This is a genomic window from Curtobacterium sp. YR515 (assembly GCF_900113095.1).
In the GTDB taxonomy this organism is placed as follows: domain Bacteria; phylum Actinomycetota; class Actinomycetes; order Actinomycetales; family Microbacteriaceae; genus Curtobacterium.
The window spans coordinates 285806-343476 of the sequence record NZ_FOOD01000004.1; the positions used below are offsets into that span (position 1 = coordinate 285806).

Genomic DNA, 57671 nt, shown 5'->3' on the forward strand with positions numbered 1-57671 from the left:
GCCACCGCGACCGAGACGACCCCGTCCGCCGTACCGGCCGGCGAGTAGGGACCGACGTGCAGTACTACGACGACACCGCCGACGTGGCGCAGGGCTTCGGGCCGAGCGCGGTCACCATCGGGAAGTTCGACGGGGTCCACGTCGGGCACCGTGCGGTCATCGCGCACCTCGAGCGTGCGGCGCGCGAGCACGGCCTCGTGTCCACGGTCGTGACGTTCGACCGCCACCCGCTCGACGTGATCGACCCCGACAAGGTGCCGCCCGCCCTGACGAGCATCGCCCAGCGGCGCGAGCTGCTCGACGACGTCGGGGTCGACGCCACCCTGCTGCTCCGGTTCGACCACGAGCTCCAGTCGAAGGCTCCAGAGGCCTTCGTGTCCGAGATCCTCGTCGACACCCTGCACGCCCAGCTCGTGTTCGTCGGCAGCGACTTCCGGTTCGGGGCGAAGGGCGCCGGCGACGTCGCCCTCCTGCGCGAGCTGGGGGAGCAGCACGGCTTCACCGTCGAGCTCATCGACGACGTCGACCTGGTCGACGACGTCCGGCCGGACGGTGAGCGACGGGTGTCCTCGACGTGGATCCGCGAGCTCCTCGGGGACGGCCGCGTCGCCGAGGCCGCGCGCCTGCTCGGCCGTGAACACGCGGTGCGGAGCGTCGTCGTGCACGGGAACGAGCGCGGTCGGGCGATGGGCTACCCGACGGCGAACCTCGACCCGGCGTCCGAGGGATTCGTCCCCGCCGACGGCGTCTACGCCGCACGGGTCCTGCACGACGGCACGGTGTACCCGGCTGCCGTCTCGGTCGGCAACAACCCGACGTTCGAGGGCGTGCCGGCGAAGCAGATCGAGGCGCACCTGCTCGACGTGGACATCGACCTCTACGGCGACACGATCTCGGTGCTGTTCGTCTCGTACGTGCGGGGCATGGTGAAGTTCGACTCGATGGACGAGCTCGCCGAGCAGATGCGGCAGGACGACCGTGACATCCGGACGCTGCTGGGGCTCCCCGCCGTCGTCTGACCAGTTGTCGCAGTGTGCGAGGTTCCGGCCTCGGTGCGAGGGCATCCGCGTCCCACGGTGTGCGGGACCTCGCACACTGCGGACGTCCCCCAAGCCCTGCGACCGCACGTCGAAGCCCCCGCGACCGAACGGTCGCGGGGGCTTCGTCGTACGGGGCGGATCAGCCGCCGAGGGCGTCGAGCCAGATCTTGCGGGCGTCGAGCGCTTCCTGCGCGTCCTTGATCTTGCGGGCGTCGCCCGAGGCCTGGGCATCGGCGAGCTCCGCTTCGAGCTTGCCGATCGCGTCCTCGAGCTGGCTCGCGAGACCGGTCTGACGGGCCTTGCGCTCCGGGTCGGACGCCTTCCAGTGCTCGTCCTCGAGGCTGCGCACGTGGTCCTCGACCGCGCGCAGACGGTCCTCGATGCGCCGGACGTCGCCGCGGGGGACCTTGCCGATCTCGTCCCACCGGCGCTGGATGCCCGTGAGGGTCTTGCGTGCGGCGGCCCGGTCGGTCACCTTCAGGAGCGGCTCGGCCTCGGTCAGGAGGGCCTGCTTCGCTTCGAGGTTCGCCGAGTACTCGACGTTCTCGGCAGCGGCCTCGGCGTGGCGCTGCTCGAACAGCACGTCACCCGCGGCCTTGAAGCGCGCCCAGAGTGCGTCGTCGTGCCGCTTGCCGGCGCGCCCCGCGCCCTTCCAGTCGTCGAGCAGTTCGCGGTACGCCGGGATCGCGTCGGACCCGCGGGGAGCGAGCGCCTCGGCCTGCTGGACGAGCTCCTGCTTGCGGTTGCGGGCGTCGCGGTGCTGGGCGTCGAGCTCGGAGTAGAACGCGCGACGGTGCTGGTCGACGGTCGAGCGGGCCGCGCGGAAACGCTTCCAGAGCTCGTTCGCCTCGTTCTTGGGGATGCGCGGGCCGTCGTGCTGGTGCTGCTGCCACCGCGCGAAGACGTCGTCGAGCTGCGCGGTGATCTGCTTCCACTGCGCCCGTGCCGGGTCGACCGCGGCGAGGGCCTCGGCTTCTTCCACCAGGGCGGTGCGGTGCGCCAGGGCGTCCGCGAGGGCCTGCTGTGCCTGCTCCGCCTGCTCCTTCGTCAGGGAGCCGAGCTGCTCGGTCAGGGCGGCGACGCGGGTCTCGAGCGACTTGAGGTCGCCGACGACCCGTGCCTCGGCCACGAGGGCCTGCAGGTGCTCCACCGTGCGGGCGACGTCGTTCGCCGAGGCGCCACGCTGGACGCGCTGCTCGGCGATCTTCACCTGCCCCTCGAGGTCGGCGTACTTCCGCGCGAAGTAGGCGAGGGCTTCGTCGGGTGTCGCGTCCGGGTACTCACCGACGGCTTTCTCGGTGTCCTCGTACCGGACGTACACCGTCCCGTTCTCGTCGACCCGCCCCCAGGTCGTTGCTTCGTCAGGTCCCACAGGTCTCGCCTCGATCGTGGTCGTGCATCACCGACGTCGCCGTCGGCACGGTCAGGTCGTCAGCCTATTGCACGGAGAGCATCTGCGACCCGCCGGGTCGGCGCGCCTGTGGACTACTTCTCCTGCTCGATCGTCGCGCCGGTGATCTTGGTCGCTACCTTCGGCTCGCCGGTGCCGTCGCTGCCGGCGGAGGCGATGCCCTTCGACGTGATCTTCGACTCGAGTTCGTCGAGGCCGCTGGTGACCTTCCCGACGACGGTGTAGCCGCCGGTGGAGCCGTCCAGCGTGGTGTCGCCGTAGACGATGAAGAACTGCGTGGTCTGCGAGTACGCCGACGAGCTGCGGGCGATCGCGATGGTCCCCTTGGTGTACTTGCCGTCGCTCGGGACGTTCTCGAGCGGGCCGTACTGGAAGCCGGCGTCACCGGTGCCGTCGCCGTTCGCGGAGCCGCACTGCAGGAACTCGAACCCGGTGCTGTCGGCGAGTCGGTGGCAGGTGGTGCCGTTGTAGAACTGCTCCTGGATGAGCTTGATCTCGACGCTCGCGGCCTGGGGTGCCTTCTCGCCGTCCAGCTCGATGCCGAGCTTCACGTCCTTGTTGAGGGTGAGCGACCCGGTCCAGGTGGAGTCCTTCGCGATGGACTTGCTCGGGACGTCGCCCGTGTTCGCGGCGGTGGCACTCGCGGACGGGGTCGGCGTCGCGGTCGCGGAGGCACTCGCGCTCGCGTCCGCCCCGCCACCATGCGACCCGGCGAAGGCGAGCTGCGAACCGGTCGCCAACGCCGCGACGAGGACGAGGACACCGGCGCCGACGACGTTGTCCCGCACCCGACGGCGCCGCTGCCGTTCGTGCAGGCCCTGCCGTGCCGTGTAGAGGCGGAGGCGCTCGCGCGCCTCCCGGTTGTCACGCGCCTGGTTCTTCGGTGCCACGGTGCTGGTCGTACCTCTCGTCGAGTGTGCGACGAGCGTACTGTGAACGGCCCTGTCGGAGGCCTGGAGGCACGCCCCTGTCGGTGGGTCGGCCTACGATTGGTCACATGGCAGCGGACCGTTCGGGCATGCGCGCGCCCACCACCGGCGGTCGCGCCGGGTTGGCGCAGGGGTCCGTCCCGCTCGCGGTGCGGATGCGGCCGACCAGCCTCGACGAGGTCGCCGGCCAGCAGCACCTGCTCGGCCGCGGCAGCCCCCTCGTGCAGCTCGCGACGGGCACGCGCGAGAACCCCGGCGGCGTCTCGGTGATCCTGTGGGGACCGCCCGGCACCGGCAAGACGACCCTGGCGCAGGCGATCGCGCGGCAGTCCGGTCGCGAGTTCGTCGAGCTGTCGGCCGTGACCGCCGGCGTGAAGGACGTGCGCGAGGTCATGGAGAAGGCGCTCACGCACCGCGACCTCTACGGCTCGACCACGGTCCTGTTCCTCGACGAGATCCACCGCTTCAGCAAAGCCCAGCAGGACGCCCTGCTGCCCGGCGTCGAGAACGGCTGGGTCATCCTCATCGCGGCGACGACCGAGAACCCGTCGTTCTCGGTCATCTCGCCGCTGCTGTCCCGCTCCCTGCTGCTCACGCTCAAGCCCCTCACCGACGAGGACCTCGGCATGCTCGTCGACCGCGCGGTCGAGGACCCGCGGGGCCTCGGCGGATCGGTCGTCCTCGGCGACGAGGCCCGCAGCGCCATCGTGCGGCTGTCCTCGGGCGACGCCCGTCGGGCACTCACCGCGCTCGAGGCCGCGGCGTCCTCGGCCGTCGCAGCGCAGGCCGACGACGACGCGGACGGGACCCTCGACGGCGTCGACACGGTCCCGGTCGTCGACGCCGACACCGTCGCCGCAGCGGTCGACCGGGCACTGCTCCGCTACGACCGCCAGGGCGACGAGCACTACGACGTCATCAGCGCGTTCATCAAGTCGGTCCGGGGGAGCGACGTCGACGCCGCACTCCACTACCTGGCGCGCATGATCGAGGCGGGCGAGGACCCGCGGTTCATCGCCCGTCGCATCATCATCTCGGCGTCCGAGGACATCGGCATGGCCGATCCGCAGGCCCTGCCCATCGCCGTCGCGGCCGCACAGGCCGTCCAGCTCATCGGCATGCCCGAGGGTCGGATCCCCCTGGCCGAGGCGGTCGTCTACCTGGCGACCGCGCCGAAGTCGAACGCCGCCTACAACGGGGTGAACGCCGCGATCGCCGACGTCAAGGCCGGGCGGCTCGGGGTCGTGCCGATGCACCTCCGCGACGCGCACTACCCCGGCGCGAAGCGGCTCGGCCACGGCAAGGGCTACGTCTACTCGCACGACGCCGAGCACGGTGTCGCCGAGCAGCAGTACCTGCCCGACGCGCTCGAGGGCACCGAGTACTACACCCCGACGGCGAACGGCTTCGAGCGCGAGGTCGGGCCGCGACTCGAGCGCCTCCGGAAGATCACCCGCGGCGAGTAGTGGCCGCCCCGAGTTCCTGCTAGCATTGCCGGGCCTACGTCCTGGTCCTCGAGCACGGCTGCGTCGAGGACAGAGTGCCACTCCGGTGGTACGGGGGCAGAGGTTCGGACTGTAGCCGTCCGATCCCACAGGCTCATCCCTCTGGATCCCGTCGTCGGGACCGATCCCTTCCGTGTGTCTCGTTGCCCACGGTCGGACGGATCCCCTCGAGTCATTCAGTTCAGACAGAGAAAAGGACCCTGTGTCTACCAAGTCACGTACCCGCAGCAAGACCCGCCTCTCGCGCGCGCTCGGCATCCCGCTGACGCCGAAGGCGGCCCGTTACCTCGAGAAGCGCCCCTACGGCCCCGGTGAGCACGGCCGCACCCGCCGTCGTGCGGACAGCGACTACGCCGTCCGCCTCCGTGAGAAGCAGCGTCTGCGCGCCCAGTACGGCATCCGCGAGAAGCAGCTCCGCATCGTCTTCGAAGAGGCCCGCAAGACGAAGGGCCTGACCGGTGAGAACCTGGTCGAGCTCCTCGAGCAGCGCCTCGACGCCCTCGTGCTCCGTGCCGGCTTCGCCCGCACCACCGCGCAGGCCCGTCAGCTGATCGTGCACCGTCACATCCTGGTCGACGGCAAGCTCGTCGACCGTCCGTCCTTCCGCGTGAAGGAGGGCCAGCTCATCCACGTGAAGCAGCGCTCCGAGTCCCTCGAGCCCTTCCAGGTCGCCGCCGCCGGTGGGCACCAGGAAGTCCTGCCGAAGGTCCCGGGCTACCTCGAGGTCGAGATCGACAAGCTCCAGGCCCGCCTGGTCCGTCGCCCGAAGCGCGCCGAGGTCCCCGTGACCTGTGAAGTGCAGCTCGTCGTCGAGTACTACGCAGCTCGCTGATCCACTGATCACACCCGAACGGCGGGTCGTCCTCTCACGAGGGCGGCCCGCCGTTCGGCGTCGGTGGCCGGTGTCGTCGGTAAGATCGTCTGGGCACGCACCGCTCGCGTGCACAAGAGGGAGAGGCACCGTGAAGCAGCTGTTCTTCGTCGCCGTCGGCGTCGTCATCGGGTTCGCCGTCGCGCACAAGGTCGCGAACACTCCCGGTGGCGCGCGGTTCTTCGCCGACGTGAACGCTCGCGCGGAGGCCTTCCGCGGTGCCGTGGCCGAGGGCTACCGCTCTCGCGAGGCCGAGCTCCGCACCGACGTCTGACCAACGACCCCTCCCACGCACACGACCTGAAACCAGGAAGCACCATGCAGACCGCAGAGATCCGCCGCCGTTGGCTCCAGTTCTTCGGTGACCGCGGCCACACCGTCGTCCCGTCCGCCTCGCTCGTCTCGGACGACCCCTCGCTCCTGTTCACGGTCGCCGGCATGGTGCCGTTCATCCCGTACCTGACCGGGCTCGTCCCGGCGCCGTACCCCCGCGCCACGAGTGTCCAGAAGTGCATCCGCACGAACGACATCGAAGAGGTCGGCAAGACCCCGCGGCACGGCACGTTCTTCCAGATGAACGGCAACTTCTCGTTCGGCGACTACTTCAAGGAGCAGGCGATCGAGTACGCCTGGCAGTTCCTGACGACGCCCGAGCCGGACGGTGGGCTCGGCTTCTCGCCCGACGACCTCTGGGTCACCGTGTACGAGGACGACGACGAGGCGATCGCCTTCTGGAAGCAGCACTCCTCGCTCCCCGACGAGCGGATCCAGCGGCTCGGCAAGGACACGAACTACTGGTCGACCGGGCAGCCCGGGCCGGCGGGCCCCTGCTCCGAGATCTTCTTCGACCGGGGTCCGGAGTACGGCATCGACGGCGGTCCGGCGACCGACGACGACCGCTACGTCGAAATCTGGAACCTCGTGTTCATGCAGTACCAGATCGCCGACGTCCGTTCGAAGTACGACTTCGAGATCACGGGCGAGCTGCCGAACAAGAACATCGACACGGGCATGGGGCTCGAGCGCGTCGCCTTCATCAAGCAGGGCGTCGACAACATGTACGAGATCGACCAGGTTCGCCCGGTCCTCGACGAGGCGGCGGCGATCTCCGGTCGTCGGTACGGCGCCGTGCACGAGGACGACGTCCGCATGCGCGTCATCGCGGACCACGTCCGGTCGGCGCTCATGCTCATCGCGGACGGCGTCTCCCCGTCGAACGAGGGCCGCGGCTACATCCTCCGCCGCCTGCTCCGCCGCACCGTGCGCGCGATGCGCCTGCTCGGCGTCGAGGGCGCGACCTTCCCCCGGCTCTTCCCCGCGTCGCGCGACGCCATGCGCGACGCCTACCCCGAGGTCGGCAGCGACTACGACCGCATCGCACGCATCGCCTACGCGGAAGAGGAGACCTTCCTCCGCACGCTCGCGCAGGGCACGACGATCCTCGACGTCGCGGTCGAGCGCGCGAAGCAGGACGGCGCGCCCTCGATCGGCGGGGACACGGCGTTCCTCCTGCACGACACCTTCGGCTTCCCGATCGACCTCACGATGGAGATGGCTGAGGAAGCCGGCGTCCAGGTCGACCGGTCCGCGTTCGAGACCCTGATGTCCGAGCAGCGGGCGCGGGCGAAGGCGGACGCCAAGAGCAAGAAGACCGCACTCGCCGACCTCAGCGTCTACAGCGCGTTCCGGGCGAAGGGCGAGACCGTCTTCCTCGGCTACGACGCGCTCGAGGCCGAGACGAACATCCTCGGCATCATCGTGGGCGGCGTGAGCGTCGACCGTGCGGTCGCGGGCGACATCGCCGAGGTCATCCTCGGCGAGACCTCCCTCTACGCCGAGTCCGGTGGTCAGGACGCCGACCAGGGCTCGATCGTCGGCAACGGCTTCGACCTCGAGGTGCTCGACGTCCAGCGTCCCGTCGCCGGTCTGTGGAGCCACACGGTCCAGGTGCGCTCGGGCGAGGTCGGTGTCGGTGCGCCGGCGACGACCGTGGTCGACGCCGAGTACCGCCGCGGTGCGACCCAGGCGCACTCCGCGACGCACCTCGTGAACGCCGCACTGCGCGACATCCTCGGCCCGGAGGCACTCCAGGCCGGCTCGTACAACAAGTCGGGCTACATGCGGCTCGACTTCTCGTGGTCGCAGCCGGTCTCGCTCGAGACCCGTTCCGAGATCGAGGAGGTCGTGAACAACGCGATCCGCTCCGACCTCGAGGTCTCGACGCGCGTGCTCCCGCTCGACGAGGCGAAGTCGCTCGGCGCGCAGGCGCTGTTCGGCGAGAAGTACGGCTCCGAGGTCCGCATGGTCGACATCGGCGGCCCGTGGTCCCGTGAGCTCTGCGGTGGCACGCACGTGGCGTCCAGCGCCCAGGTCGGGCTCGTCAACCTCGTGGGGGAGTCGAGCGTCGGTTCGACCAACCGCCGCGTCGAGGCGCTCGTCGGGCTCGAGGGCTTCCGCGACCTCGCCGTCGAGCGGACCATCGTCTCCCAGCTGTCGAGCGCACTCAAGGCCCCCCGAGAGGACCTGCCGACCCGCGTGCAGTCCCTGATGGAGGACCTGCGGACGGCGCAGAAGCGCGTCGCCGAGTTCGAGTCCGCCAACCTCCAGCAGCGCGTCCCGGCGATCGCACGCCAGGCGACGACCGTGGGCGCGACGACCGTCGTGGCCGAGTCCGTCCAGGGACTCCAGTCCGGTGACGACCTCCGCGCGCTCGCGACCGGTGTCCGCAGCCAGCTCGGCGACGGTGCCGCCGTCGTGGTGCTCGGCGCGGTCATCAACGACAAGCCGGTGGTCATCGTCGCGACGAACGACGCCGCCCGCGCCGCCGGTGTGCAGGCGGGACCGCTCGCGAAGGAGGCCGCCGGCGTCCTCGGTGGTGGTGGCGGCGGCAAGCCGGACCTCGCGCAGGGCGGTGGCACCGACGCGTCCGCGCTCCCGGCGGCCCTCCGCGCGGTCACCGACCGGCTCGCGGCCTGATCGTGGCGATCCGTTCCGGGCGCCGGCTCGGTGTCGACGTCGGCCGCGCCCGGATCGGGGTCGCCGTGTGCGACCGTGACGGGCTCCTCGCGACGCCCGTCGAGACCGTCGCCCGGCACGACGCCACGGACGTCCGGCGGATCCTCGAGATCGCGGAGGAGTACGACGTCCTCGAGATCGTCGTCGGGCTGCCGCTCTCGATGTCGGGCGGGGACACCCCGTCCACGGCGGACGCCCGGGAGTTCGCCGGGCGCCTGGCGGAACACCGTCCGGTGCGCCTGGTCGACGAACGACTCTCGACCGTGACGGCCCAGCGCGGCCTGCACCAGGCCGGCAAGAACACGAAGAAGTCCCGCGCCGTGATCGACCAAGCGGCCGCTGTTATCATTCTGCAACACGCGCTCGACCACGAGCGTGCGGCCAGTGCCCCACCCGGGGCCACGCTCCCCTGAAACTGCGGACCACCGCAGTGCTCGCCTGAACGCGGCTGCCACACCGTCGCCCAGCACCCCGAGCCCAGGCGGAGTTCCCGACCGAGAGACCCGAGGACCGTTGGCAGACGACCTGGACTGGAACGCGATCATCGCGCCCGGCAACGACGCCGAGCGGCGGAAGACGACTTCCGACCGTGCGGAGACCCCCGACGCACGCGGCGACGCGGGCGAGACCACCGGCGTGCGGAACGGCGCCCCGCACGCGACCGGTCGACCGATGTCCCGACGTGAAGCACGCGCCGCCGAAGCCGCGCGGGCGCGCGCCGACGCGGGCCCCGCGGACGCGAGCCCGGCCACCACCGACGCGGCCGGGTCGAGCACCGACCGTCCCGACCTCGGCCGAGCCGACGACGACCGTCGCGCCGCCGCGGCGGACGCCCCGGTGGCGTCGTCACCCGACGAGCTGCACCCGGACGTGCACGCGCTCCTCACCGGCGAACTCCACGTCGACGACGACGCGCGTGCCGCGGCACGCGGCGGTGACGCCGGCGCGGCCACGGCCGCCGGCGCGGGTGCCGGCGCAGGTGGTCCCGACCAGCCCGGCAACGGCCCCGGAGGCGCGGGAGACGGTGGACGCGGCGGTCGCGGTGGACGTGGGGGCGCCTCCAGGTCGCCACGCGGCCCGCGTGAGCCGCGTCCGAAGCGTCGTCGCGGCCCGCTCATCGCGGGCATCGTCATCGTCGCGGTGGTCCTCGCGGTCGGGGTGTCCGCGTACTCCTTCGCGGCGCCCAAGGTCCAGCAGCTCGTCGCCGCCATCAGCGGTTCACAGGAGCCCGACGACTACTCCGGCGACGGCACCAGCAAGGTGACGATCACCATCAAGCAGGGCGACATCGGCGAGAACGTCGCCGCGACCCTGCAGCGCAGCGGTGTCGTGAAGGACTCGAAGGTCTTCTACAAGCTCCTGCTCGCCTCGCCGGACGTCCAGTTCCAGCCGGGGTCGTACGCGCTCAAGAAGAAGATGAGCTCGAAGGCGGCCCTTGCGGCGCTGCAGGACAAGGACAACCGCGTCCAGGCCTCGATCGTGATCCCCGAGGGCACGGCGCTCAAGGACATCGAGGCCGGCATGGTCTCGAAGGCGGGACTCTCCGCCGCCGAGGTCTCCGCTGCGGCGAAGGACCTCTCCGCGTACGACCTGCCGGCGAACACGACCACGCTCGAGGGCTGGCTGTTCCCGGCGACCTACCCGATCAACCCGGGGTGGAGCGCGACGGAGTACTTCAAGTCGATGGTCGACACGATGAAGGAGCACCTCTCGGCGGCAGGCGTGGCCGAGGCCGACCAGGAGCGCGTGATCGTCTTCGCCTCGCTCGTGCAGAAGGAGGCCGGCCTCGCCGCCGACTACCCGAAGGTCGCGCGGGTGTTCCAGAACCGGCTCGACATCGACATGCCGCTGCAGTCCGACGCGACGGTCGCCTACGGCACGGGCAACACCCACCGGGTGACGACGACCGACGCCGAGCGCAAGGACGCGTCGAACAAGTACAACACCTACGTGCACGACGGCCTGCCGCCGGCACCGATCTCGAACCCCGGCGACATCGCGATCAAGGCCGTCACGAACATGGCGCAGGGGAAGTGGCTGTACTTCGTGACGGTGAACCTCGAGACCGGCGAGACGGTGTTCTCCGACACGTACGCGCAGCACCTCGTCGCCGTCGACCAGTTCCAGGCGTGGCTCCGGGCACACCCCGACTACCAGTAGTCGAGCGGCGTCGCACGGGGCCCGGGCTGTGGGAAGATGGACACCATGCTTCGTTGGTTGACTGCTGGTGAGTCCCACGGACCCGAACTGATCGCGATGCTCGAGGGCCTGCCCGCGGGTGTCCCGGTGTCGTTCGAGTCCATCCGTACCGATCTCGCGCGACGCAAGCTCGGCTACGGCCGCGGCTCCCGCATGAAGTTCGAGCAGGACGAACTGCACGTCTCCGGCGGCGTCCGGCACGGCTACTCGCTCGGCAGCCCGATCGCGATCCGCATCGGCAACACCGAGTGGCCGAAGTGGGTCGAGGTCATGAACCCCGAGCCCGTCGAGCAGACCGACCTCTCCCGTGGTCGGAGCGCCCCGCTCACCCGTCCGCGTCCGGGCCACGCCGACCTCGTCGGCATGCAGAAGTACGGCTTCGACGAGGCCCGCCCGATCCTCGAACGCGCGAGCGCTCGCGAGACCGCGGCCCGGGTCGCGCTCGGCGCCGTCGCGAAGTCCTTCCTGGCCGAGCTCGGCATCCGATCGGTCGCGCACACGCTGCAGGTCGGCACCGTCCGCGTCCCCGACGGCACCGCGCTGCCCCTGCCGGACGACGTCGACCGCCTCGACGACGACCAGTTGCGGTGCTTCGACGCCGAGACCTCCGCTCGCATGGTGACCGAGGTCGAAGCCGCGAAGAAGGACGGTGACACCCTCGGCGGCGTCGTCGAGGTGCTGTTCTACGGCGTCCCGCCCGGACTCGGATCGCACGTGCAGTGGGACCGCCGGCTCGACGCCCGTCTCGCCGCGGCGATCATGGGCATCCAGGCGATCAAGGGCGTCGAGGTCGGCGACGGCTTCGCGACCGCTGCCCGCCGCGGGTCCGAGGCGCACGACGAGCTCTTCCGCGAAGACGGCGAGATCTACCGCACGTCCGACCGCGCCGGCGGCACCGAGGGTGGCATGTCCACGGGCACCGTGCTGCGCGTCCGCGCCGGCATGAAGCCGATCGCGACCGTCCCGCACGCGCTGCACACCATCGACGTGGCCACGGGTGAGGACGCCTCGGCGCACCACCAGCGCTCCGACGTCTGTGCCGTGCCGGCCGCCGGTGTCGTGGCCGAGGCCATGGTCGCGCTCGTCCTCGCCGACGCCGTGCTCGAGAAGTTCGGTGGCGACAACGTCGTCGAGACGAAGCGGAACCTCGACGCGTACCTCGCGTCGATCCCGGAGACGCTGCGCACCCGCAGCACCGAGGCCGCCGAGCACTCCTCGGCCTGGTGACGCACACACCCGAGCCGGCGGCGGCGTCGCCGTCGGCCGGTCCCGCAGCCCCGGTCGTCATCATCGGGCCGATGGGCGCCGGCAAGTCCAGCGTCGGCAAGCGCGTGGCGAAGGCGCTCGGCGTCCCGTTCACCGACACCGACCGGGTGATCGTCCGCGAGCACGGTCCGATCCCCGGGATCTTCGCGGACCGTGGCGAGGCAGCCTTCCGTGCACTCGAGGCGGCAGCCGTCCGGGCAGCGCTGTCGACCGGGGGCGTCATCGCCGTCGGTGGCGGGGCCGTCACCCACGTCGCCACGCGCGAGGCCATGGCCGGGGCGCGCATCGTCCTGCTGACCGTCTCGCCCGAGGCCGTCGCCGACCGAATCGCCGGCAGCGACCGCCCGCTCCTGGCGAGCGGCGGCATCGACGCGTGGCAGACGATCATGGACGCGCGGGCGGCGACCTACGCCGAGCTCGCGCACGCGGTGTTCGACACCTCGCGCCGGCCGATGTCGCGCGTCGTCGACGACGTCGTCGCGTGGCTGCGCGACGAGACCCCTCCGGTCCGCACCGGTGCACCCACGAGCGAAGGAACAGTGTGACCGACCCCACCCAGTCCGTCCTCCCCGAGGGCACCACCGAGATCCGCGTCGGCGGCGCGGACGGCTACGTCGTGGCCGTCGGCAACGGCCTGCTCGGCTCGGTGCCGGCGCTCCTCGGCCCCCGTGTCGCCAAGGTCCTCATCGTGCACGCCCCGACGCTCGGCGCCCGGGCGAACGCGCTGCGCGACCTGCTCGTCGACGCCGGCCTCGAGGCCCTCATCGCCGAGGTCCCGGACGCCGAGGGCGCCAAGCGCGTCGAGGTCGCCGCGTTCTGCTGGCAGATCATGGGGCAGTCCGACTTCACCCGCACCGACGCCGTCATCGGCCTCGGGGGCGGTGCCGTGACCGACCTCGCCGGGTTCGTCGCAGCGACCTGGCTGCGCGGGGTGCCGTACGTCGCGATCCCCACGAGCGTGCTCGGCATGGTGGACGCGAGCGTCGGCGGCAAGACCGGCATCAACACCAACGAGGGCAAGAACCTCGTCGGCGCCTTCTACGCACCCCGCGCGGTCGTCGCCGACATCGACCTCGTCGCCACGCTGCCCCGCAACGAGATCCTCACGGGCTTCGCCGAGATCGTGAAGGCCGGCTTCATCGCCGTCCCGGAGATCCTCGACATCATCGAGGCTGACGTCGACCGCGTCACCGACCCGACCACGCCGGAGTTCCGTCGCGTCGTCGAGCTCGCGATCGAGCTCAAGGCGCAGGTCGTCTCGGACGACTTCACCGAGCAGGGCCGCCGCGAGATCCTGAACTACGGGCACACCCTCGGGCATGCCATCGAGCACGCCGAGCGGTACCAGTGGCGACACGGAGCGGCCGTCGCGGTCGGGATGGTCTTCGCCGCCGAGCTCGCGCGCCTCACCGGACACCTCGACGACGCCACGGTGGACCGGCACCGCGCGATCCTCGAGTCGCTCGAGCTGCCGACGACCTACGGCATCGGCCGCTGGGAGCGACTCCTCGCCACGATGCGTCGTGACAAGAAGGCCCGCGCCGGCATGCTCCGGTTCATCATCCTCGACGGTGTCGGCAAGCCGGTCACGCTCGAGGGACCCGAGGACCACCTGCTCTTCACCGCCTACCAGGAGGTCGGGGTCTAGCTCAGCGGAGGACGCGGCGGGTCCGTCGCCACCACCACTTCACCCGCATCGACACGGTGAGGACATCCGTCCGCTTCCATTCGTGGAACTCGGCGATGGTCGCTCCGTTCTCCCATGCCCAGTACGCGTCGTCGTCGCGGTCGGGATCGAGCGCATCCGGGAGGCGTCTGAAGATCGGCATCACTCCGGCTCCTTCGTGTCGACGGTCGGCCTGCTCCGAGGGACGCGGCGGCGCAACGCGCGGTCTGCGAGCCGCCGGTCCGCCTTGGACCACCACGATACGTCGGCGAGTCCCCGGAGCACAGTTGTCGAAATGTCGTATGTCTGATCACTCTGGTGTTGCGAAACGGACCAGGTGAATCGATCCCAGGCGTGGTCGCGATCGGCCGTCCGACGGTTCTGGAACGCGCCGAACCAGCTGACGACGGCGGCCACGATCGCCGCGGCCGCGGCGATGAGCGCCGTGACGAGTGCTGTCTCCATGACCGCAGCCTGACGCAGTGGAGGCGGCCGCAGGACGGGCGTCGGCCGACCTGGGGACGGCGAGCCGCGCCTCCAGGCTGTGGAGGAACCGACCACGCAGGGCGGGGGAGCAGACTGGAGCCGTGCCCACCCCGCCACGCCTGAGCGACCTGTCCACACCCGACGCGACCGACCCCGGGACCGTCCGGTCCCGTGCCCGCCGGTTCACCGAGCTGCTGTCGATCGCACGCCGGCACGGCCTCGTCCCGTTCCGGCGCCTGGACTTCTCGCACGACCCGGCGACCTCGGACCTCCGCCGCAGCCAGGCCGAGCACCTCCGCCGTGCGCTCGAGGAGGCCGGCGGCGGGTTCGTGAAGATGGGCCAGCTCCTCTCCACCCGCGACGACCTGCTCCCCGAGGAGTGGACCGAGGGGCTCGCGCACCTGCAGCGGAACGTGTCCCCGGCACCCGCGGACGAGGTCGCAGCGCTGCTCGAACGCGAACTCGGCGCGCCCGTGGACGAGGTCTTCGCGGCCTTCGACCCGGTCCCGGTGGCCGCGGCGTCGATCGCACAGGTCCACCGAGCCCGCCTCGCCGACGGCACGAGCGTCGCCGTCAAGGTGCAGCGGCCCGGCATCGACCAGGCCGTGCGGCGCGACGTCGACATCGCCCTCCGTGTCGTGCGCTTCATGGCGCGCTGGTCGGTCGAGGCCCGTCAGGTCGGCGTGCAGGACGTGGCCCAGCAGTACGCCGACGACCTCGTGCGGCAGGTCGACTTCAGCTCAGAGCTCCGGAACCTCGAGGCACTGCGGGCTGCGCAGCGCCGGAGCGCACGCCCCGACGAGGTGCGCTTCCCGGACCCGTACCCGGAGCTCTCCGGTCGGCGCGTGCTCGTGATGGAGTTCCTCGAGGGGGACACCCTCAGCGCGATCCGGGCCGAGCGGAGCGACCGCGACCTCGACCAGCCGATGCGGTCGATCCTCCGGGCGTTCCTCCGGCAGGTGGTGTTCGACGGGGTGTACCACGGTGACCTCCACCCCGGGAACGTCCTGCTGCTGCCCGACGGTCGGCCGGCGCTCATCGACTTCGGATCGGTGGGCAGGCTCGACCCCGGCCTGCGGGACATCGTGCAGGAGCTGCTCGCCGCGTACATCCAGGACGACACGTCGCGGATCGCCGACGCGGTGCTCCGGATGGCACCGGTCCGGGACGCCCAGGACGAACCCGACTTCCGCCGGGACATCGCGCGCTTCGTCGCGGACGAGCTCGGTCCGGGTGCCCGGATCGGCGTTGACACGGTGGACGACGCCGTCGCGGTGTTCGGGCGGTACCGGTTGAAGGCGCCGCCGGACTTCGTCGCCGCCGCGCGCGCCCTGGCGATCTTCGAGGGGACGCTGCGCACGCTCGCCCCCTCGTTCGACCTGCTCGAGGAGTCACGCGGACTCGCCTCCGAACAGATCCGCGACCAGCTGCGACCGGGCAAGCTCCGGGACGTGGCGGTGCGCGAGCTGTTCGGCGCGGTGACGGCCGCACGCCGGCTGCCGCGCCGGGTGGACCGCATCGGCGAGGCGATCGAGACCGGCAAGCTGTCGGTCAACATCCGGCTGTTCGCGGACCGGCGGGACCGACGGACGCTGAACGGGGTGGTCCGGCGGGTGCTGCTCGTGCTGCTCGGCGCCGGGGCCGGCATCCTGTCGATCGTGTACCTCGCGCTGCCGGCCCGGCCGACGGCGGTCATCTCGACCGGGGTGGCCGGAGCGTTGCTCGGGGGAGCGGCGGTGGTGCTGCTCGCCTGGGCGGCGGTCGACGCGATCCGCGCGCGACGACGGGAGTGACCGCAGGCGCAGCAGGCGCAGCAGGCGCAGCAGGCGCAGGCGCAGGCGCAGGCGCAGGCGCAGCGCGCACTGCGCGGGGACGCCACGACCCGTCCGCTACACTCGTCCGGGACCCAGCGCGGTCCGCAGACCTTCACAACACGATCGAACGGGACATCGAAGACTCATGGCCAGTACCACTGACATCAAGAACGGCGCCGTTCTCATCATCGACGGGCAGCTCTGGTCGGTCGTCGAGTTCCAGCACGTCAAGCCGGGCAAGGGCGGCGCGTTCGTCCGCACCAAGCTGAAGAACGTCGTGTCGGGCAAGGTCGTCGACCGCACCTTCAACGCGGGCGCGAAGATCGACACCGCGACGGTCGACCGCCGGGACTACCAGTTCCTCTACGAGGACGGCGACTCCTACGTGTTCATGGACACCGACACCTACGACCAGATCCCGGTCTCGGCGACGGTCGTCGGCGACGCGAAGAACTACCTGCTCGAGTCCGCGATGGTCACCATCGCGATGAACGAGGGCAACCCGCTCTACGTCGAGCTCCCGACGTCGATCGTGACCGAGGTCGAGACCGAGCCCGGCCTGCAGGGCGACCGCTCGTCCGGTGGCACGAAGGACGCGACGATCATCGCGACCGGCCACCGCATCCAGGTCCCGCTCTACCTCGAGAGCGGCACCACGGTGAAGATCGACACGCGCGACGGCAGCTTCCTCGGCCGCGTCAACTCCTAGGCGACGCCCGTATGAGTGCTCGTTCGAAGGCCCGCAAGCGCGCCCTCGACATGCTGTACGTGGCCGAGGTGCGTGAGCTCCCGATCGCGGACGTCCTCGCGACCGAGACCGTCCGGCACCTCGACCAGCCGGAGCGTGCCTCCAGCTGGGACTACGCCCGCCAGATCGTCACGGGTGTCGACGACGCCCGCCACGAGATCGACGCCGTGATCGTCGAGCACGCCCAGGGCTGGTCGATCGCCCGCATGCCGGTGCTCGACCGCTGCATCCTGCGCATGGGCGTCTGGGAGCTCCGGTTCAACCCCGAGGTCCCCGACGCGGTCGCGATCGCCGAGGCGGTCGAGCTGGCCCAGTCGCTCTCGACGGAGGAGTCCGCCGGGTTCGTCAACGGTGTGCTCGGGGCCGTCGCCGGCGGCCGCGCGCCGGGCGAGAAGTCGAGCGGTGCACCGTCCGGTCGGACGGTCGCAGAGGACCAGGAGTCCCGGTAGGGTTGACCACGTCAGCATCCTTTAATGCCGTCCGGTGAGGCGGGGAAGGAGGTCGGCGTGGGCACCAGAACGGTCCTGCAGCACTCCGACATCACGCGTGCTCTGACACGCATCGCGCACGAGATCCTCGAGGCCAACCACGGTGCCTCGGACCTCGTGCTCCTGGGCATCCCGACACGGGGTGCCGTCCTGGCCGAGCGGCTCGACCGCATCCTGGCGGACATCGAGCCCGAGTGGGCGGACATCGAGCCCGAGTGGACGAGCGAACCGGCAGCGACCGGCGCGGACGCCGGCAGGTCGCACCGCGTCGGCACGCTCGACGTCACGATGCACCGCGACGACCTCGGCCACGGCATCGGTCGCGCGCCGCACCGGACGACCATCCCGGCGAGCGGCATCGACGGCAAGGTCGTCGTCCTCGTCGACGACGTCCTGTACTCCGGTCGCACGGTCCGGGCGGCGCTCGACGCGCTCCAGGGCATCGGTCGCCCGCGGGCGGTCCGGCTCGCCGTGCTCGTCGACCGGGGCCACCGCGAGCTCCCGATCCGCGCGGACCACGTCGGCAAGAACCTGCCGACGGCCTCCGACGAGCGGGTGACGCTCCGGCTGACCGAGACCGACGGCACCGACGAGGTCGTCATCGAGCAGGGCGACGGGGGTGCAGCGTGAAGCACCTCCTCTCCACCGCCGACCTCTCCCGCGCCGAGGCGATCCACATCCTCGACGTCGCCGAGGAGATGGCCGAGGTCAACACGCGCGAGGTCCGCAAGCTCCCCGCGCTGCGCGGCAAGACCGTCGTGAACCTCTTCTTCGAGGACTCCACGCGCACCCGGATCTCGTTCGAGGCGGCCGCCAAGCGCCTCTCCGCCGACGTGCTCAACTTCGCGGCGAAGGGCTCGAGCGTCTCCAAGGGCGAGTCCCTCAAGGACACCGTGCAGACCCTCGGCGCGATGGGCATCGACGGCATCGTGATGCGCCACGGCGCCTCCGGTGCGCCGCGGGTCCTCGCCGACGCCGACTGGATCGACGTCCCGGTCGTCAACGCCGGCGACGGCACGCACGAGCACCCCACGCAGGCCCTGCTCGACGCGTTCACGATGCGTCGGCGCCTGCACGGCGCCGGCAGCCGCGGCCAGGGCCTCGACGGCGTCCGGGTCCTCATCGTCGGCGACGTGCTGCACAGCCGGGTCGCCCGGAGCAACGCCTGGCTCCTGCAGACCCTCGGCGCGAGCGTCACGTTCGCCGCGCCGCCGACCCTGCTCCCGGTCGCGAGCACGCCGTTCGGCGCCGCGGTGCACCACGACCTCGACGTCGCCCTCGCCGAGGACCCGGACGTCGTGATGACCCTGCGCATCCAGCAGGAACGGATGAACGACGCGTTCTTCCCGAACCCGCGCGAGTACACCCGGCACTGGGGCCTCACGGCGAGCCGGTTCGCCCGGCTCGACGAGCGCACGCTGATCATGCACCCGGGCCCGATGAACCGCGGGCTCGAGATCGCCGGCGTCGCCGCCGACGACCCCCGCTCGACGGTCGTCGAGCAGGTCGAGAACGGCGTGTCGGTCCGGATGGCCGTGCTCTACCTGGCCCTGACCGGGTCCGAAGCGACCGCAGCAACGAAGGAGACCGTCGCATGACCGCCCACCTCATCCGCGGCGCGCAGCTGGTCGACGGCACGCGTGCCGACATCCGCCTGGAGGCGCGGCGCATCACCGCGGTCGGGTCCGGTCTCGACGCGGCCGGCGCCACGGTCGTCGACGCGGACGGTCTGATCGCCCTGCCCGGCCTCGTGGACCTCCACACCCACCTGCGCGAGCCCGGCTTCGAGGAGTCGGAGACGGTCCTCACCGGCTCGCGTGCCGCCGCCGCAGGCGGCTTCACCGCCGTCAACGCGATGGCGAACTCGTCGCCCGTGGCGGACACCGCCGGTGTGGTCGAGCAGGTGCAGGCGCTCGGCGACGACGCCGGGTACGTCACGGTGCGCCCGATCGGCGCGGTCTCGCAGGGACTCCAGGGCACCCACCTGTCCGAGATCGGCGCCATGGCGACGAGCCGGGCGAAGGTCCGGGTCTTCTCGGACGACGGCTCGTGCGTGTCCGACCCGCTCCTCATGCGCCGGGCGCTCGAGTACATCAAGGGCTTCGGCGGGGTGCTCGCGCAGCACGCGCAGGAGCCGAGGCTGACCATCGGCGCCCAGATGAACGAGGGGCGGCTGTCGTCGGAGCTCGGGCTCGCCGGTTGGCCGGCGGTCGCGGAAGAGGCGATCATCGCCCGCGACGTCCTGCTCGCCGACCACGTCGGGGCCCGGCTGCACGTGTGCCACGTCTCGACCGCCGGCAGCGTCGAGGTGATCCGCTGGGCGAAGTCCCGCGGCATCGACGTCACCGCCGAGGTCACGCCGCACCACCTGGTGCTGACCGAGGACCTCATCGCCGGGCACGACGGCGCACCCGGCTACGACGCCCGGTACAAGGTCAACCCGCCGCTGCGCTCCCGCGAGGACGTCGACGCGCTCCGGGCCGCCCTGGCCGACGGCACGATCGACATCGTCGCGACCGACCACGCGCCGCACACCGCCGAGGCGAAGTGCTGCGAGTGGCCCGCGGCGGCGAACGGCATGGTCGGCCTCGAGTCCGCGCTGAGCGTCGTGCAGGCCGCCGTGGTCGACGACGGCCGGCTCGACTGGGCCGACGTCGCGCGCGTCCTGTCCGAGGCGCCCGCGCGCATCGGCCAGGTCGAGGGGCACGGGCAGCGGATCGCCGAGGGCGCACCGGCCGAGATCACCCTGTACGACCCGGCGGCCGTCCGCGAGTTCTCCGTCGCCGACCTCGCCGGGCAGTCGCAGAACTCGCCGTACCTCGGTATGCAGCTCCCGGGCCGGGTCGTCGCGACCTTCCACCACGGGTACCCCACGCTCCTGGCGGGGGAGCTCGTCGACGCCGAGACGGTCGCCGGGCACGCGCGCGCCGCGCGGACGGAGGCGACGGCATGAGCGGTGACGCGCTGCGCTGGCTCGAAGGGGGCATCATCCTCGCCCTCGTCGTCGCGCTGTTCGTCGCCATGGCACGTACCTGGCGGACGCGGGCGAGGAAGCAGGCGGAATCCGTGCCTCCCGTCCCGGTGCCGACCGACGTCGGACCGGCGGCCGGATCGTGGGACGGCTTCACCGTCGCGACGACCCGCGCCGACCAACCGCTCGAGCGGATCACCGCTGGCGGACTCGGCTTCCGGGGCCGCGGCGGCGTGACCGTCCACGACACCGGCGTGGTGCTCCACCACGCCGGCACCCCGGACCGCTGGATCGAAGCCTCCGCCGTCCGCGGCGCCGACCGCGCCACGTGGGCCATCGACCGCGTGGTCGAGCCCGGGGGACTGGTCCGTCTGCGATGGACGGCGACCGGCGCCGCAGGTGCGTCGGACCTCGACACCTACTTCCGGTTCCCGGAGGGCGACGGCGCAGCACTGGCCGCCCTGCAGGGACTGTCGACGAAGCACGAACACCCGCACACCGCGGGCGAAGGGACGAACTGATGACACGCGAACGGGCCGTACTGGTCCTCGAGGACGGCACCCGGTACGACGGCTGGGCCTACGGCGCCCGCGGGCGCACGCTCGGCGAGGTGGTCTTCGCGACCGGCATGACCGGGTACCAGGAGACGCTCACCGACCCCTCCTACGCCGGACAGATCGTGGTGCAGACCGCGCCGCACATCGGCAACACGGGTGTGAACGACGAGGACCCCGAGTCCCGTCGCATCTGGGTCGCCGGCTACGTCGTGCGCGACCCCAGCCGCGTCGTGTCGAACCACCGCGCGAACGCGTCGCTCGACGACCACCTCGTGCGCGACGGCATCGTCGGCATCTCCGGGATCGACACCCGGGCGCTCACCCGCCGGATCCGCGACGCGGGCGCCATGAAGGGCGGCGTGTTCAGCGGCGCCGACGCCGCGCTGTCCGAGTCGGAGCAGCTCGACGCGGTCCGCGCGCAGGCCACGATGGCGGGCGCGAGCTTCTCGTCGATCGTGTCGACGCCCGAGACCTACGTGGTCCCCGCGGTCGGCGAGCAGATCGGCAAGCTTGCCGTGCTCGACCTGGGTGTGAAGGCCTCGACCACGCGGTACCTCGCCGAGCGCGGCTTCGAGGTGCACGTCGTGCCGCAGGACATCACCGCCGACGAGCTCGAGGCCCTCGCGCCGGACGCGCTCTTCTACTCGAACGGCCCCGGCGACCCCGCCGCGTCGGACGCCCAGGTCGAGCTGCTCCAGGGCAGCCTGAAGACCGGGCGCCCGTTCTTCGGCATCTGCTTCGGCAACCAGCTGCTCGGACGCGCCCTCGGGTTCGGTACCTACAAGCTCCCGTTCGGGCACCGCGGCATCAACCAGCCGGTGCTCGACACCGTGACCGGCAAGGTCGAGATCACGAGCCAGAACCACGGCTTCGCGGTCGACGCGCCCCTCGGCGAGGTCGTCGAGTCGCCGGCCGGCTTCGGTCGCGTCGAGGTCTCGCACTACTCCCTGAACGACCAGGTGGTCGAGGGCCTCCGCGCGCTCGACGTGCCCGCGTTCAGCGTGCAGTACCACCCCGAGGCAGCGGCCGGCCCGCACGACTCCGTGTACCTCTTCGACCGGTTCGCGGACCTGGTGCGCGAGCGTCGCGACGGGGAGCCGCTCGACGCGGCGACCGCCGACGCCACGACCCCCGCAGCAGACATCACCAAGGAAGCCAACTGATGCCGAAGCGCGCAGACATCAACTCCGTCCTCGTCATCGGCTCCGGCCCGATCGTCATCGGGCAGGCCGCCGAGTTCGACTACTCCGGCACCCAGGCGTGCCGCGTCCTCCGTGCCGAGGGCGTCCGGGTGATCCTCGTCAACCCGAACCCGGCGACGATCATGACCGACCCGGACTTCGCCGACGCGACGTACATCGAGCCGATCACGAGCGCCTCGCTCGAGGAGATCATCAAGATCGAGCAGCCGGACGCCGTGCTGCCGACCCTCGGCGGCCAGACCGCCCTGAACGCCGCGATCAAGCTCGACGCCGAGGGCATCCTCGACAAGTACGGCGTCGAGCTGATCGGCGCGAAGGTCGACGCCATCCAGCGCGGTGAGGACCGCCAGCTCTTCAAGGAGCTCGTCCTCGAGTCCGGTGCCGACGTCGCGCGCAGCCACATCGCGCACACCTTGGAAGAGGCGAAGGAGTACGCGCAGGACCTCGGCTACCCGCTCGTCGTCCGTCCGTCCTTCACCATGGGCGGCCTCGGCTCCGGCTTCGCCTACAACGAGGAAGAACTCGTCCGCTTCGTCGGCGACGGGCTGCAGTCCAGCCCGACGACCGAGGTCCTGCTCGAGGAGTCGATCCTCGGCTGGAAGGAGTACGAGCTCGAGCTGATGCGCGACAACTACGACAACACCGTCGTGATCTGCTCGATCGAGAACGTCGACCCCGTGGGCGTCCACACCGGTGACTCGATCACCGTCGCCCCCGCGCTGACGCTGACCGACCGCGAGTACCAGAACATGCGCGACATCGGCATCGACATCATCCGTCGCGTCGGCGTCGACACCGGCGGCTGCAACATCCAGTTCGCCGTCGACCCGTCGAACGGCCGCGTCATCGTCATCGAGATGAACCCGCGCGTCTCCCGCTCCTCGGCGCTCGCGTCGAAGGCGACGGGCTTCCCGATCGCGAAGATCGCCGCGAAGCTCGCGATCGGGTACCGCCTCGACGAGATCGAGAACGACATCACCCGCGTCACCCCGGCCAGCTTCGAGCCGACGCTCGACTACGTGGTCGTGAAGACCCCGCGGTTCGCGTTCGAGAAGTTCCCCGCGGCGGACGCCACGCTCACCACGACGATGAAGAGCGTCGGCGAGGCGATGGCGATCGGCCGCAACTACGCGACGGCGCTGCAGAAGTCGCTCCGCTCGCTCGAGAAGCGCGGCTCGTCGTTCCACTGGGACACCCCGGCGGCCGAGCTCGACAAGGACGCGCTGCTGCAGAAGTCGGCGATCCCGACCGACGGTCGCATCGTCACCGTGCAGCAGGCGCTCGTCGCGGGCGCCACCGCCGACGAGGTCTTCGAGGCCACCAAGATCGACCCGTGGTTCATCGACCAGATCGTGTTGATCAACGAAGTCGCTCTGGAGGTCGAGAACGCCGAGACCCTCGACGCCGACACCCTCCGCTGGGCCAAGGAGCACGGCTTCAGCGACGCCCAGATCGGCAGCCTGCGGGGGATCACCGAGCAGGAGGCCCGTGACGCCCGTCACGCCGAGGGCATCCGCCCGGTGTTCAAGACCGTCGACACCTGCGCCGGCGAGTTCCCGGCCCTCACGCCGTACCACTACTCGTCGTACGACGCCGAGACCGAGGTCGCCCCGAGCGACCGCAAGAAGGTCGTCATCCTCGGCTCCGGTCCGAACCGCATCGGGCAGGGCGTCGAGTTCGACTACTCCTGCGTCCACGCGTCCTTCGCGCTGAGCGCCGCCGGGTTCGAGACGATCATGATCAACTGCAACCCGGAGACGGTCTCGACCGACTACGACACCTCGGACCGCCTGTACTTCGAGCCGCTGACCACCGAGGACGTCCTCGAGGTCATCGAGGCCGAGGCGGCCTCCGGCGAGCTCGTCGGCGTGGTCGTGCAGCTCGGCGGCCAGACGGCCCTCGGGCTCGCGAAGCCGCTCGAGGCGGCGGGCATCCCGATCCTCGGCACCAGCCCGAGCGCGATCGACTCCGCCGAGGAACGCGGCCAGTTCTCCGCCATCCTCGACGCCGCCGGCCTGCTCGCACCGCGGAACGGCACCGCCCACGACCTCGCCAGCGCGACCGCGGTGGCCGAGGAGATCGGGTACCCCGTCCTCGTCCGCCCGTCCTTCGTGCTCGGCGGTCGCGGCATGGAGATCCTGTACGACTCCCCGTCGCTCGCGGACTACTTCGACCGGATGGCCGACCAGGCGATCATCGGCCCGGAACTCCCGCTGCTGGTCGACCGCTTCCTCGACGACGCGGTGGAGATCGACGTCGACGCGCTCTTCGACGGCGAGCGGCTCTACATCGGCGGGATCATGGAGCACCTCGAAGAGGCCGGCATCCACTCCGGCGACTCGGCCTGCACCCTGCCGCCGGTCGGCCTCGGCCGTGCCGAGATCCAGGGCGTCGTGGACGCGACCGAGAAGATCGCGCGCGGCATCGGCGTCCAGGGCCTGCTCAACGTGCAGTTCGCCATCGGCGCGGGTGTGCTCTACGTCCTCGAGGCGAACCCGCGCGCCAGCCGCACGGTCCCGTTCGTCTCGAAGGCGCTCGGCATCCCGCTGGCCAAGGCCGCGTCGCGGATCATGACCGGCACGACGATCGACACGCTCGTGGCCGAGGGGCTCCTGCCCGCCCGTGACGGCGCGTTCGTGCCGATCCAGTCCCCGATCGCCGTGAAGGAGGCCGTGCTGCCCTTCCGCCGGTTCCGCACCCACGACGGCCAGGTCGTCGATTCGGTGCTCAGCCCGGAGATGCGTTCCACCGGCGAGGTCATGGGTATCGACCGTGACTTCCCGCGGGCCTTCCTCAAGTCGCAGGAAGCCGCGTACGGCGGTCTGCCGACGAGCGGCACCGTGTTCGTGAGCGTCGCCGACACCGACAAGCGCGCCATCGTGCTCCCGGTGCACCGGCTGCAGCAGCTCGGCTTCACGATCACGGCGACCGAGGGCACGGCGGAGATCCTGCGCCGCAACGGCATCGAGGTCACGCTCGTCGGCAAGTACAGCGAGGGCGGCGAGAGCGTCGTCGACCTGCTGGCCCGGAACGAGGTCGACATCGTCATCAACACGCCGTCGGGTGCCGCCGGTCGTGCGGACGGGTACGAGATCCGTGCGGCGACGGTCGCGGCGGACAAGCCGCTGTTCACGACCATCGCGCAGCTCGGGGCCGCGGTCGCGGCGATCGAGACGATCGGGTCGCCGCACAGCGTGCGGAGCCTGCAGGACTACGCGCTCGAGCGCGCCACCTGGTGAGCGACCCCGGTACAGGAGGCGCGGCCTCCTTCGGCGTCCGGCTCGCGGCCGCCATCGGGTCGCGTTCCGCCCTCTGCGTCGGCATCGACCCCCACGCCGCCACCCTGGCGGCGTGGGGGCTCGGCCGCGACGAGCAGGGCCTGACCGCGTTCGGCGCGACCCTGGTCGACGCGGCCGCCGGCCGCGCCGCGGTCGTGAAGCCGCAGATCGCGTTCTTCGAGGCCGCGGGGGTGGCGGGCTACCGTGCGCTCGACGCGACGATCCGTCGGGCACGCGATGCGGGCCTCCTGGTCGTCGCCGACGTCAAGCGCGGCGACATCGGGTCGACGGGGGACGACTACGCGCTCGCGTGGCTGGACCGCGACGGTCCGTTCGCCGCCGACGCCATGACGGTGTCGCCGTACCTCGGCTACGGCTCCCTCGCGGGAACGGTCGACGTGGCGCGCCGGAACGGTGCCGGGGTCTTCGTGCTCGCCGCCACGAGCAACCCCGAGGCGCGCGTGCTGCAGACCGCGGTGCTCGCCGAGGGACCTCGTTCGGGGCGGAGCGTCGCTGCCGGTATCGTCTTGGACGTGGCAGACGACAACCGGAGAGGCGGCGACCAGCCCCTCGGCGACGTCGGGCTTGTGCTCGGCGCGACCCTCGACCTCGACGACTTCGGCATCGACGCGGACACCATCGGCACCGCGCCGATCCTCGCCCCGGGCTTCGGTGCCCAGGGCGCCCGCATCGAGGACCTCCGCGCGCTGTACGGCGCCCGCGCCGAGCAGGTGCTCGTCAGCGAGTCGCGCGGCCTGCTCACCGACGGTCCCGACGGCGTCGCCGCCCTCGTGACCGACCGTGCGGACCGGATCCGCGCTGCGCTGGGGGCCGCCGCATGACGACGGACCGCGACGGCCTGCCCGCACACCGGAACCCACCCGAGGTCGACCGGGTCGCCGCGGCTGCCGCTGCGGTGGCCGCCCGCCGTGCCCGGGCCGCGGTCAAGGCCGCCGTCGCGTCGGGGGAGCGCTCCGCACTCGAGGTCGCCCGCACCGCCTGGTCGGACGCCGACGCACCGGCCGAGAAGTCCCTGCGGGTGCGCGACCTGCTCACGAGCCTGCCCGGCATCGGACCGGCACGGGCGGAGTCGATCATGGGCGAGCTGCGGATCGCGCCGTCGAAGCGCCTCGGCGGCCTCGGCACCCGGCAGCGGTCGGAGCTCGCCGACTGGCTCGCGGCCCGCGGTCGCAAGCGCGGGTCGTCGAAGCTCGTCGTCCTCGCCGGCCCCACCGCGGTCGGCAAGGGCACCGTCAGCGCGTACATCCGCGAGCAGTACCCGGACGTCAACCTCAGCGTCTCGGCGACGACCCGCAAGCCGCGTCCGGGCGAGGTCGACGGCGTGCACTACTACTTCGTGGACGACGCCGAGTTCGACCGGATGATCCGCGACCGCGAACTCCTCGAGTGGGCCACCGTCCACAACTCGTACCGGTACGGCACGCCCCGGCCGCCGATCGACCGCGCGCTGGACGCCGGCGACAAGGTGATGCTCGAGATCGACCTGCAGGGCGCACGCCAGGTCCGGGACGCCATGCCCGACGCGGTGCTCGTCTTCCTGCTGCCCCCGTCGTGGGAGGAACTCGTGCGCCGACTGATCGGCCGGGGCACCGAATCGGCCGAGGAACAGGCACGCCGGCTCGACACCGCCAAGGTCGAACTCGCCGCCCAGGACGAGTTCGACGTGCGCATCGTGAACTCCGATGTCGGCACCGCGGCGCGTGAGGTCGTAGACTTGTTCACTGCGCCCTGACCGGGCGTCCCCCCGTTCCGTCGACTGGAGACACCATGGCCAACCCCCAGGGCATCATCGACCCGCCCATCGACGACCTGCTCGCCAAGGTGGAGTCGAAGTACGCACTCGTCATCTTCGCCTCGAAGCGCGCGCGACAGATCAACGACTACTACGCCGACCTGCACGAGGGTTCGCTGTTCGACAACGTCGGCCCGCTGGTCGACTCGACGATCGACGACAAGCCGCTGTCCGTCGCACTGCACGAGATCAACGAGGACAAGCTCACCGTCACCAAGCAGCAGCAGCCCACCGACTGACCGCGGTGACGAGCAGCAGCCTGCGCCTCTTCACGTCCGAGTCGGTGACGGAGGGGCACCCCGACAAGATCTGCGACCAGATCTCGGACACGATCCTCGACGCGCTGTTGACCGTCGACCCGCACGCACGCGTCGCGGTGGAGACGATGGTCACCACCGGGCTCGTGCACGTCGCCGGCGAGGTCACGACCTCGGGCTACGTCGAGATCCCGAAGCTCGTCCGTGACGTCATCACGGGCATCGGCTACAACTCGTCCGAGGTCTCCTTCGACGGCCACACCTGCGGCGTCGAGGTCTCGATCGGTGCGCAGTCGCCCGACATCGCCCAGGGTGTCGACGAGTCCCTCGACGCGCGCTCCGGCGCCGGCGTCGACCCGCTCGACCGCCAGGGCGCCGGCGACCAGGGGATCATGTTCGGCTTCGCGACGAACGAGACCCCCGAGTACATGCCGGTCGCGATCTGGCTGGCGCACCGCCTGGCCGAGCGACTGGCCGCGGTCCGCAAGTCCGGCGAGCTGTCGTTCCTGCGTCCCGACGGCAAGACCCAGGTCACGGTCGGGTACGACGGCGTGGTGCCGAAGACCGTCGAGACCGTCGTGCTCTCCACGCAGCACTCGCCGTCCGTCACGCTCGACGAGCTCACCGCCGCGGTGACCGAGCACGTGATCCGTCCGGTGCTCGCCCAGGTCGACCTCGACTCGTCGCACGTCGACGTCATCGTGAACCCGACCGGCCGGTTCGAGATCGGCGGCCCCCAGGGCGACGCCGGCCTCACCGGACGCAAGGTCATCGTCGACACCTACGGCGGTGCCTCCCGCCACGGTGGCGGCGCCTTCAGCGGCAAGGACCCCTCGAAGGTCGACCGCTCGGCCGCCTACGCGCTGCGCTGGGTCGCGAAGAACGCGGTCGCCGCGGGCCTCGCCGACCGGCTCGAGGTGCAGGTCGCCTACGCGATCGGCCGCGCGAAGCCCGTCGGGCTCTACGTCGAGTCGTTCGGCACCGGACACGTCGACGACGCCACGATCGAGGCCGCGATCCTGCAGGTCTTCGACCTCCGGCCGGCCGCGATCATCCGCGACCTCGACCTGCTCCGTCCGATCTACGCGAAGACCGCGACGTACGGGCACTTCGGCCGCGAGCTCCCCGGGTTCACCTGGGAGCAGCTCGACCGCGTCGAGGAACTCCGCGCCGCCGCAGGACTCGTCGCCGCTGCCGTCTGAGGCCTCGGCGTGACCACCGTCGCGCGCGTCGTCCTCGACTCGCCGCTCCCGCAGTTGGACCGTCTGTTCGACTACCGGGTGCCGGACGGGCTCGAGGACGACTGCGTGCCGGGGGTGCGGGTCAAGGTGCCGCTCCGCACCGGTGCGCGCATGTCCGACGCCTACGTGGTCGAGATCGTCACCGAGGGTGAGTACCCGGGCGAGCTCAGTGCCATCGAGACGGTCGTCTCCCCGGTGCCGGTCCTCGCGCCGGAGATCTGGTCGCTCGCGCGCGCCGTGGCCGACCGTGCCGCGGGGGTGGCGTCCGACGTGCTCCGGCTCGCCGTGCCGACGCGCCAGGTCCGTGCCGAGAAGGCCTGGCTGGCCCGCGACACCGCGTGGTCGCCGCCGGCGGTCGAGCCGCCGCCCGTCACCGGCTACGCCGAGGGCGTCCTGGAGGCGCTGGTCGCCGACCACGGTCGCGCTGCGGTCGCCGCCGTCCCCCACCCGACAGCGCTCGGTGCCGCCGACGCGCCGGTCTGGGTCCCCGGGTGGGCCGCCACGCTCGCCCAGGCGGCCGCGCACACGGTCGCCGCGGAGCAGTCGGCCGTGATCGCCGTGCCGGACTTCCGCGACGTCACCGACCTCGAGCGTGCGCTCCTCGCGGTGCTGCCGCCGGAACGGGTCGTGCGGTTCGACGCCAAGCAGACGAACGGGCAGCGGGCGAAGGCCCTGCTGCAGGCGAGGACCCACGCGGTCGTCGCGATCGGCAACCGCACGGCGGTGTACGCGCCGGCGACCGAGCTCGGACTCATCGCCATGTGGGACGACGGGGACGCCTCGTTCATCGAGCCGCGCGCCCCGTACGTGCACACCCGGGACGTCGCCCTCGTCCGGGCCGCGCAGTCCGGGGCCGCGCTGCTGTTCCTGTCGCACGCCCGGAGCACCGACGTGCAACGGCTCGTCGAGCTGCACTGGCTGCAGGAGGTCACGCCGTACCGGGTGAAGACACCCAAGGTCATCCCGACCGTCCAGCAGACCGGTGCCGAGGGGTACGCGGCACAGGCCCGCATCCCGAGCTCGGCGTGGCGCGCCGCGCGCGAGGCCAGCCAGCACGGAGCCGTCCTCGTGCAGGTCGCCAGTCCGGGGTTCGGCACCGGGCTCGTCTGCGCCGAGTGCGGTGAGCGCGCGCACTGCCGGATCTGTGGCGGTCCGCTCGGCAGCCCGCACCGGGGTGCGACGCCGCAGTGCCGGTTCTGCGGCGCGCTGGCGGTCGGGTTCCGCTGCCCGACGTGCGGCAACGGCACGGTGAAGCCGGTCGGGCAGGGGGCGCAGCGCACCGCTGACGAGCTCGGCCGGGCGTTCCCGGGCACGCGCATCGTGGTCGCCGACGGCTCCCGTCCGCTCGACGAGGTCCCGGCGCGCCCCTCGGTCGTGGTCGCCACACGCGGTGCCGAGCCGAGCGTCCCGGGCGGGTACGCGTGCGTGCTCCTGCTCGACGGGGAGCGCATGCTCGCGCGCGAGGGGCTCCGCGTGCAGGAGGACGTCCTGCGCTTCTGGACGAACGCCGCCGCCAAGGGAGCCCCGGGCGCCGAGGCGTACCTCGTCGGCATCGGCGGGAAGCTCGCGACGGCCATGGCGCTGTGGCGGCTCGACGGTCCGGCGCACGACGAGCTCGCCGACCGCCGCGAGCTGCACTTCCCACCGGCCGTGCGGGTCGCGACGCTGACGGGCACGGACGAGGCGGTGACGGCCGCGGTCGAGGCGCTCGACGGCCTCACGGTCGGCGCCGTGCTCGGTCCGGTGCCGGTCGAGGACGACGCACTCCCGGGCACCGTCCGTGCGATCGTGCGCTTCCCGTACGCGCACGGTGCCGAGGTGGCGGCGACCCTCAAGGCCGAGGTGATCCGGCGTGCGTCCACGCGGCGGGTGCTGCCCGGGGGGAACCGACGTCGGGCGGCGCCGGCGCTCCGGGTGCGGCTCGACGACGCGGAGCCCTTCAGCGAGGTCTGACCCGGCCGGCCGCGCGCTGCCGGGCGCGGGCCGTCGCGCCGGTCGTGCGCCGTGCCTCCAGGGCGCCTGTCGCGTGCCGCGTGCCGCGCGTTGCCCGCGCGCGCATGTTCCGACGTTCCGCCCGTCGATCGACGCGTGTTCTGTCGCCACATGCGCACGCACCGTCTGCGTGCGCATGTTCCGACGTTCCGCCCGTCGATCGACGTGTGTTCTGTCGACGCATGCGCACGCACCGGCCGCCCGGGCGCCCGTGTCCACGCCGTGCATGCGACATGCGCGGCCCACGCGCGCGACCTGTGCCAGGGTGGACGACGGCGGTCACGAGCCGCCGACGACACACATCACGCACGACGAGGTGACGCGGATGACGCCGATGAGGGCGCTGTACAAGCCGGACGCTGCTCCGGGACTGATCATGACCGAGCGGCCGGTACCGGTCCCGACGGAGGACGAGGTCCTCATCCGGGTCCTCCGCACCGGGATCTGCGGGACCGACCTGCACATCCGGCGGTGGGACGACTGGGCGGCCTCGGCGGTCACGGCCCCGCTGGTCCCCGGACACGAGTTCTTCGGCGAGGTGGTCGAGGTCGGCTCCGCCGTGCGCGACGTCGCGGTGGGAGACCGGGTCTCCGGCGAGGGCCACATCGTGTGCGGCACGTGCCGGAACTGCCGGGCCGGCCGACGCCAGATGTGCATCCGCACGAAGGGCCTCGGCGTGCAGCGGGACGGCGCCTTCGCGGAGTACCTGACGCTGCCCGGCGCGAACGTCTGGGTGCACCACGCCGACGTCGACCCCGAGGTCGGCGCCCTGTTCGACCCGCTCGGCAACGCGGTCCACACGGCGCTCGCGTCCCCCGTCGTCGGCGAGGACGTGCTCGTCACCGGGTGCGGGCCGATCGGCCTCATGGCGATCGCGGTCGCCCGGCACGCCGGTGCCCGGTTCGTGGTCGGCACCGACGTCAGTGCGGAGCGCCTGGCGATGGCGACGGCGATGGGCGCCGACCTCGGCGTCGACGTCGGTGCCGCCGGTGACCCGATCCGGGCGGCGCAGGAGCAGCTCGGCATGCGCGAGGGGTTCGACGTCGGCTTCGAGATGTCCGGCGCCCCGACCGCCCTCCCGGCGATGGTCGACAACATGAACCACGGCGGGCGGATCGCCATGCTCGGACTCCCGACCGGCGAGATCGCGGTCGACTGGGGCAAGGTCGTGACGCACATGCTCACGGTCACGGGCATCTACGGCCGCGAGATGTTCGAGACGTGGCAGACCATGAGCTCGATGCTGCAGACGAGCGAGGTGCTGCGCGACCGCATCGCGTCGATCGTCTCGGGGCGCTTCGCGGCGCGTGACTGGGAGGCAGCGTTCGCCGCGGCGGCGAGCGCGGACGGCGGCAAGGTCGTCATCGACTGGACGGAGATCTGATGTACGGCGCGATCAAGGACCACCTGACGGCCGAGCTGGCGGGCATCGAGGCCGCCGGGCTCACGAAGCGGGAGCGCGGCATCGCCGGTCCGCAGCGTGCGGCGATCGAGGCGGACGGTGCTCCGCTGCTGAACTTCTGCGCGAACAACTACCTCGGGCTGGCGGACTCCACCGATCTCGTCGACGCGGCGAAGGACGCCCTCGACCGCTGGGGCTACGGCATGGCGAGCGTCCGGTTCATCTGCGGCACGCAGGACCTCCACCTCGACCTCGAGCGTCGCGTGTCGGCGTTCCTCGGCACCGAGGCCACGATCCTCTACTCGTCGTGCTTCGACGCGAACGGCGGCCTGTTCGAGGTGCTCCTCGGGCCGGAGGACGCGATCATCTCGGACGAGCTGAACCACGCCTCGATCATCGACGGCGTGCGGCTGTCGAAGGCGCAGCGGTACCGGTACCGCAACCGCGACGTGCAGGACCTCGAGGCGCAGCTCGTCGCCGCCGGGGACGCCCGGTTCCGCGCGATCGTCACCGACGGCGTCTTCTCGATGGACGGCTCGATCGCCCCGCTCGCCGAGATCTGCGACCTCGCGGACCGCTACGACGCCCTCGTCATCGTCGACGACTCGCACGCCGTCGGGTTCGTCGGCGAGCACGGCCGGGGGACGCCCGAGCTGTGCGGCGTCGCGGACCGGGTCGACGTGTGCACGGGCACGTTCGGCAAGGCACTCGGGGGTGCGAGCGGCGGGTACGTCGCCAGCCGCCAGGAGATCGTCGACCTGCTGCGGCAGCGGTCCCGTCCGTACCTGTTCTCGAACTCGCTCGCGCCGGTGATCGCCGCGGGGACGGTCGCAGCGCTCGACCTCATCGAGCGGTCGGACGACGCGCGCGAACGGCTGCGGGCGAACGCGGCGCGATTCCGGTCGCTCATGACCGACGCCGGGTTCGAGCTGTTGCCGGGGGAGCACCCGATCGTCCCGGTGATGTTCCACGACGCGGCCCTGACCGCACGGATCGCCGACGAGATGCAGGCGCGCGGAATCTACGTGACGGCGTTCAGCTACCCGGTGGTGCCGAAGGGCCGGGCGCGGATCCGTGTGCAGCTCTCGGCGGCGCACACCGAGGAGCAGGTCCGGCGGTGCGTGACGGCCTTCACCGAGGCCCGAGCGGCCGCGGCGCGAGCGGCCGCGGGTCCGGTCGGCGACGCGGTCAGCTCGCGCTGACGGCGGAGTGGCGCTCGCGTGGGAAGACCACGCCGAGCGCCACCATCCCGATCGCGAGCACCAGGTGCAGCCAGTTGTCCGCCCAGTTCAGCGGCACGAAGTTCGCCCCGAAGTCGTGTCCGGCGGTGAACAGCCCGTACACCCACAGCACGAAGTAGACGACGCCACCGATCACGAGGTACATGCGGGACCCGGTGGCGTACCGCGCCGCGAGCAGTCCGACGACCCCGAACAGCAGGTGCACGACGTTGTGGAGCACCGACACCTGGAACAGTCCGAGCAGCATCGCCATCGAGCCGTGCCCCGCCCCGCCGAGGTCGCCCGTCGTCAGCCCGGGGACGAACCCGGCGATCCCGACGAGCAGGAAGACGATCCCGACGACGAGTGCGATCGCCTGGATGCTCGAGCCCGCGTAGCGGTTGGCGGACGTGGTGACGTCGGACATGGTGGAACCTCCTCGTTCGGCTGCTGGCGACGGTACCCGTGGGAGACTCGGACGGTGACGACGGGGGAACGCACGAACGACCGCACGAACGACCGCACGGGGGCCCGCACGCTCCCGCTCGCCAGCTGGCGTTACCAGGGCACGCTGCGCACGTACCAACGCGACGTCCTCGACCGGGTGCCGGTCGAACCCGGCGACCCCGTCCACGTCGTCGCGCCCCCCGGGGCCGGCAAGACCCTGCTCGGGCTGCTCCTCGCCGGACGCCACGGTGCGCGCGCCCTCGTGCTCGCGCCGACCGCGACGATCCGCTCGCAGTGGGCCCGATCGGCGTCGGCCCTGCACGGCGAGGCGACGGTGTCCGAGGACCCGGACCGCCCCGGCGACCTCACCGCGCTGACCTACCAGATGCTCTCCGTCCTCGACACCGGCAGTCCGCTCACCGACCTCGCCACCGCGGACTGGCGTCGCGAACTCATCGACGGGGGACGGGACGACGCGGCCGCGGCACGGTGGATCGACGACCTCCGCACCAGCAACCCGGCAGCGTTCCGGAAGGGCGTCCGTCGCCGTTCCCGCGCGATCCGGAAGCGGCTCGCGCGCGAGGACCCCGAGCGCCTCGCCGAGGCCCTGCACCCGAACGCCCGCGCACTCGTCGACCGGCTCGTGGCACACGGCGTCGAGACCGTCGTCCTCGACGAGTGCCACCACCTCCTCGACCACTGGGCGCTGGTGGTCGCCTACCTGCTCGGCCGCATCCGCGCGTCCGGCCGCGAACCGGTCGTCATCGGCCTGACCGCGACCCTGCCGTCCACCGACGACCGCGACGCCCACGACACCTACACCGCACTGCTCGGCGACGTCGACCACGAAGTGCCGACACCCGCCGTCGTGAAGGAGGGCAACCTCGCGCCCTACCGCGACCACGTCTGGTTCGTCGAGCCGACGCCGGACGAGCTCGCCTTCCTGCGCGACCACGAACGCCGACTCGCCGCGCTGATCCGCGGCGCGCTCGCCGAACCCGACGGGATCGACTGGCTCGAGACGACGCTGCAACCGGAGACAAGCACCGGCCCGGTCCCCGGACCGGACCCCGGCACACGGCCCGCCACCGCCGAGGAACGACTCGCCGCAGCCTTCGCCGCCGACTTCCCCGTCGCCGAGGCCGCCGCACGCACCCTCGCCGAGTTCCGCCCCGACCACCCACTGCTCGCGCTCCTGCCCGACGACGTCCGACGCGCCCCCGACGCGGAGGGGCGGATCCGGGTCCTCGCCCGCTACGCCCTCGACCGACTGCTGCCCGACCCCGACCGTGCGGAGCAGTGGCAGCGCATCAAGCGCTCGATCGTGGACTTCGGCTTCACCCTGACCGACCGCGGCGTCCGACGGAGCCGCGACCCGATCGACACCGTGCTCGCATCGTCCGCCGCGAAGGACCGCGCCGTCGTCGACCTGCTCCACCTCGAACTCTCCCAGGACGCCGCCGACCGGGTCCGGGCCGTCGTGGTGACCGACCACGCCACCCACGGCAACACCCGGGGGAGCGCCGTCCCCGCCGCGGGCGCACTCCGGACCTTCGCCACGGTCGCGACGGAGGACCACCCCGTGCCGCTGCGCCCCGTGCTCGTCACCGCACGCCACCTCCGGATCGCCGCCCGGGACGCCGACGTCCTGCTCCCCGCACTCGAGCAGCGCCTCGGCACGACCTGCAGCACGGAACCGGTGCCCGACGACCCGCACGTGCTCAGCGTCGAGACCCCCGGTGCCGGATCGGCCGCCGTGCTGGCCGCCGTCTCCGCCCTGCTCGCGGACGGCACCACCCGACTCGTCATCGGTACCCGTGGCCTGCTCGGCGAGGGCTGGGACTGCCCCGCCGCGAACACCCTCATCGACCTCACCGCCGTCGCGACCTCGTCGGCGACCCAGCAGCTCCGCGGTCGCACGCTCCGCCTCGACCCGGCGTGGCCCCGCAAGGTCGCCCACAACTGGACCGTCACCGCCGTCATCCCGGCCGACGTCCCGCTCGACGCCGCCCCGGACGTCTCCCGGATGCGCCGGAAGCACGAACAGATCTGGGGACTCCTCCGCTCCGACGCTGCGCAGGTGGTCCGCGGCACGTCGATCGCGCTCACCGACGGACAGGCCCGCCGGCTCGCCGGACTCGTCGCCAAGGACGAGCGGCAGACCGTGCGGGCCCTCGACGAGACCATCGCCGCCGAACTCCCCACCCGGGCAGACAGCTGGGCCGCCTGGCGCGTGGGCGAGCCCTACGCCGACCGCGAGAGCACGGCGACCGTCGTCGAGGAACCACGCACGCAGCCGTTCCGCACCGGACCGACCGCGGAGTTCGTGCTCGCCGTCGTCCTCGGCGCGGTCCTCTGGCTGCTCGCCGAGTCCGCCCGGGGCATCGTCGCCCTCTGGCGGCTCGGCTCGGTGCCCGGCGTGCTCGGGCTCCTCGTCGTCATCGGTCTCGCCGTCCTGCTCGTCTGGCCCGTCGCCCGACAGCTCGGCCTCGCCCTCCGCCAGCGGTTCAGCACCGTCGGCGCCTACCGCAGAGCCGTCCGGGTCGTCGTCGACGCACTGCACCGGGCCGGTCGGGTCCCGGCGTTCGGCGAGGGGGACGTCCGCGTCACCGCGCAGATGGCGGGGAAGGTGCCGCAGAGCTTCACGATGGAGGTGCTCGGCGCACGCCCCGAGGACCGCCGCGTCGTGACCGGCGCGCTCGCCGAGTTCTTCGGCCCGGTGCGGACCCCGCGCTTCCTGCTGCAGGTCAGCCGCACCGAGCGCGCGACCGTGCGCCGGGCGCCGTTGCTCGTCGTGGCCCTGGCCGTGGCCCGTGCGGTCACCCCGGGCGACCGGTACTTCGCCGTGCCGGCGGCCGTGGGACGTCGCCGTGCCGATGCCGAGGCGTTCGCCGCCGACTGGAGCCGCCGGGTCGGTCCGTGCCGCCTGCACGAGATCGACTCGCCGGAGTCGCTCGTGTTGCTGGTCCGTGCCCGCCGGACGTCGGGTGCCGCCACGGCCGCGCCGGTGCTCCGCGACCAGTGGTCCTGACACGATCGGAGCTGCCGTCGGACGCGGAGCACGTGGGGAACATGGGAGGATCGAACCCATGCGTCTCGTCGTCGCCGGCAGCCCCGCTGCGGCCGTCCCCACCCTCCGCCGCCTCGCGGCGTCCGAGCACGAGATCGCCGCGGTGCTCACCCGTCCGGCGACCCCGCACGGCCGGAAGCGCGTCCTCACCCCGACCCCCGTCGCCCAGGTCGCACAGGAGCTCGGCCTCCCGGTGATCGAGGCGTCCCGGGTCGACGACGAGGTCACCGCCCGCATCGCCGACCTCGGGGTCGACCTCGGCGTCATCGTCGCGTACGGCGCCCTGCTCCGACGCCCGGCGCTCGACGCCCCGCGGCTCGGCTGGGTGAACCTGCACTTCTCGGACCTGCCGCAGTACCGCGGCGCCGCCCCCGTCCAGCGCGCGGTGATGGCCGGCGACACCCGCACCGCCGCGACGGTGTTCCAGCTCGTCGAGGCGCTCGACGCCGGTCCGGTGTACGCGAGCGACCCGTTCGACATCGACCCCGAGGCGACCTCCGGCGAGGTCCTCGCCGCGATGGCCGAGACCGGCGCCGAGACCGTCGTCCGCGTCGTCGACGACATCGCCGCGGGCACCGCGGTCGCCGTGGAGCAGACCGGCGAGCCCACCCTCGCCCCGAAGCTGACCATCGACGACGGTCGCATCGACTTCGCTGCGCCGGCCGCCGTCGTGCACGCACGCCTGCGCGGCGTCACGCCCGAGCCCGGCGCGTACGCCCACCTCGGCGAAACCCGCGTCAAGCTGCTCCGCAGCAACCGACTGCCAGGAGGCGCGGCAGACCCCGCCCCGTCGCTCGCCCCCGGTGCGCTCAGCGTCCAGGGCGGTCGGCTGCTCGTCGGGACCGCCGACGACCCGCTCGTGCTCACCGAGGTGCAACCCGCCGGCAAGAAGGCGATGGACGCCGCCGCCTGGGCCCGGGGCCTCGGCTCCCTCGACGGGAAGGTCCTGGCGTGAGCGCCGCGAGCACCGGGCAGCGCCGGCACCACGGACCGCGGCAGACGAGCGCCCGCCGTGTCGCCTTCGACGTGCTGCGGGCGGTGCAGGTCGACGACGCCTACGCCAACCTCCTGCTCCCGACCCGGATACGCCGCGCCGGGCTCTCCGCGCGCGATGCCGGGTTCGCCACCGAGCTGACCTACGGGTCGATCCGGATGCTCGGCCGGTACGACGCGATCATCGCCCTCGCCTCCGGTCGTCGCATCGACAACGTCGAGTCCGACGTGCTCGACGTCCTCCGGCTCGGCGCCCACCAGCTGCTCGGGATGCGCACCCCGACGCACGCCGCCGTCGACGCCACGGTCGAGCTCGCCCGCGAGGTCGGTGCCCGCCGTGCCACCGGCTTCGTCAACGCCGTGCTGCGCAAGGTGGCCGCACGGACCGACGACGAGTGGGACGCGCTCATCACCGAGGGCCGCGGTGGGGACGCACTGCTCGCCACCCGGTGGTCGCACCCCACGTGGGTGGTGTCCGCGCTGCGGGACGCCCTCGCTGCCGAACGCTCGCGGGACGAGCTCGCCGCGCTCCTGGCGGCCGACAACGCCGCACCCCGGGTGCAGCTCGCCGCGCTGCCCGGGCTGGCCACCGACGAGGACGTCGCCGCTGCCCGGGCCCACGCCGCGACCGCGACCGAACACGAGACGGACGCCGACGACGAGACGCAGGTCGCGCCTCCCGAGCCGCTCACGGACCCCGAGGCGGACCTGCCGGTCTCGCCCGTCGGCATCCGCGGGATCTCCGGCGACCCCGCCCGCGTGCCGGGCGTCACCGCCGGACGGCTCCGCGTGCAGGACGAGGGCTCCCAGCTCGCGGCACTGGCGCTCAGCCGGTCGTCGGCGATCCGGCCGGGGGAGCGGTGGCTCGACCTCTGCGCCGGACCCGGCGGCAAGGCGGCGCTCCTCGCGGCCGAGGCCGCACAGGGCGGGGCGACCCTCGTGGCGAACGAACTCGTGCCGGCGCGTGCCGGACTCGTGCGGAAGGCCCTCGCGGGCTCCGGCGACGGCGTGACCGTGGTCGAGGGCGACGGTCGGCGCTTCGGTCGTGACGGCGCCGGGGTGACGTTCGACCGGATCCTGCTCGACGCGCCGTGCACCGGACTCGGAGCGCTCCGGCGTCGTCCGGAGGCCCGGTGGCGCAAGCAGCCCGAGGACGTCCCCGAGCTCGCCGCGCTGCAGGCCGAACTGCTCGACGCCGCCGTGCGAGTGCTCGCACCGGGCGGGACCCTGGCGTACGTGACGTGCTCGCCGCACCTGGCGGAGACCCGCGGCCAGGTCGACGCCCTGATGGCGCGGCACGGTGGCGAGCTCGAGCAGCTCGACACCGCGTCCGTCGTGCGGTCGGTTGCCGCGCGGGACCCGCGGGTGGCCGACGGGAACACGGTGCAGCTCTGGCCGCACCGCATCGGGACGGACGCGATGTTCATCGCGCTGTTCCGGCGCGTCGCGTAGCACGAGAGCCCAGCAGCAGGCCGCCGGCTCAGCGTGACCGGCGGTACGCGCTCCCGTCGCAGGTGTGCACGGCGTCCTCGTCGAACAGCGCCCGCAGGTTGTACGCGGCGCAGTCGCGGAAGGTCGCGATGCTGATCCACCGCGCCGAGCGGCGGAGCTCGCCCTTCGCGGGGCCGTCCGAGCCGATGCCGGCCCGGTGCACCGTCCAGGCAATGTCCCGTGCCTCGGCGTCGAGGTAGCGCATCACCGCCTCGTTGTCGGCGTGCTGCCCGCGGTACGCGCGGGCGAGCGTCGCCCGCACGAGCCGCAGCACCGGTGCGAGCCGCCGGCCGGGAGGCGCGCTCAACCCGCCCGCTTGGTAGAGCAGGCGGGTGGCGCCGCTCCGACGCATCGCCGGCACGAGCGCCTGGACGAAGGGCGTGTTTACCAGACGGTCACGCTGCGCGTCGACGTCCCCGAGCATCACGACGACGGCGGTCACACCGTCCAGCAGTGCGTCGAGGTCGAGGTCGTCGGGGACGGAGCCCGGTACGACCTCGAGGTCGTCGTGCTGGATCGTGAGCTTGGCCGGCGTGCGGGCGACGGCGCGCACCCGGTGTCCGGCGTCGAGGGCGAACTGCGTGAAGTGCTGGCCGGTCTGGCCCGTCGCGCCGAAGACGAGCAGGTGCTGTTGCGATGTCATGGTCCCAATCTAGGCACTGACTAGAAAATAGGCAATGCCTAGTCGCGGGGTAGGGTGGAGGCATGCCGGATCGTCCCTTCCACCACGGGAACCTCCGCGCCGTCCTGCTCGACGAGGCCGTGACGGTCCTGCGTGAGGACGGTGTCGACGGGCTGTCCCTGCGTGACCTCGCGCGCCGTGCCGGTGTGAGCCACGGAGCGCCACGGAGCCACTTCGTCGATCGCCAGGCGCTCCTCGACGCCGTGGCCGAGCTCGGCTTCGACCGGCTGGCCGCCGCGGTGCGCCGAGCGCTGGCCGGGGCCGGTGACCTGGACGACCGCTTCCGCCGGGTCGCCCTCGCGTACGTCGACTTCGCGATCGACGACGCCGCGCTGATGGACCTGATGTTCCAGGCGAAGACGACCACCCGGGCCGGGTCGGTGCAGGCCGCCGCCTCGTCGCTGTTCGCCGTGCTCGACGGCGCGATGGGGAGCGCGCTGGCGGACGGCGGCGACGGCGACGCCCGGCACCTGTTCAAGCTCCTGTTCGCCGCCACCATGCAGGGGATCGCCGCGCTCGTGGTCTCGCGTCGGATCGACCGCGCCGAGGGGGAGCGGCTGGTGGACGCGGCGCTGGAGACGATGCTCCGCTCGGACCTCGGCTCCCGCGCGGTCGGCGCGAACTGAAGCGGGTGCGGAGCGGGCAGACGGACGCGCCCCGGTAGGCTCGACGGGTGACGATCCGCATCTCGCCGAGCATCCTGTCCGCCGACTTCGCGAACCTCGAACGCGAGCTCCACCGCATCGAGACCGCCGACCTGGTGCACGTCGACGTGATGGACAACCACTTCGTGCCGAACCTCACGCTGGGCCTGCCGATCGTGCAGCGCCTGCAGGAGGTCTCCCTGGTGCCGCTCGACGTCCACCTCATGATCACGAACGCCGACACCGAGGCGCCGAAGTACGCCGAGACGGGTGCGTCGAGCGTGACCTTCCACTTCGAGGCCGCCGACGACCCGGTGGCGACCGCCGCGGCGATCCGGTCGAACGGTGCCCGGGCAGCCGTCGCGGTGAAGCCCGGCACCCCGATCACCCAGGTGCTCCACCACCTCGACGCCTACGACATGATCCTGCTCATGACGGTCGAGCCCGGGTTCGGCGGCCAGGCGTTCATGCGCTCGGTGATGCCGAAACTCGCCGACGCCCGTGCGGCGGTCGACGCCTCGGGGCTCGACGTCTGGCTCGAGGTCGACGGCGGGATCGCGGTCGACACGGTGCCCGAGGCGGTCCGCAGCGGTGCCGACACCCTCGTGGCGGGCTCCGCGGTCTACGGCGGCGAGCCGGCCGCGCGCATCGCGGACCTGCGCGAGGCGGCCGCGGCAGCAGGCTCGTGACCGGACCGGTGCCCGAGGTGACGGGCGTGACGGACACGAGCCGCGCCTCCCGTCCGGACGGTACGTCGGCCGTGTCGGCGGGGGACGGTAGCCTGGTGCGCGTGAAGACGTTCGACGACCTGTTCCAGGAGCTCACCGAGAAGGCGCGCACGCGCCCCGAGGGCTCCGGCACCGTCGCCGAACTGGACGCCGGCGTGCACCAGATCGGCAAGAAGATCGTGGAAGAAGCGGCCGAGGTCTGGATGGCGGCCGAGTACGAGGGCGACGAGCGCACCTCGGAGGAGATCTCGCAGCTCGTGTACCACCTGCAGGTGCTCATGGTGGCGAAGGGGCTCACCCCGGCGGACGTCTGGCGACATCTCTGATCCGCTGATCAGCCGCCGACCCTCCACCAGAAAGCAGACCCCCTGATGCTCCGCATCGCCGTGCCCAACAAGGGCTCCCTGTCCGAGACCGCGTCCGACATGCTGCGCGAGGCCGGGTACGCCGGCCGCCGCGACCCGAAGGCGCTCCACCTGCTCGACGAGCGCAACGGCGTCGAGTTCTTCTTCCTCCGCCCGCGCGACATCGCCACGTACGTGGGTTCCGGCGCGCTCGACGTCGGCATTACCGGCCGCGACCTGCTGCTCGACTCCGGCTCCGCTGCGCACGAGGTCGACGCGCTCGGGTTCGCCGACTCGACGTTCCGGTTCGCCGGCACGCCCGGCCGGTTCAGCACGCTGCAGGACCTCGACGGTGTGCGGGTGGCCACGAGCTACCCCGGACTCGTGGGGGAGTTCCTCGCGAAGCACGGCGTCACCGCGACGCTCGTCAAGCTCGACGGCGCGGTCGAGAGCGCCGTGCGCCTCGGTGTCGCCGACGCCGTGGCCGACGTGGTCTCGACGGGCAGCACGCTCCGGGCGGCCGGGCTCGAGATCTTCGGGCCGGTCATCCTCGAGTCGACCGCGCTCCTCATCTCCACCGACGAGACGATCCCCGGCATCGACGTCCTGCGGCGCCGACTGCAGGGCGTGCTCGTCGCGCGCGGCTACGTGATGCTCGACTACGACATCCCCACCGGGCTCCTCGAGCAGGCGACCGCCGTCGCGTCGGGCATCGAGTCGCCGACGGTCTCGCCGCTGCACGGTCGCGACTGGTCGGCCGTCCGCGTGATGATCCCGCGCGACGACGCGAACCTCATCATGGACGCGCTGTACGACCTCGGCGCGCGCGCCATCCTCGTCAGCCCGATCCACGCCGCACGACTGTGACCGGGGTCTCCGTCCGGGTCATCCCCTGCCTGGACGTCAAGGGCGGCCGGGTCGTCAAGGGCGTCAACTTCCTGGACCTGCAGGACGCCGGTGACCCGGTCGAGCTCGCCGCGCGCTACTACGAGCAGGGCGCGGACGAGCTGACCTTCCTCGACGTGGGTGCCACGGTCGAGAACCGCGCGACGATGTACGACACGGTGACGCGCACGGCCGAGCAGGTGTTCATCCCGCTCACCGTCGGTGGCGGCGTCCGGAGCGTCGACGACGTGTCGCGACTGCAGCAGTGCGGTGCGGACAAGATCGGCGTGAACAGCGCCGCGATCGCGCGTCCGGACCTCGTCGGCGAGATCGCGGACCGGTTCGGCGCGCAGGCCGTCGTGCTCTCCCTGGACATCAAGCGGTCCGACCGGATGCCGTCGGGCTTCGTCGTGACGACCCACGGCGGTCGGACCGAGTCCGACCTCGACGCGCTTGCCTGGGCGCGCGAGGCCGTCGAGCGCGGCGCGGGGGAGCTCCTCGTCAACTCGATCGACGCGGACGGCACGAAGAACGGGTTCGACGTCGAGCTCGTGGCGGCGGTGCGCGCGGTCGCGTCGGTCCCGGTCATCGCTTCGGGAGGCGCGGGTCGGCTCGACCACTTCGCCCCCGCGATCGAGGCGGGCGCGGATGCCGTCCTCGCCGCCAGCGTCTTCCACCGCGGCGAGATGACCATCGGTGACGTGAAGGCCGCGCTGCGCGCGACCGGGCACGCCGTCCGCTGACCCGCCGCCGTAGGCTAGGAGTCTCATGACCGACAGCACCAGCACCAGCACGGACGCGGTCCTCGACCGCGCGCGGTTCGGTGCGGACGGGCTGCTCCCCGCCATCGTGCAAGAGGAGTCGTCGAAGGACGTCCTCATGCTCGGCTACATGGACCGAGAAGCCCTCCGCCGCACCCTGACCGAGGGACGAGTGACCTTCTGGTCGCGGTCCCGGAACGAGTACTGGCGCAAGGGCGACACCTCGGGGCACGCGCAGTACGTGCGCGGGGCGGCGTTCGACTGCGACGCGGACACGCTCCTCGTGACCGTCGAGCAGGTCGGCGCCGCGTGCCACACCGGCGCGCACCGCTGCTTCGACGTCGACCCCCTCGAGCCCGTGACGGCGTCCGCGCCCGACGGCGCCGCGTCCGATCTTGCTGGTGCGCCGTCCGATCTCGCTGGTGCGCCGTCCGCTCTCGCTGGTGGGGCCGTGGAGGAGACCCGATGAGCACCGCGACGCTCTCCGACACGCCGCACACGACCTCCCGTCCGGAGTTCGACGCCCTGCTCGACGCCCACCGCGTCGTCCCCGTCGTGCGCGCGCTCTACGCCGACAGCGAGACGCCGGTCGGTGTCTACCGGAAGCTCGCCGACGGCCGGCCCGGTACCTTCCTGCTCGAGTCCGCCGGGCAGGGTGGCCTCTGGTCGCGCTGGTCCTTCGTCGGGGTGCGCAGCTTCGGCGTGCTCACCCAGGACGGCGACCGTGCCGCGTGGATCGACACCGGCATCCCGGCGTCCCGCGCCGTCGACTCGCTCGACGGCGAGCCGCTCGAGGTCCTGGCGCGGCTGCACGAGCGCTGGGCGACCCCGCGGATCCCCGGCACCCCGCCGCTCGTCGGTGGCACCGTCGGGTTCATCGGCTGGGAGGCCGTCCGTCAGCTCGAGCACCTGCCGAACGTGCCGCCGGCCGACTTCGACGTCCCGGGGCAGGCCCTCGCGTTCGTGTCCGAGCTCGCCGCGCTCGACCACCGCACCGGGCTCGTCCTGCTCGTCGCCAGCGTGCTGAACGACGGTGTCGACGACGCCGAGGCGCTGTGGGCGGACGCCCAGGCGCGACTCGACCGGATGCAGGCCGACCTCGTGCAGCCCTCCGCCGCGACCGTCGCCGAGGCGTTCGACATCGCCGAGCCGACGCCGACCCACCGGTCCACCCCCGCGGACTACATGGCGGCCGTCGAGCGGTCGAAGGGCTTCATCCGCGACGGGGACGTCTTCCAGGTCGTCATCTCGCAGCGGTTCGACCACGAGGTCACCGCGGATCCCCTCGACGTCTACCGCGTGCTGCGGACGCTCAACCCGAGCCCGTACATGTACTTCCTGTCCCTGGCGGACACCGCGGACGAGCGCTTCTGGATCGTCGGCGCCTCGCCCGAGGCCCTGGTCAAGGTGCAGGACGGCCGGGCGATCACCCACCCGATCGCCGGGTCGCGTCCGCGCGGCGCCACACCCGAGGCGGACGTCCGTCTCGGCGAGGACCTGCTCGAGGACCCGAAGGAGCGCGCCGAGCACCTCATGCTCGTCGACCTGGCGCGCAACGACCTGCAGAAGGTCTGCGAGCCGGGCACGGTCGCCGTGACCGAGTTCATGACGGTCGAGCGGTTCAGCCACATCATGCACCTGGTGTCGAGCGTCGAGGGCGCCGTGCGGCCCGGGGCCTCGGCGATCGACGTGTTCCGGGCGACCTTCCCGGCCGGCACCCTCTCCGGGGCGCCGAAGCCGCGGGCGCTCGAGATCATCGACGAGCTCGAACCCGCGAAGCGCGGTGCCTACGCGGGCGTGGTCGGCTACTTCGACTTCGCCGGCGACGCCGACCTCGCGATCGCGATCCGCAGCGCCCTCATCAAGGACGGTGTGGCACGCGTGCAGGCCGGGGCCGGGCTCGTGGCCGACTCCGACCCCGAGACCGAGCACATCGAGGCCGTGAACAAGGCCGCGGCACCGCTGCGTGCCATCGCGACCGCCAACCGGATGCGCGGGGTGCACTCGTGACGGCCCGCCGTTCCCGGCCGCTCGTCGTCGTCGCCGGCCTTGCCGTCGCGGGCATCATCATGCTCTCGTGGACGCAGACCTGGTTCACGGTCCACCTCCACGCGGGCGCTGCCGTCGCCGCGAAGGTGGACGCCGACGGTGCGGCCGCGGTCCCGCAGTACACCGCCCTGGCGATCGCGAGCCTCGCGCTCTTCCTGGCGATGACCATCGCCGGTCGGGTCGTCCGGATCGTGCTCGCCGCCGTCGAGATCCTGCTCGGCGTCGGCGTGGTGGTGTCCGGCATCACCGCCCTGGCCGACCCGGTCGCCGCAGCGAAGGGTGCCGTGGGCGAGGTCGCGGGCGTCGCGGACCTGTCCGCCGTCCGCCGGGCCGTGTCGAGCGTGGACGTGTCGGCGTGGCCGGTCGTCGGCATCGTCGGCGGCTTGCTCGCGATGGCGCTCGGGGTCGTCGTGCTCGTCGTGCAGCGGTCCTGGCCGGGGCCGAGCCGGAAGTACGGTGCGGCCACCGCGGGTGCGGCGGCGGATGCCCGTGCGGTGGCGCCGGTCGAACGTGACGCCGTCGTGGACTGGGACGACCTGAGCGCCGGTGTCGACCCGACCTCGGACGCGGTCGCAGGCCCCGACAGCGCAGCCGCGGGCCCCGACAGCGCAGCCACGGGCCCCGACGACGCGAGCGCGGGCGCTGCCGGAGCGGCCCCGGACGACACGGTAGGATCGAACGGACGCCGGTCGAACGACGGCGTCGAAGCAGAACGAGGAGCACCGTGAGCAACACTGAGCCCGCAGAACTCGGCGAAGGCCACTCGCCGGCAGCCTGGACCGCCGTCGTGATCATGCTGATCGGATTCGCGGCCGGCACGCTGTTCTTCTGGTTCGACCAGCCGTGGGGCGTCTGGGCCTCCGCCGGCGTGGTGCTCATCGGCCTCATCGTCGGTGGCGTCATGAAGAAGGCGGGCTACGGCGTCGACGGCCCGAAGTTCGTCCCCAAGCACCACTCCGAGTAGGTCCGGCATGCCGAACGTGCTCGAGACCCTCGTCGCGGGCGCGCTCGAGGACGCCGCGGCCCGTCGCGTCGACCGTCCCTACGCGGACGTCGAACGCGACCTGGACCGCGTCGCGTCCCCGCTCGACGCCCTCACGTTCCTGGCCCCCGGCGACCGGGTGAAGATCCTCGCCGAGGTCAAGCGTGCCAGCCCGTCCCGCGGGTCCATGGCCCCGATCGAGGACCCCGCGTCCCTCGCCGCCGACTACGAGCGCGGCGGTGCCTCGACGATCAGCGTCCTGACCGAGGGGCGCAAGTTCCTCGGCAGCCTCGCCGACCTCGAAGCGGTCAAGGCCCGGGTGGGCGTCCCCGTCCTCCGCAAGGACTTCATCGCCGACCCGTACCAGGTGATCGAGGCCCGGGCGTCCGGTGCCGACGTCGTCCTGCTCATCGTGGCGGCGCTCGAGCAGCAGCAGCTGGTGGAGCTCCACACCCTGGCGGAAGAACTCGGCATGCGCGTCCTGGTCGAGGCGCACTCGGCGGACGAGGTCGCACGCGGCCTCGACGCCGGAGCCCGGATCCTCGGGGTGAACGCCCGCGACCTGACCGACTTCTCGCTCGACCGCGACCTGTTCGGATCGCTCGCCGACCGGATCCCCGACGGGGTCGTGCGCGTCGCCGAGTCCGCGGTCGCCGGTCCGGCCGACGTCGCGCACTACCGTGCCGCCGGCGCCGACGTCGTCCTGGTGGGAGAGGCGCTCGTGACGGGCGACGACCCCGCTGCCACACTCGCGTCGTTCATCGCAGCCGCCGACCGCGACTGACCGACGACAGCATCCATCCCAGCCCGGTTCGCCGGGCGTGTCCCGGGAGACCCATCGTGACCTCACTCCGCGACCTGCACGGACCGTACTTCGGCGACTTCGGCGGGCGGTTCGTCCCCGAGTCGCTCGTCCTCGCGCTCGACGAACTCGAAGCGGCGTTCCGCGAGGCCTGGGCGGACCCGGCCTTCCGCGACGAGCTCGACACACTCCAGCGCGACTACACCGGGCGGCCCTCGATCATCACCGAGGTGCCCCGGTTCGCCAAGCACGCCGGCGGTGCCCGGATCATCCTCAAGCGCGAGGACCTCAACCACACCGGCTCGCACAAGATCAACAACGTGCTCGGTCAGGCGCTCGTGGCGAAGCGCCTCGGCAAGACGCGCCTCATCGCCGAGACCGGCGCCGGCCAGCACGGCGTGGCGACGGCCACCGCGGCGGCGCTGTTCGGCATGGACTGCGTCGTCTACATGGGCGCCGTCGACACCGAGCGTCAGGCGTTGAACGTCGCCCGGATGCGCCTGCTCGGTGCCGAGGTGATCCCGGTCGAGACCGGCTCCCGCACGCTGAAGGACGCCATCAACGACGCCCTGCGCGACTGGGTCGCCAACGTCGACTCCACGCACTACCTGCTCGGCACCGTCGCCGGCCCGCACCCGTTCCCCGAGATGGTGCGCGAGTTCCACAAGGTCATCGGCGAAGAGGCCCGCCAGCAGGTCCTCGACCGGGTCGGACGCCTGCCCGACGCGGTCGCCGCGTGCGTCGGCGGCGGCTCGAACGCCATGGGCATCTTCGAGGCGTTCCTCGACGACGAGTCCGTCGCGCTGCACGGCTTCGAGGCCGGTGGCGACGGCGTCGAGACCGGTCGGCACGCCGCGAGCATCACGCTCGGTCGCGAGGGCGTCCTCCAGGGCACGAAGTCCTACCTCATGCAGGACGAGGACGGCCAGACGATCGAGAGCCACAGCATCTCCGCCGGGCTCGACTACCCGAGCGTCGGGCCGGAGCACGCCTACCTCGCCTCGATCGGGCGTGCGAAGTACGAGCCGATCACCGACGACGAGGCGATGGAGGCCTTCCGCCTGCTGAGCCGCACCGAGGGCATCCTGCCGGCGATCGAGTCGTCGCACGCCCTCGCCGGGGCGATCAAGCTCGGCAAGGAGCTCGGCCCAGAGGGCGTCATCCTCGTGAACCTGTCCGGCCGGGGTGACAAGGACGTCGCGTCCGCCAGTCGCTACTTCGGCATCCTCGACGAGAACGCGGTGCAGCTGTGACCACGAACCAGACGGTCGCGACGACGATCGACACCGCCAACGCCGAGCGCGCGGGCGCCGTCGTCGGCTACCTGCCCGCCGGCTACCCCGACGTGCAGACGAGCGTCGACGCCGCCGTGGCCCTGGCCGAGAACGGCGTCGACGTCATCGAGCTCGGCCTGCCGTACTCCGACCCGGTGATGGACGGCCCGGTCATCCAGCGGGCGGCAGAGGAGAGCCTGGCGAACGGCTTCCGCGTCGCGCAGGTCTTCGACGCCGTGCACCAGATCACCGAGCGGGCGAACGTGCCCGTGCTCGTGATGACCTACTGGAACCCGGTGCTCCGGTACGGCGTCGAGCGGTTCGCCGACGACCTCGTCGCCGCGGGTGCCGCCGGGCTCATCACGCCGGACCTCATCCCCGACGAGGGCGCCGAGTGGATCCGCGAGTCGGAGCGCACCGGCCTGGACCGGGTGTTCCTCGCAGCGCCGTCCTCCTCGGACACGCGCATGCAGCAGGCGGTCCGGTCCAGCCGCGGGTTCGTCTACGCCGTCTCCACCATGGGCGTCACCGGCGCGCGCGAGGGCGTCGACGTCGCAGCGCGCACCGTCGTGTCGCGGCTCCGCGACGCCGGGGTCGAGCGCACGTGCGTCGGTCTCGGCATCTCGACGGCGGAGCAGGTCGGCGAGGTCCTCGAGTACGCCGACGGCGCCATCATCGGGTCCGCCTTCGTCCGGGCCCTCGCGGACCTCGGCGTGCAGGGCGTGGCCGACCGGGCGGCCGACCTCACCTCGGGCGCGCAGCGCCGCTGACGTCCAGGAGGCGCGGTGCCGGCGACCCCGTCGGCCCACCTGCACCGCGGTGCGGGTGAGCGACGCGTCCGCCCCGCACCGCGCCTGGCGTCGGTCACAGTTTCCACAGGACCGAGCCCTCGGTTCCTGACGCACGCACCTCCCGCGCTACAGTGAGCGGGGCCGACGGCACGTCGGCACCGCGCCCAGCCAGCACCGAAAGGCGACAGCACCTCCATGCCCCTCCTGAGCATCCCGAGCCCGAGCACCGCGTGGCAGTACTTCGACCTGACCGCCTGGCTGCGCGACGCGTTCGGTTGGTCGCTGCCGCTCGACTTCCGCATCCACGCCTACGCGATCTGCATCCTGCTCGGGATCGTCGCCGCGGTCATCCTCGCGAACCGCCGGCTCAACGCGCGCGGCGTCGAGCGCTGGATCATCATCGACATCGCGATCTGGGCCGTCCCCGCCGGGATCATCGGCGGTCGCCTGTTCCACGTGTTCACACACGTCAGCGACTACTTCGGTCCCGGGCGCGACCCGCTGTCCTTCCTCTACATCTGGGAGGGCGGCCTCGCCATCTTCGGCGCGCTCATCCTCGGTTCGGTCGGCGCCTACATCGGCTGCCGCCAGGTCGGCCTGCGGTTCACCGCGTTCATCGACGCCGTCGTGCCGGGCGTGCTGCTCGCCCAGGCGTTCGGTCGCCTCGGCAACTACTTCAACCACGAGCTCTTCGGCATGCCGACCAGCCTGCCGTGGGGCCTGCAGATCGAGTCGTCGAACGCGGCGTTCCCGAAGGGCCTGCCCGAGGGCACGCTCTTCCACCCGACGTTCCTCTACGAGATCATCTGGAACGTCGTCGGCGTCGTCGTGATCCTGCTGCTCGACAAGAAGTTCCGCCTGCAGTGGGGCAAGGTCCTGTCGCTCTACCTGATCTGGTACGGCATCGGTCGCTCGGTCCTCGAGTCCATCCGCGTCGACACGAGCGAGACGTTCTTCGGCATCCGGACGAACGTGTGGATGTCCTTCGCGGCGATCCTGCTGGGCATCATCATCTTCCTCGTCCAGTCCAAGCGGCACCTCGGCAAGGAGCCGAGCCCGTACCTGCCCGGTCGCGAGCCCCGCTCGAAGTCCGGGGTAGACTCGGACGACACCTGGTCAGAGTCCGACGACGACGCTCCGGCGGCCGTCACCGACTCCGATCCGGTCACCAGCAGCACCGCTGGCCGCGCGTAGGAAGCACCCCTCCTGCGTGACCGATCCCGATCGGTCACGAGTGTCAGCAGCACCTCCCGGACCCACCACAAGCGGGTCCGACACCTCGCACGCCGCCAGGGCAACTCACTGACGGCGGGCACGGGCACCAGTCCCGCCCATCTGGGCGGAACGCACCACCGGGCCACCGCTGTCCCTGTTCCACTTCCTCGTGAGGACGGTTCCCCATGGCGCTCCAGCCACCCCAGTCCCCGGCGGCACTCGTGCCGCCGCACCGTCGGTTCTCCGCGATCCCGGACGCCACCGGCATGTACGACCCGGCGAACGAGAAGGACGCGTGCGGCCTGGCGATGGTCGCGACGCTCCGCGGCACGGCCGGGCACGACATCGTCGACGCCGCCCTCGGTGCGCTGCGCAACCTCGAACACCGGGGCGCGGTCGGTTCGGACGCCGGGACCGGCGACGGTGCGGGCATCCTCTGCCAGGTGCCCGACGAGTTCTTCCGCGCCGAGGTGTCCTTCGATCTTCCAGCAGCGGGGGAGTACGCGGTCGGTACCGCGTACCTGCCCGTCGACGAGGACGACCGGCACGCGGTGAAGGGTGCCGTCGAGCGACTGGCGCGTGAAGAGGGCCTGCGCGTCCTCGGCTGGCGCGAGGTCCCCGTCCGACCCGAGGTCCTCGGCACCCTGGCCCGAGCGGCGATGCCCGCGTTCGAGCAGCTCTTCGTCGCCTCGATCCGGCACGACGTGCACGGCGCGTCGTGGAGCGGCGTCGCGCTCGACCGCCAGGCCTTCCGCCTCCGGAAGCGTGCCGAGCACGACACCGAGGTCTACTTCATGTCGCTGTCGAGCCGGACCATGGTCTACAAGGGCATGGTCACGACGCTCCAGCTCGAGCCGTTCTACCCGGACCTCAGCGACGAGCGCTTCGCGTCGAAGCTCGCGATCGTGCACTCCCGCTACTCCACGAACACGTTCCCCTCGTGGCCGCTCGCGCAGCCGTTCCGCACGCTCGCGCACAACGGTGAGATCAACACCGTCCGTGGCAACCGCAACTGGATGCGGGCACGGCAGTCGCAGCTGCAGAGCGAACTGCTCGGCGACATGGCGCCCCTGCTGCCGATCGTCAGCCCGGGCGCCAGCGACTCGGCGTCCTTCGACGAGGTGCTCGAGCTCCTGACGCTCACCGGCCGGTCGCTGCCGCACGCGGTGTCGATGATGGTCCCCGAAGCGTGGGAGAACCAGGTCGGGATGGACCCCGAGCTCCGGGCGTTCTACGAGTACCACTCGATGCTCATGGAGCCGTGGGACGGCCCGGCAGCCATCACGTTCACCGACGGCACGCTCGTCGGTGCCACCCTCGACCGCAACGGCCTGCGCCCCGGTCGCTTCCTGGTGACCGACGACGGCCTGATCGTCATGGGCTCCGAGACGGGCGTCATCGACGTGCCGGCCGACAAGGTCGTGCGCAAGGGCCGGCTCCGTCCCGGCCGGATGTTCCTCGTCGACACCGAGGCCGGTCGCATCATCGAGGACGACGAGGTCAAGCGCGAGCTGGCCACGTCCGGCCCGTGGGGCGAGTGGCTCGACGGCGGCCGGATCAACCTCGGTGACCTGCCGGACCGCGAGCACATCGTGCACACGCCCGCTTCGGTGACCCGTCGCCAGCGCGCCTTCGGCTACACCGAGGAAGAGGTCCGCATCCTGCTGCGTCCGATGGCGCAGACCGGAGCGGAGCCGCTCGGTGCGATGGGCTCGGACACGCCGATCGCGGTGCTGTCCCAGCGTCCCCGGCTGCTCTTCGACTACTTCACCCAGCAGTTCGCCCAGGTGACGAACCCGCCGCTCGACTCGATCCGCGAGCAGGTCATCACCTCGATGGGCATGGGTCTCGGGCCGGAGCGCAACCTCCTGAGCGCCGGCCCCGAGCACGCGAAGCAGATCACGCTCGACTTCCCCGTGATCGACAACGACGAGCTCGCCAAGATCCAGCACTTCGAGACCGAGTCCGGTCGCCACCTGACCGTGACGATCAAGGGCCTGTACCGCGTCGACGCCGGCAAGAAGGCCATGCAGAAGCGCATCGCCGCGGTGTGCGACGAGGTCGACGCGGCGATCGAGGCCGGCAAGCAGTTCATCGTGCTGTCCGACCGCGACGGCAACGCCGAACAGGCACCGGTGCCCAGCCTGCTGCTGCTCGCCGCCGTGCACCACCACCTGATCCGCACCGAGCAGCGCATGAAGGTCGGGCTCATCGTCGAGGCCGGTGACGTGCGCGAGGTCCACCACGTCGCGACCCTCATCGGCTACGGCGCCTCGGCCATCAACCCGTACCTCGCGATGGAGACCTGCGAGATCCTCGTCCGCCAGGGCATGATCAGCGGCATCACGCCGGAGCAGGCCGTCAAGAACGTGATCAAGGCGCTCGGCAAGGGCGTGCTGAAGATCATGTCGAAGATGGGCATCTCGACGGTGTCGAGCTACGCCGGCGCGCAGGCGTTCGAGGCCGTCGGGCTCAGCCAGGAGTTCGTCGACCGGTACTTCACCGGGACCTCGTCGATCCTCGGCGGCGTCGGCATCGAGGTCATCGCGAAGGAGAACGCCGAGCGGCACGCCCAGGCGTACCCGCAGGACGGCGCTGTCCTCTCGCACGAGCGCCTGCAGACGGGCGGCGAGTACCAGTGGCGTCGCGAAGGCCCGCCGCACCTCTTCAACCCGGACACCGTGTTCCGGCTGCAGCACGCGACGCGCTCCCGTCGCTACGACATCTTCCGCGAGTACTCGCAGGCGGTCGACGACCAGTCCGAGCAGCTGATGACGCTCCGCGGCCTCTTCCGCTTCGCGCAGGGTGCCCGCAAGCCGGTCCCGCTGGACGAGGTCGAGCCGATCGAGTCGATCGTCAAGCGGTTCAACACCGGTGCGATGTCCTACGGGTCCATCTCGAAGGAAGCCCACGAGACGCTCGCGATCGCGATGAACCGTCTCGGCGGCCGGTCGAACACGGGCGAGGGCGGCGAGGACGTCGACCGCCTGCTCGACCCCGAGCGTCGGAGCGCGATCAAGCAGGTCGCGTCCGGGCGGTTCGGCGTCACGAGCATGTACCTGACGCACGCGACCGACATCCAGCTGAAGATGGCGCAGGGTGCGAAGCCGGGCGAGGGCGGGCAGCTCCCCCCGACCAAGGTGTACCCGTGGGTCGCCCGCACCCGGCACGCGACCGCGGGTGTCGGTCTGATCTCGCCGCCGCCGCACCACGACATCTACTCGATCGAGGACCTCAAGCAGCTGATCTTCGACGTCAAGCGGGCGAACCCGTCCGCACGCGTCCACGTGAAGCTCGTGAGCCAGTCGGGCATCGGGGCCGTGGCCGCCGGTGTGACGAAGGCCCTCGCCGACGTCGTCCTGGTCTCCGGACACGACGGCGGGACCGGTGCGTCGCCGCTGAACTCGCTCAAGCACGCGGGCACCCCGTGGGAGATCGGCCTCGCCGAGACGCAGCAGACGCTCATGCTCAACGGCATGCGCGACCGCGTCGTCGTGCAGGTCGACGGGCAGATGAAGACCGGCCGTGACGTCGTCGTGGCCGCGCTGCTCGGCGCCGAGGAGTACGGCTTCGCGACCGCGCCGCTCGTGGTCGAGGGCTGCATCCTCATGCGGGTGTGCCACCTCGACACGTGCCCGGTCGGCGTCGCGACCCAGAACCCCGAGCTCCGCAAGCGATTCAGCGGCAAGCCGGAGTTCGTCGTGAACTTCTTCGAGTTCATCGCGCAAGAGGTCCGCGAGCTCCTCGCCGAGCTCGGCTTCCGGTCCCTCGAAGAGGCGATCGGCCACGCCGACGCCCTCGACGTCGACCGCGCGGTCGAGCACTGGAAGGCGTCCGGCCTCGACCTCGAGCCCGTGCTCAAGGGACCGCGGTTCGACGCCGACGAACCCCGCCGGCACCAGCGCGACCAGGACCACGAGCTGGAGCAGCACTTCGACGTGCAGCTCATCCAGCAGACGGCCGACGTCCTCGAGCACGGCGGGACGATCGCGCTCGACCTGCCGATCCGGAACACGGAGCGCGCGGTCGGCACGATGCTCGGCCACGAGGTCACGCTCCGCCACGGCGAGAACGGCCTGCCGTCGGGGTCGATCGACGTGACGTTGCGCGGTTCCGCCGGGCAGTCGCTCGGTGCGTTCCTGCCGGCGGGCATCACGCTCCGCCTGGTCGGGGACAGCAACGACTACGTCGGCAAGGGGCTGTCCGGCGGCGAGATCGTCGTGCGTCCGGACGCGGGCAGTGGCTTCGACCCCGCGCAGAACGTCATCGCCGGCAACGTCATCGGCTACGGCGCGACCCAGGGCAGCATGTTCATCCGCGGCATCGTGGGCGAACGCTTCCTGGTGCGCAACTCCGGTGCGACCGCCGTCGTCGAGGGCGTGGGGGACCACGCGCTCGAGTACATGACCGGTGGGCTCGCCCTGATCCTCGGCGAGACGGGTCGGAACCTCGGTGCCGGCATGTCCGGCGGGACCGCGTACGTCCGCGGCCTGCGGGAAGAGCACGTGAACACCGACTCGCTCGCGTCCGGTGAACTCCGGCTCGAGCCGCTCGACAGCGCCGACGTCGAGATCGTGAACGACCTGCTCGCGCGGCACGCTGCCGAGACCGGGTCGACCCTCGCGAGCGAACTGCTCGAGTCCGGTGACCTGAGCGACTTCGTCAAGGTGCTGCCGCGGGACTACGCGGCCGTGCTCGAGACCCGACAGCAGGCCGTCGACGAGGGCCTCGACCCGGACGGCGACGTCGTCTGGAACCGCATTCTGGAGGTGACCGGTGGCTGACCCCAAGGGATTCCTGAAGGTCCAGGAGCGCGAGCTCCCGGCCCGACGACCCGTACCCGTGCGGCTCATGGACTGGAAAGAGGTCTACGAGCAGCAGGAGTCCGGCGCGCTCAAGCGACAGGCCGGACGCTGCATGGACTGCGGCGTCCCGTTCTGCCACCAGGGGTGCCCGCTCGGCAACCTCATCCCCGAGTGGAACGACCTCACCTGGCGCGGCGAGGGCCGGCAGGCGATCGAGCGACTCCACGCGACGAACAACTTCCCGGAGTTCACGGGTCGGCTGTGCCCGGCACCGTGCGAGGCGTCCTGCGTGCTCGGCATCAACCAGCCGCCGGTGACGATCAAGCAGGTCGAGGTCTCGATCATCGACGAGGCGTTCCAGAACGGCTGGGTCACGCCCCACCCGCCGGAGCGCCTGACCGGCAAGACCGTCGCGGTGGTCGGGTCCGGTCCCGCCGGGCTCGCCGCCGCACAGCAGCTGACCCGCGCCGGCCACACCGTCGCGGTGTACGAGCGCGACGACCGCATCGGTGGTCTGCTCCGCTACGGCATCCCGGACTTCAAGATGGAGAAGCGTCAGATCGACGCGCGGCTCGCCCAGATGCAGGCCGAGGGCACCCGCTTCCGTGCGGGCGTCGAGATCGGGCGCGACATCACCTGGGACGACCTGAAGTCCCGGTACGACGCGGTCGTCGTCGCCACCGGCGCCACGGTCCCGCGCGACCTGCCGATCCCGGGGCGCGACCTCGCCGGCGTGCACTTCGCGATGGACTACCTCGTGCAGCAGAACAAGGCGAACGCCGGCACGACCGTCGACAACCAGGTCACGGCCGAGGGCAAGCACGTCGTCGTCATCGGCGGCGGCGACACCGGTGCGGACTGCATCGGGACCGCCCACCGGCAGGGTGCGCTCAGCGTGACGAACCTCGCGATCGGCAAGCAGCCGCCGCTGGAGCGTCCGTCCGAGCAGCCGTGGCCGATGTTCCCGACCGTGTTCGAGGTCACGAGCGCCCATGAAGAGGGCGGCGAACGCCACTACCTCGCGTCCACCGTCGAGTTCCTCGCGAACGAGGCCGGCGAGGTCCGGGCGCTCCGCGTCGCCGAGACCGAGTACCTCGACGGCCGCCGGGTCCCGAAGGCCGGCAGCGAGCGCGAGATCCCCGCGGACCTCGTCCTCGTCGCCATGGGCTTCACCGGTCCCGAGACCGACACGCTGGCGCCGCAGCTCGGACTGCCCGTGACGGTCTCCGGTGCCGTCGCCCGCCAGGCCGACTACACGACCAACGAGCCGGGCGTCTTCGTCGCGGGCGACGCCGGTCGTGGGCAGTCGCTCATCGTGTGGGCGATCGCCGAGGGCCGGGCCGCCGCCGCGAAGGTCGACGAGTACCTCGAGGGCTCGACGATCCTCCCGGCTCCGGTCAAGGCGACCGACCGGGCGATCTCGGTCTGACGATGGACGTCCACCCGATGCCCACCCAGCAGTGAGCGACAGGCCACCGGCACTCGATAGGGTGCTGGTGGCCTCGCTTCGTTCCGCGCGGCCCCACAGCGCGGAAACCCAAGCACCATCCACCACCACGAAGGAATCCATTGAGACGCGCAAAGATCGTTTCGACGCTCGGACCGGCAACGTCGGAGTACGAGACCGTCAAGGAGATCATCGAGGCAGGCGTCGACGTCGCCCGCCTCAACCTCAGCCACGGTGACTACAGCGTCCACGAGGCCAACTACGAGAACGTCCGTCGCGCCGCCGAGGAGCTCGGCAAGCCCGTCGCGATCCTCGTCGACCTGCAGGGTCCGAAGATCCGCCTCGCGAAGTTCGCCGACGGCCCGCACGACCTCGCGGTCGGCGACGTGTTCACCATCACCACCGAGGACGTCCCCGGCTCGAAGGAGATCTGCGGCACGACCTTCAAGGGCCTCCCGCAGGACGTCAAGCCCGGTGACCCGCTGCTCATCGACGACGGCCGGGTCCGCCTCCGCGTGCTCGACACCGACGGCGTGCGCGTCCGCACCGAGGTCGTCGTCGGCGGCACCGTGTCCAACAACAAGGGCATCAACCTGCCCGGCGTCGCCGTGAACGTCCCCGCGCTCAGCGAGAAGGACGAGGCGGACCTCCGCTGGGGCATCCGCCAGGGCGCCGACCTCATCGCGCTGTCGTTCGTGCGCAACGCCGCCGACGTCGAGCGTGCGCACGAGATCATGGACGAAGAGGGCAAGCGCCTCCCCGTGATCGCGAAGATCGAGAAGCCGCAGGCCGTCGACGCGCTCGAGGAGATCATCGACGCGTTCGACAGCATCATGGTCGCCCGCGGTGACCTCGGTGTGGAGCTCCCGCTCGAGGCCGTCCCGATCGTG

Annotated in this window: 51 protein-coding genes and 1 pseudogene (2 of these 52 running past the window's edge); 46 read left to right on the forward strand and 6 right to left on the reverse strand. The window is 71.9% G+C overall.

Translation table 11 applies throughout. The features are described from left to right. On the forward strand, positions 1 to 48 hold the 3' end of the coding sequence (locus BM028_RS12695; RefSeq protein ID WP_070416263.1) for a hypothetical protein. The gene continues 396 nt to the left of window position 1, outside the view; the window shows 48 of its 444 coding nt (coding positions 397–444); the start codon falls outside the window, past its left edge; it ends in the stop codon at positions 46 to 48. A gap of 8 nt (positions 49 to 56) precedes the next feature. Further along, entirely contained in the window at positions 57 to 1019 is a 963-nt protein-coding gene (locus BM028_RS12700) for a bifunctional riboflavin kinase/FAD synthetase (RefSeq protein WP_070416262.1), read from the forward strand. 160 nt (positions 1020 to 1179) lie between these two features. Here the strand turns inward: BM028_RS12700 and BM028_RS12705 are convergent, their stop codons facing one another. Beyond that, positions 1180 to 2412 (reverse strand): DUF349 domain-containing protein, encoded by a 1233-nt coding sequence (locus BM028_RS12705; RefSeq protein ID WP_175473779.1) that lies wholly within the window; start codon positions 2410 to 2412, stop codon positions 1180 to 1182. 113 nt (positions 2413 to 2525) lie between these two features. After that, positions 2526 to 3341: a peptidylprolyl isomerase gene (locus BM028_RS12710; protein WP_092386979.1), complete on the reverse strand. Its 816-nt coding sequence runs from the start codon at positions 3339 to 3341 to the stop codon at positions 2526 to 2528. Positions 3342 to 3469: 128 nt separating this feature from the next. Here BM028_RS12710 and BM028_RS12715 point away from each other — a divergent pair, with 128 nt between their 5' ends. The 9 genes from BM028_RS12715 (at position 3470) to aroB (ending at position 13884) form a co-directional block, all read left to right on the forward strand. Continuing rightward, positions 3470 to 4846 carry a replication-associated recombination protein A gene (locus BM028_RS12715; protein ID WP_031261054.1) on the forward strand — a complete coding sequence of 459 codons (1377 nt, stop codon included), beginning with the start codon at positions 3470 to 3472 and terminating at the stop codon, positions 4844 to 4846. Between the two features lie 241 nt (positions 4847 to 5087). After that, positions 5088 to 5717 (forward strand): 30S ribosomal protein S4, encoded by a 630-nt coding sequence (gene rpsD, locus BM028_RS12720; RefSeq protein WP_058726527.1) that lies wholly within the window; start codon positions 5088 to 5090, stop codon positions 5715 to 5717. A gap of 130 nt (positions 5718 to 5847) precedes the next feature. Then, on the forward strand, positions 5848 to 6030 hold the full coding sequence (locus tag BM028_RS12725) for a hypothetical protein (RefSeq protein WP_070416260.1): 183 nt from the start codon (positions 5848 to 5850) through the stop codon (positions 6028 to 6030). Positions 6031 to 6074: 44 nt separating this feature from the next. Beyond that, a complete protein-coding gene (gene alaS, locus BM028_RS12730) occupies positions 6075 to 8732 on the forward strand; it encodes an alanine--tRNA ligase (protein WP_092386987.1) in 2658 nt (885 codons plus the stop codon). Then, entirely contained in the window at positions 8732 to 9184 is a 453-nt protein-coding gene (gene ruvX, locus BM028_RS12735; RefSeq protein WP_092386988.1) for a Holliday junction resolvase RuvX, read from the forward strand. Before alaS ends, ruvX begins: the two co-directional genes overlap by 1 nt. 100 nt (positions 9185 to 9284) lie before the next feature. Then, positions 9285 to 10931, forward strand: coding sequence for an endolytic transglycosylase MltG (mltG, locus tag BM028_RS18775; RefSeq protein ID WP_254789570.1), 1647 nt, complete (start codon positions 9285 to 9287; stop codon positions 10929 to 10931). 45 nt (positions 10932 to 10976) lie between these two features. Beyond that, the gene (gene aroC, locus BM028_RS12745) at positions 10977 to 12197 is read left to right on the forward strand and encodes a chorismate synthase (RefSeq protein WP_071296356.1); all 1221 of its coding nucleotides are present in this window, start codon (positions 10977 to 10979) and stop codon (positions 12195 to 12197) included. Beyond that, the gene (locus BM028_RS12750) at positions 12194 to 12781 is read left to right on the forward strand and encodes a shikimate kinase (RefSeq protein WP_302847587.1); all 588 of its coding nucleotides are present in this window, start codon (positions 12194 to 12196) and stop codon (positions 12779 to 12781) included. The genes aroC and BM028_RS12750 overlap by 4 nt, the downstream gene beginning before the upstream one ends. Further along, positions 12778 to 13884, forward strand: coding sequence for a 3-dehydroquinate synthase (aroB, locus tag BM028_RS12755; protein WP_092386989.1), 1107 nt, complete (start codon positions 12778 to 12780; stop codon positions 13882 to 13884). The genes BM028_RS12750 and aroB overlap by 4 nt, the downstream gene beginning before the upstream one ends. Position 13885: 1 nt before the next feature. Here aroB and BM028_RS12760 read toward each other — a convergent pair whose 3' ends face one another. Both BM028_RS12760 and BM028_RS12765 read right to left on the reverse strand, forming a co-directional pair. Further along, positions 13886 to 14065, reverse strand: coding sequence for a hypothetical protein (locus BM028_RS12760; protein ID WP_071296268.1), 180 nt, complete (start codon positions 14063 to 14065; stop codon positions 13886 to 13888). Next, positions 14065 to 14367 carry a hypothetical protein gene (locus tag BM028_RS12765; RefSeq protein WP_092386990.1) on the reverse strand — a complete coding sequence of 101 codons (303 nt, stop codon included), beginning with the start codon at positions 14365 to 14367 and terminating at the stop codon, positions 14065 to 14067. The genes BM028_RS12760 and BM028_RS12765 overlap by 1 nt, the downstream gene beginning before the upstream one ends. A gap of 122 nt (positions 14368 to 14489) precedes the next feature. Between BM028_RS12765 and BM028_RS12770 the strand changes: the two genes are divergently transcribed. From BM028_RS12770 to BM028_RS12845, 16 genes are all read left to right on the forward strand, one after another. Further along, positions 14490 to 16181, forward strand: a complete 1692-nt coding sequence (locus BM028_RS12770) for an ABC1 kinase family protein (protein WP_092386991.1) — start codon at positions 14490 to 14492, stop codon at positions 16179 to 16181. Positions 16182 to 16347: 166 nt separating this feature from the next. Further along, positions 16348 to 16911, forward strand: coding sequence for an elongation factor P (gene efp, locus BM028_RS12775; RefSeq protein ID WP_022906721.1), 564 nt, complete (start codon positions 16348 to 16350; stop codon positions 16909 to 16911). Between the two features lie 11 nt (positions 16912 to 16922). Further along, a complete protein-coding gene (gene nusB, locus BM028_RS12780; protein WP_071303729.1) occupies positions 16923 to 17399 on the forward strand; it encodes a transcription antitermination factor NusB in 477 nt (158 codons plus the stop codon). A gap of 24 nt (positions 17400 to 17423) precedes the next feature. After that, a complete protein-coding gene (gene pyrR / locus BM028_RS12785) occupies positions 17424 to 18068 on the forward strand; it encodes a bifunctional pyr operon transcriptional regulator/uracil phosphoribosyltransferase PyrR (protein ID WP_092386992.1) in 645 nt (214 codons plus the stop codon). Then, positions 18065 to 19036 carry an aspartate carbamoyltransferase catalytic subunit gene (locus BM028_RS12790; protein WP_070416253.1) on the forward strand — a complete coding sequence of 324 codons (972 nt, stop codon included), beginning with the start codon at positions 18065 to 18067 and terminating at the stop codon, positions 19034 to 19036. Before pyrR ends, BM028_RS12790 begins: the two co-directional genes overlap by 4 nt. Beyond that, positions 19033 to 20391, forward strand: coding sequence for a dihydroorotase (locus BM028_RS12795; protein ID WP_092386993.1), 1359 nt, complete (start codon positions 19033 to 19035; stop codon positions 20389 to 20391). The genes BM028_RS12790 and BM028_RS12795 overlap by 4 nt, the downstream gene beginning before the upstream one ends. Next, positions 20388 to 20930 carry a PH-like domain-containing protein gene (locus tag BM028_RS12800; RefSeq protein ID WP_071296274.1) on the forward strand — a complete coding sequence of 181 codons (543 nt, stop codon included), beginning with the start codon at positions 20388 to 20390 and terminating at the stop codon, positions 20928 to 20930. The genes BM028_RS12795 and BM028_RS12800 overlap by 4 nt, the downstream gene beginning before the upstream one ends. Continuing rightward, positions 20930 to 22129: a glutamine-hydrolyzing carbamoyl-phosphate synthase small subunit gene (carA, locus tag BM028_RS12805; RefSeq protein ID WP_092386994.1), complete on the forward strand. Its 1200-nt coding sequence runs from the start codon at positions 20930 to 20932 to the stop codon at positions 22127 to 22129. Before BM028_RS12800 ends, carA begins: the two co-directional genes overlap by 1 nt. Then, on the forward strand, positions 22129 to 25407 hold the full coding sequence (carB, locus tag BM028_RS12810; RefSeq protein WP_092386995.1) for a carbamoyl-phosphate synthase large subunit: 3279 nt from the start codon (positions 22129 to 22131) through the stop codon (positions 25405 to 25407). The genes carA and carB overlap by 1 nt, the downstream gene beginning before the upstream one ends. After that, positions 25404 to 26288, forward strand: coding sequence for an orotidine-5'-phosphate decarboxylase (gene pyrF / locus BM028_RS12815; RefSeq protein ID WP_092386996.1), 885 nt, complete (start codon positions 25404 to 25406; stop codon positions 26286 to 26288). The genes carB and pyrF overlap by 4 nt, the downstream gene beginning before the upstream one ends. Next, positions 26285 to 27199 carry a guanylate kinase gene (gene gmk, locus BM028_RS12820; protein WP_070416248.1) on the forward strand — a complete coding sequence of 305 codons (915 nt, stop codon included), beginning with the start codon at positions 26285 to 26287 and terminating at the stop codon, positions 27197 to 27199. The genes pyrF and gmk overlap by 4 nt, the downstream gene beginning before the upstream one ends. Positions 27200 to 27234: 35 nt before the next feature. Then, entirely contained in the window at positions 27235 to 27498 is a 264-nt protein-coding gene (gene rpoZ, locus BM028_RS12825) for a DNA-directed RNA polymerase subunit omega (protein ID WP_022906709.1), read from the forward strand. Positions 27499 to 27503: 5 nt separating this feature from the next. Continuing rightward, positions 27504 to 28718 carry a methionine adenosyltransferase gene (metK, locus tag BM028_RS12830; protein ID WP_070416247.1) on the forward strand — a complete coding sequence of 405 codons (1215 nt, stop codon included), beginning with the start codon at positions 27504 to 27506 and terminating at the stop codon, positions 28716 to 28718. Positions 28719 to 28727: 9 nt separating this feature from the next. Continuing rightward, positions 28728 to 30710 (forward strand): primosomal protein N' family DNA-binding protein, encoded by a 1983-nt coding sequence (locus BM028_RS12835; RefSeq protein ID WP_092386997.1) that lies wholly within the window; start codon positions 28728 to 28730, stop codon positions 30708 to 30710. A 373-nt stretch (positions 30711 to 31083) separates the two neighbouring features. Continuing rightward, positions 31084 to 32133 (forward strand): L-threonine 3-dehydrogenase, encoded by a 1050-nt coding sequence (gene tdh, locus BM028_RS12840; RefSeq protein ID WP_092387308.1) that lies wholly within the window; start codon positions 31084 to 31086, stop codon positions 32131 to 32133. After that, a complete protein-coding gene (locus BM028_RS12845) occupies positions 32133 to 33353 on the forward strand; it encodes a glycine C-acetyltransferase (RefSeq protein ID WP_092386998.1) in 1221 nt (406 codons plus the stop codon). Before tdh ends, BM028_RS12845 begins: the two co-directional genes overlap by 1 nt. Here BM028_RS12845 and BM028_RS12850 read toward each other — a convergent pair. Next, positions 33340 to 33798: a DUF4383 domain-containing protein gene (locus BM028_RS12850; protein ID WP_175496074.1), complete on the reverse strand. Its 459-nt coding sequence runs from the start codon at positions 33796 to 33798 to the stop codon at positions 33340 to 33342. The two genes, BM028_RS12845 and BM028_RS12850, sit on opposite strands and share 14 nt — an antisense overlap. A gap of 54 nt (positions 33799 to 33852) precedes the next feature. Here BM028_RS12850 and BM028_RS18560 point away from each other — a divergent pair, with 54 nt between their 5' ends. Genes BM028_RS18560 through BM028_RS12865 form a run of 3 tightly spaced genes read left to right on the forward strand, consistent with a single transcriptional unit; the run spans position 33853 to position 39333 of the window. Beyond that, positions 33853 to 36849 carry a DEAD/DEAH box helicase family protein gene (locus tag BM028_RS18560; protein ID WP_092387005.1) on the forward strand — a complete coding sequence of 999 codons (2997 nt, stop codon included), beginning with the start codon at positions 33853 to 33855 and terminating at the stop codon, positions 36847 to 36849. A gap of 58 nt (positions 36850 to 36907) precedes the next feature. Further along, positions 36908 to 37843 (forward strand): methionyl-tRNA formyltransferase, encoded by a 936-nt coding sequence (gene fmt / locus BM028_RS12860; RefSeq protein WP_092387007.1) that lies wholly within the window; start codon positions 36908 to 36910, stop codon positions 37841 to 37843. Continuing rightward, complete coding sequence (locus BM028_RS12865) at positions 37840 to 39333, forward strand: RsmB/NOP family class I SAM-dependent RNA methyltransferase (RefSeq protein WP_071296280.1); 1494 nt, start codon at positions 37840 to 37842, stop codon at positions 39331 to 39333. The genes fmt and BM028_RS12865 overlap by 4 nt, the downstream gene beginning before the upstream one ends. A 28-nt stretch (positions 39334 to 39361) precedes the next feature. Here BM028_RS12865 and BM028_RS12870 read toward each other — a convergent pair whose 3' ends face one another. Then, positions 39362 to 40015, reverse strand: coding sequence for an NAD(P)-dependent oxidoreductase (locus tag BM028_RS12870; RefSeq protein WP_092387009.1), 654 nt, complete (start codon positions 40013 to 40015; stop codon positions 39362 to 39364). Positions 40016 to 40077: 62 nt separating this feature from the next. Here BM028_RS12870 and BM028_RS12875 point away from each other — a divergent pair, with 62 nt between their 5' ends. From BM028_RS12875 to pyk, 16 genes and pseudogenes are all read left to right on the forward strand, one after another. After that, positions 40078 to 40680: a TetR/AcrR family transcriptional regulator gene (locus tag BM028_RS12875; RefSeq protein ID WP_092387010.1), complete on the forward strand. Its 603-nt coding sequence runs from the start codon at positions 40078 to 40080 to the stop codon at positions 40678 to 40680. A 47-nt stretch (positions 40681 to 40727) separates the two neighbouring features. After that, positions 40728 to 41387: a ribulose-phosphate 3-epimerase gene (gene rpe, locus BM028_RS12880; protein ID WP_092387012.1), complete on the forward strand. Its 660-nt coding sequence runs from the start codon at positions 40728 to 40730 to the stop codon at positions 41385 to 41387. 101 nt (positions 41388 to 41488) lie between these two features. Beyond that, positions 41489 to 41752 (forward strand): phosphoribosyl-ATP diphosphatase, encoded by a 264-nt coding sequence (locus BM028_RS12885; protein ID WP_031259753.1) that lies wholly within the window; start codon positions 41489 to 41491, stop codon positions 41750 to 41752. A gap of 45 nt (positions 41753 to 41797) precedes the next feature. Continuing rightward, positions 41798 to 42637, forward strand: a complete 840-nt coding sequence (hisG, locus tag BM028_RS12890) for an ATP phosphoribosyltransferase (RefSeq protein WP_022906699.1) — start codon at positions 41798 to 41800, stop codon at positions 42635 to 42637. Then, the gene (hisF, locus tag BM028_RS12895; RefSeq protein WP_092387014.1) at positions 42634 to 43398 is read left to right on the forward strand and encodes an imidazole glycerol phosphate synthase subunit HisF; all 765 of its coding nucleotides are present in this window, start codon (positions 42634 to 42636) and stop codon (positions 43396 to 43398) included. The genes hisG and hisF overlap by 4 nt, the downstream gene beginning before the upstream one ends. Before the next feature lie 25 nt (positions 43399 to 43423). Then, positions 43424 to 43792: pseudogene (hisI, locus tag BM028_RS12900) on the forward strand (phosphoribosyl-AMP cyclohydrolase); the annotation flags it as partial. 89 nt (positions 43793 to 43881) lie between these two features. After that, a complete protein-coding gene (locus BM028_RS12905; protein WP_070416237.1) occupies positions 43882 to 45426 on the forward strand; it encodes an anthranilate synthase component I in 1545 nt (514 codons plus the stop codon). Then, positions 45423 to 46193, forward strand: a complete 771-nt coding sequence (locus tag BM028_RS12910; protein WP_092387016.1) for a Trp biosynthesis-associated membrane protein — start codon at positions 45423 to 45425, stop codon at positions 46191 to 46193. The genes BM028_RS12905 and BM028_RS12910 overlap by 4 nt, the downstream gene beginning before the upstream one ends. After that, positions 46190 to 46429 carry an HGxxPAAW family protein gene (locus BM028_RS12915; protein ID WP_070416235.1) on the forward strand — a complete coding sequence of 80 codons (240 nt, stop codon included), beginning with the start codon at positions 46190 to 46192 and terminating at the stop codon, positions 46427 to 46429. Before BM028_RS12910 ends, BM028_RS12915 begins: the two co-directional genes overlap by 4 nt. A 16-nt stretch (positions 46430 to 46445) precedes the next feature. Continuing rightward, positions 46446 to 47231 (forward strand): indole-3-glycerol phosphate synthase TrpC, encoded by a 786-nt coding sequence (gene trpC, locus BM028_RS12920; protein WP_092387312.1) that lies wholly within the window; start codon positions 46446 to 46448, stop codon positions 47229 to 47231. 56 nt (positions 47232 to 47287) lie between these two features. Beyond that, positions 47288 to 48502 (forward strand): tryptophan synthase subunit beta, encoded by a 1215-nt coding sequence (gene trpB / locus BM028_RS12925; protein ID WP_070416234.1) that lies wholly within the window; start codon positions 47288 to 47290, stop codon positions 48500 to 48502. After that, a complete protein-coding gene (gene trpA / locus BM028_RS12930) occupies positions 48499 to 49293 on the forward strand; it encodes a tryptophan synthase subunit alpha (RefSeq protein ID WP_070416233.1) in 795 nt (264 codons plus the stop codon). The genes trpB and trpA overlap by 4 nt, the downstream gene beginning before the upstream one ends. A 216-nt stretch (positions 49294 to 49509) precedes the next feature. Then, positions 49510 to 50508: a prolipoprotein diacylglyceryl transferase gene (lgt, locus tag BM028_RS12935; protein ID WP_083294946.1), complete on the forward strand. Its 999-nt coding sequence runs from the start codon at positions 49510 to 49512 to the stop codon at positions 50506 to 50508. 287 nt (positions 50509 to 50795) lie between these two features. Continuing rightward, the gene (gene gltB / locus BM028_RS12940) at positions 50796 to 55313 is read left to right on the forward strand and encodes a glutamate synthase large subunit (RefSeq protein WP_071296364.1); all 4518 of its coding nucleotides are present in this window, start codon (positions 50796 to 50798) and stop codon (positions 55311 to 55313) included. Next, positions 55306 to 56763 (forward strand): glutamate synthase subunit beta, encoded by a 1458-nt coding sequence (locus BM028_RS12945; RefSeq protein WP_092387017.1) that lies wholly within the window; start codon positions 55306 to 55308, stop codon positions 56761 to 56763. Before gltB ends, BM028_RS12945 begins: the two co-directional genes overlap by 8 nt. A 140-nt stretch (positions 56764 to 56903) precedes the next feature. Further along, positions 56904 to 57671, forward strand: the 5' portion of a protein-coding gene (gene pyk, locus BM028_RS12950; protein ID WP_070416231.1) for a pyruvate kinase. 678 nt of this gene lie beyond the right edge of the window; 768 of the gene's 1446 nt are visible here — the first part of the coding sequence; its start codon is at positions 56904 to 56906; its stop codon lies off the right edge, out of view.

What these genes read in the sequence shown, in the direction of transcription:
- BM028_RS12870 (WP_092387009.1), bottom strand. Translation starts at nt 40,015, where the DNA reads ATGACATCGCAACAGCACCTGCTCGTCTTCGGCGCGACGGGCCAGACC.
- gltB (WP_071296364.1), top strand. Translation starts at nt 50,796, where the DNA reads ATGTACGACCCGGCGAACGAGAAGGACGCGTGCGGCCTGGCGATGGTC.
- nusB (WP_071303729.1), top strand. Translation starts at nt 16,923, where the DNA reads ATGAGTGCTCGTTCGAAGGCCCGCAAGCGCGCCCTCGACATGCTGTAC.
- alaS (WP_092386987.1), top strand. Translation starts at nt 6,075, where the DNA reads ATGCAGACCGCAGAGATCCGCCGCCGTTGGCTCCAGTTCTTCGGTGAC.
- carA (WP_092386994.1), top strand. Translation starts at nt 20,930, where the DNA reads ATGACACGCGAACGGGCCGTACTGGTCCTCGAGGACGGCACCCGGTAC.
- BM028_RS12760 (WP_071296268.1), bottom strand. Translation starts at nt 14,065, where the DNA reads ATGCCGATCTTCAGACGCCTCCCGGATGCGCTCGATCCCGACCGCGAC.
- BM028_RS12800 (WP_071296274.1), top strand. Translation starts at nt 20,388, where the DNA reads ATGAGCGGTGACGCGCTGCGCTGGCTCGAAGGGGGCATCATCCTCGCC.
- BM028_RS12850 (WP_175496074.1), bottom strand. Translation starts at nt 33,798, where the DNA reads ATGTCCGACGTCACCACGTCCGCCAACCGCTACGCGGGCTCGAGCATC.
- BM028_RS12875 (WP_092387010.1), top strand. Translation starts at nt 40,078, where the DNA reads ATGCCGGATCGTCCCTTCCACCACGGGAACCTCCGCGCCGTCCTGCTC.
- BM028_RS12905 (WP_070416237.1), top strand. Translation starts at nt 43,882, where the DNA reads ATGAGCACCGCGACGCTCTCCGACACGCCGCACACGACCTCCCGTCCG.
- efp (WP_022906721.1), top strand. Translation starts at nt 16,348, where the DNA reads ATGGCCAGTACCACTGACATCAAGAACGGCGCCGTTCTCATCATCGAC.
- lgt (WP_083294946.1), top strand. Translation starts at nt 49,510, where the DNA reads ATGCCCCTCCTGAGCATCCCGAGCCCGAGCACCGCGTGGCAGTACTTC.
- pyrR (WP_092386992.1), top strand. Translation starts at nt 17,424, where the DNA reads ATGCCGTCCGGTGAGGCGGGGAAGGAGGTCGGCGTGGGCACCAGAACG.
- aroC (WP_071296356.1), top strand. Translation starts at nt 10,977, where the DNA reads ATGCTTCGTTGGTTGACTGCTGGTGAGTCCCACGGACCCGAACTGATC.
- BM028_RS12715 (WP_031261054.1), top strand. Translation starts at nt 3,470, where the DNA reads ATGCGCGCGCCCACCACCGGCGGTCGCGCCGGGTTGGCGCAGGGGTCC.
- rpoZ (WP_022906709.1), top strand. Translation starts at nt 27,235, where the DNA reads ATGGCCAACCCCCAGGGCATCATCGACCCGCCCATCGACGACCTGCTC.
- fmt (WP_092387007.1), top strand. Translation starts at nt 36,908, where the DNA reads ATGCGTCTCGTCGTCGCCGGCAGCCCCGCTGCGGCCGTCCCCACCCTC.
- BM028_RS12845 (WP_092386998.1), top strand. Translation starts at nt 32,133, where the DNA reads ATGTACGGCGCGATCAAGGACCACCTGACGGCCGAGCTGGCGGGCATC.
- gmk (WP_070416248.1), top strand. Translation starts at nt 26,285, where the DNA reads ATGACGACGGACCGCGACGGCCTGCCCGCACACCGGAACCCACCCGAG.
- BM028_RS12765 (WP_092386990.1), bottom strand. Translation starts at nt 14,367, where the DNA reads ATGGAGACAGCACTCGTCACGGCGCTCATCGCCGCGGCCGCGGCGATC.
- carB (WP_092386995.1), top strand. Translation starts at nt 22,129, where the DNA reads ATGCCGAAGCGCGCAGACATCAACTCCGTCCTCGTCATCGGCTCCGGC.
- hisG (WP_022906699.1), top strand. Translation starts at nt 41,798, where the DNA reads ATGCTCCGCATCGCCGTGCCCAACAAGGGCTCCCTGTCCGAGACCGCG.
- BM028_RS12795 (WP_092386993.1), top strand. Translation starts at nt 19,033, where the DNA reads ATGACCGCCCACCTCATCCGCGGCGCGCAGCTGGTCGACGGCACGCGT.
- tdh (WP_092387308.1), top strand. Translation starts at nt 31,084, where the DNA reads ATGAGGGCGCTGTACAAGCCGGACGCTGCTCCGGGACTGATCATGACC.